The sequence below is a fragment of the Flavobacterium flabelliforme genome, assembly GCF_017948675.1.
GTDB classification, from domain to species: Bacteria; Bacteroidota; Bacteroidia; order Flavobacteriales; family Flavobacteriaceae; genus Flavobacterium; species Flavobacterium pygoscelis.
Window position 1 is genome coordinate 140,969 of sequence record NZ_JAGFBU010000003.1, and the last position, 57,671, is coordinate 198,639.

General features: G+C 31.4%; 52 protein-coding genes (2 of these 52 running past the window's edge). 16 read left to right on the forward strand and 36 right to left on the reverse strand.

Features of this window, described 5'->3' with window-relative positions; all coding sequences use genetic code 11:
* Window positions 1–1,025: the 5' portion of an imelysin family protein gene (locus J3S90_RS09340; RefSeq protein WP_210645974.1), read on the reverse strand. It extends 97 nt beyond the left edge of the window; the window shows 1,025 of its 1,122 coding nt (coding positions 1–1,025); its start codon is at window positions 1,023–1,025; the stop codon falls past the left edge of the window.
* Window positions 1,026–1,245: 220 nt separating this feature from the next.
* On the opposite strand from J3S90_RS09340, the gene J3S90_RS09345 reads away from it, so the two are divergent.
* The 4 genes from J3S90_RS09345 (at window position 1,246) to J3S90_RS09360 (ending at window position 7,575) form a co-directional block, all read left to right on the forward strand.
* The gene (locus tag J3S90_RS09345; RefSeq protein WP_210645975.1) at window positions 1,246–2,439 is read left to right on the forward strand and encodes an imelysin family protein; all 1,194 of its coding nucleotides are present in this window, start codon (window positions 1,246–1,248) and stop codon (window positions 2,437–2,439) included.
* Between the two features lie 60 nt (window positions 2,440–2,499).
* Complete coding sequence (locus tag J3S90_RS09350; protein WP_210645976.1) at window positions 2,500–3,894, forward strand: di-heme oxidoreductase family protein; 1,395 nt, start codon at window positions 2,500–2,502, stop codon at window positions 3,892–3,894.
* Between the two features lie 356 nt (window positions 3,895–4,250).
* Complete coding sequence (locus tag J3S90_RS09355; protein WP_210645977.1) at window positions 4,251–5,759, forward strand: DEAD/DEAH box helicase; 1,509 nt, start codon at window positions 4,251–4,253, stop codon at window positions 5,757–5,759.
* Between the two features lie 94 nt (window positions 5,760–5,853).
* Entirely contained in the window at window positions 5,854–7,575 is a 1,722-nt protein-coding gene (locus J3S90_RS09360; protein WP_210645978.1) for an FAD/NAD(P)-binding protein, read from the forward strand.
* Between the two features lie 464 nt (window positions 7,576–8,039).
* Here J3S90_RS09360 and J3S90_RS09365 read toward each other — a convergent pair whose 3' ends face one another.
* Together J3S90_RS09365 and dinB are read right to left on the reverse strand one after the other, a co-directional pair.
* Window positions 8,040–11,084 carry a DNA polymerase III subunit alpha gene (locus J3S90_RS09365; RefSeq protein ID WP_210645979.1) on the reverse strand — a complete coding sequence of 1,015 codons (3,045 nt, stop codon included), beginning with the start codon at window positions 11,082–11,084 and terminating at the stop codon, window positions 8,040–8,042.
* Between the two features lie 3 nt (window positions 11,085–11,087).
* Window positions 11,088–12,269 carry a DNA polymerase IV gene (gene dinB, locus J3S90_RS09370; RefSeq protein ID WP_210645980.1) on the reverse strand — a complete coding sequence of 394 codons (1,182 nt, stop codon included), beginning with the start codon at window positions 12,267–12,269 and terminating at the stop codon, window positions 11,088–11,090.
* Window positions 12,270–12,353: 84 nt separating this feature from the next.
* Between dinB and J3S90_RS09375 the strand changes: the two genes are divergently transcribed.
* From J3S90_RS09375 to ligD, 3 genes are all read left to right on the forward strand, one after another.
* Window positions 12,354–13,130 carry an XRE family transcriptional regulator gene (locus tag J3S90_RS09375; protein ID WP_210645981.1) on the forward strand — a complete coding sequence of 259 codons (777 nt, stop codon included), beginning with the start codon at window positions 12,354–12,356 and terminating at the stop codon, window positions 13,128–13,130.
* Window positions 13,131–13,194: 64 nt separating this feature from the next.
* Entirely contained in the window at window positions 13,195–14,574 is a 1,380-nt protein-coding gene (locus J3S90_RS09380) for an exonuclease domain-containing protein (protein WP_210645982.1), read from the forward strand.
* Between the two features lie 139 nt (window positions 14,575–14,713).
* Window positions 14,714–17,215 carry a DNA ligase D gene (gene ligD / locus J3S90_RS09385; protein ID WP_210645983.1) on the forward strand — a complete coding sequence of 834 codons (2,502 nt, stop codon included), beginning with the start codon at window positions 14,714–14,716 and terminating at the stop codon, window positions 17,213–17,215.
* Here the strand turns inward: ligD and ku are convergent.
* On the reverse strand, window positions 17,212–17,985 hold the full coding sequence (gene ku, locus J3S90_RS09390; protein WP_210645984.1) for a non-homologous end joining protein Ku: 774 nt from the start codon (window positions 17,983–17,985) through the stop codon (window positions 17,212–17,214). The two genes, ligD and ku, sit on opposite strands and share 4 nt — an antisense overlap.
* A 97-nt stretch (window positions 17,986–18,082) precedes the next feature.
* Complete coding sequence (locus J3S90_RS09395; protein ID WP_210646189.1) at window positions 18,083–18,274, reverse strand: hypothetical protein; 192 nt, start codon at window positions 18,272–18,274, stop codon at window positions 18,083–18,085.
* Window positions 18,275–18,472: 198 nt separating this feature from the next.
* Between J3S90_RS09395 and J3S90_RS09400 the strand changes: the two genes are divergently transcribed.
* On the forward strand, window positions 18,473–19,090 hold the full coding sequence (locus J3S90_RS09400) for a YciE/YciF ferroxidase family protein (RefSeq protein ID WP_210645985.1): 618 nt from the start codon (window positions 18,473–18,475) through the stop codon (window positions 19,088–19,090).
* Window positions 19,091–19,274: 184 nt separating this feature from the next.
* Here J3S90_RS09400 and J3S90_RS09405 read toward each other — a convergent pair whose 3' ends face one another.
* Complete coding sequence (locus J3S90_RS09405; protein WP_317192537.1) at window positions 19,275–19,715, reverse strand: peptidoglycan-binding protein LysM; 441 nt, start codon at window positions 19,713–19,715, stop codon at window positions 19,275–19,277.
* Window positions 19,716–20,078: 363 nt separating this feature from the next.
* Here J3S90_RS09405 and J3S90_RS09410 point away from each other — a divergent pair, with 363 nt between their 5' ends.
* A complete protein-coding gene (locus tag J3S90_RS09410; protein WP_210645986.1) occupies window positions 20,079–20,513 on the forward strand; it encodes a response regulator in 435 nt (144 codons plus the stop codon).
* Between the two features lie 21 nt (window positions 20,514–20,534).
* Window positions 20,535–24,116, forward strand: coding sequence for a PAS domain S-box protein (locus J3S90_RS09415; RefSeq protein ID WP_210645987.1), 3,582 nt, complete (start codon window positions 20,535–20,537; stop codon window positions 24,114–24,116).
* A gap of 80 nt (window positions 24,117–24,196) precedes the next feature.
* Here J3S90_RS09415 and J3S90_RS09420 read toward each other — a convergent pair whose 3' ends face one another.
* Window positions 24,197–24,742, reverse strand: coding sequence for a hypothetical protein (locus tag J3S90_RS09420; protein ID WP_188050819.1), 546 nt, complete (start codon window positions 24,740–24,742; stop codon window positions 24,197–24,199).
* A gap of 163 nt (window positions 24,743–24,905) precedes the next feature.
* Here J3S90_RS09420 and J3S90_RS09425 point away from each other — a divergent pair, with 163 nt between their 5' ends.
* Window positions 24,906–25,553, forward strand: coding sequence for an SOS response-associated peptidase (locus tag J3S90_RS09425; protein WP_210645988.1), 648 nt, complete (start codon window positions 24,906–24,908; stop codon window positions 25,551–25,553).
* Window positions 25,554–25,579: 26 nt separating this feature from the next.
* Window positions 25,580–25,960: a hypothetical protein gene (locus tag J3S90_RS09430; RefSeq protein WP_210645989.1), complete on the forward strand. Its 381-nt coding sequence runs from the start codon at window positions 25,580–25,582 to the stop codon at window positions 25,958–25,960.
* Between the two features lie 310 nt (window positions 25,961–26,270).
* On the opposite strand, the gene J3S90_RS09435 is transcribed toward J3S90_RS09430, so the two are convergent.
* Together J3S90_RS09435 and J3S90_RS09440 are read right to left on the reverse strand one after the other, a co-directional pair.
* On the reverse strand, window positions 26,271–27,011 hold the full coding sequence (locus J3S90_RS09435) for a DUF3891 family protein (protein WP_188050816.1): 741 nt from the start codon (window positions 27,009–27,011) through the stop codon (window positions 26,271–26,273).
* A 207-nt stretch (window positions 27,012–27,218) separates the two neighbouring features.
* On the reverse strand, window positions 27,219–28,874 hold the full coding sequence (locus J3S90_RS09440) for a helix-turn-helix domain-containing protein (protein ID WP_210645990.1): 1,656 nt from the start codon (window positions 28,872–28,874) through the stop codon (window positions 27,219–27,221).
* A gap of 456 nt (window positions 28,875–29,330) precedes the next feature.
* Between J3S90_RS09440 and J3S90_RS09445 the strand changes: the two genes are divergently transcribed.
* Window positions 29,331–29,588: a hypothetical protein gene (locus tag J3S90_RS09445; protein WP_210645991.1), complete on the forward strand. Its 258-nt coding sequence runs from the start codon at window positions 29,331–29,333 to the stop codon at window positions 29,586–29,588.
* Between the two features lie 77 nt (window positions 29,589–29,665).
* On the opposite strand, the gene J3S90_RS09450 is transcribed toward J3S90_RS09445, so the two are convergent.
* The 27 genes from J3S90_RS09450 to J3S90_RS09580 form a co-directional block, all read right to left on the reverse strand.
* The gene (locus tag J3S90_RS09450) at window positions 29,666–30,511 is read right to left on the reverse strand and encodes an RteC domain-containing protein (protein WP_188050813.1); all 846 of its coding nucleotides are present in this window, start codon (window positions 30,509–30,511) and stop codon (window positions 29,666–29,668) included.
* 391 nt (window positions 30,512–30,902) lie between these two features.
* The gene (locus tag J3S90_RS09455; protein ID WP_188050812.1) at window positions 30,903–31,526 is read right to left on the reverse strand and encodes a CatB-related O-acetyltransferase; all 624 of its coding nucleotides are present in this window, start codon (window positions 31,524–31,526) and stop codon (window positions 30,903–30,905) included.
* A 195-nt stretch (window positions 31,527–31,721) separates the two neighbouring features.
* On the reverse strand, window positions 31,722–32,006 hold the full coding sequence (locus J3S90_RS09460; RefSeq protein ID WP_210645992.1) for a hypothetical protein: 285 nt from the start codon (window positions 32,004–32,006) through the stop codon (window positions 31,722–31,724).
* Between the two features lie 143 nt (window positions 32,007–32,149).
* A complete protein-coding gene (locus J3S90_RS09465) occupies window positions 32,150–33,130 on the reverse strand; it encodes a BtrH N-terminal domain-containing protein (protein WP_210645993.1) in 981 nt (326 codons plus the stop codon).
* A gap of 706 nt (window positions 33,131–33,836) precedes the next feature.
* Window positions 33,837–34,415 (reverse strand): NAD(P)H-dependent oxidoreductase, encoded by a 579-nt coding sequence (locus J3S90_RS09470; protein WP_210645994.1) that lies wholly within the window; start codon window positions 34,413–34,415, stop codon window positions 33,837–33,839.
* A gap of 2 nt (window positions 34,416–34,417) precedes the next feature.
* Window positions 34,418–35,440 carry a saccharopine dehydrogenase family protein gene (locus J3S90_RS09475; RefSeq protein ID WP_210645995.1) on the reverse strand — a complete coding sequence of 341 codons (1,023 nt, stop codon included), beginning with the start codon at window positions 35,438–35,440 and terminating at the stop codon, window positions 34,418–34,420.
* Window positions 35,441–35,507: 67 nt separating this feature from the next.
* Window positions 35,508–36,086, reverse strand: coding sequence for a Crp/Fnr family transcriptional regulator (locus J3S90_RS09480; RefSeq protein WP_210645996.1), 579 nt, complete (start codon window positions 36,084–36,086; stop codon window positions 35,508–35,510).
* Between the two features lie 168 nt (window positions 36,087–36,254).
* A complete protein-coding gene (locus J3S90_RS09485; RefSeq protein ID WP_210645997.1) occupies window positions 36,255–37,199 on the reverse strand; it encodes a ketopantoate reductase family protein in 945 nt (314 codons plus the stop codon).
* Window positions 37,200–37,259: 60 nt separating this feature from the next.
* Window positions 37,260–37,841: a Crp/Fnr family transcriptional regulator gene (locus tag J3S90_RS09490; RefSeq protein ID WP_188050803.1), complete on the reverse strand. Its 582-nt coding sequence runs from the start codon at window positions 37,839–37,841 to the stop codon at window positions 37,260–37,262.
* 809 nt (window positions 37,842–38,650) lie between these two features.
* The gene (locus J3S90_RS09495; protein ID WP_210645998.1) at window positions 38,651–38,941 is read right to left on the reverse strand and encodes a hypothetical protein; all 291 of its coding nucleotides are present in this window, start codon (window positions 38,939–38,941) and stop codon (window positions 38,651–38,653) included.
* Window positions 38,942–38,953: 12 nt separating this feature from the next.
* On the reverse strand, window positions 38,954–39,427 hold the full coding sequence (locus tag J3S90_RS09500) for a hypothetical protein (protein ID WP_210645999.1): 474 nt from the start codon (window positions 39,425–39,427) through the stop codon (window positions 38,954–38,956).
* A 16-nt stretch (window positions 39,428–39,443) separates the two neighbouring features.
* Entirely contained in the window at window positions 39,444–40,259 is an 816-nt protein-coding gene (locus J3S90_RS09505; protein ID WP_210646000.1) for an META domain-containing protein, read from the reverse strand.
* Window positions 40,259–40,687 carry an META domain-containing protein gene (locus tag J3S90_RS09510; RefSeq protein WP_210646001.1) on the reverse strand — a complete coding sequence of 143 codons (429 nt, stop codon included), beginning with the start codon at window positions 40,685–40,687 and terminating at the stop codon, window positions 40,259–40,261. The genes J3S90_RS09505 and J3S90_RS09510 overlap by 1 nt, the downstream gene beginning before the upstream one ends.
* 2 nt (window positions 40,688–40,689) lie before the next feature.
* A complete protein-coding gene (locus J3S90_RS09515; protein ID WP_210646002.1) occupies window positions 40,690–41,319 on the reverse strand; it encodes a Pr6Pr family membrane protein in 630 nt (209 codons plus the stop codon).
* A gap of 169 nt (window positions 41,320–41,488) precedes the next feature.
* On the reverse strand, window positions 41,489–41,992 hold the full coding sequence (locus J3S90_RS09520) for a GNAT family N-acetyltransferase (RefSeq protein WP_210646003.1): 504 nt from the start codon (window positions 41,990–41,992) through the stop codon (window positions 41,489–41,491).
* 297 nt (window positions 41,993–42,289) lie between these two features.
* Window positions 42,290–42,589, reverse strand: coding sequence for a hypothetical protein (locus J3S90_RS09525; RefSeq protein WP_210646004.1), 300 nt, complete (start codon window positions 42,587–42,589; stop codon window positions 42,290–42,292).
* Window positions 42,590–42,600: 11 nt separating this feature from the next.
* Window positions 42,601–42,786, reverse strand: a complete 186-nt coding sequence (locus J3S90_RS09530) for a hypothetical protein (RefSeq protein ID WP_210646005.1) — start codon at window positions 42,784–42,786, stop codon at window positions 42,601–42,603.
* 291 nt (window positions 42,787–43,077) lie between these two features.
* Window positions 43,078–44,391, reverse strand: a complete 1,314-nt coding sequence (locus tag J3S90_RS09535) for an MATE family efflux transporter (protein ID WP_210646006.1) — start codon at window positions 44,389–44,391, stop codon at window positions 43,078–43,080.
* Between the two features lie 6 nt (window positions 44,392–44,397).
* Window positions 44,398–45,234 carry a hypothetical protein gene (locus tag J3S90_RS09540; protein ID WP_210646007.1) on the reverse strand — a complete coding sequence of 279 codons (837 nt, stop codon included), beginning with the start codon at window positions 45,232–45,234 and terminating at the stop codon, window positions 44,398–44,400.
* Window positions 45,231–46,016, reverse strand: coding sequence for an HAD-IIB family hydrolase (locus tag J3S90_RS09545; RefSeq protein WP_210646008.1), 786 nt, complete (start codon window positions 46,014–46,016; stop codon window positions 45,231–45,233). Before J3S90_RS09545 ends, J3S90_RS09540 begins: the two co-directional genes overlap by 4 nt.
* Window positions 45,998–47,032, reverse strand: coding sequence for a Gfo/Idh/MocA family protein (locus tag J3S90_RS09550; protein ID WP_210646009.1), 1,035 nt, complete (start codon window positions 47,030–47,032; stop codon window positions 45,998–46,000). The genes J3S90_RS09545 and J3S90_RS09550 overlap by 19 nt, the downstream gene beginning before the upstream one ends.
* Window positions 47,016–47,513: an NUDIX hydrolase gene (locus tag J3S90_RS09555; protein WP_210646010.1), complete on the reverse strand. Its 498-nt coding sequence runs from the start codon at window positions 47,511–47,513 to the stop codon at window positions 47,016–47,018. Before J3S90_RS09555 ends, J3S90_RS09550 begins: the two co-directional genes overlap by 17 nt.
* Window positions 47,506–48,630, reverse strand: a complete 1,125-nt coding sequence (locus tag J3S90_RS09560) for a DegT/DnrJ/EryC1/StrS family aminotransferase (RefSeq protein ID WP_210646011.1) — start codon at window positions 48,628–48,630, stop codon at window positions 47,506–47,508. The genes J3S90_RS09555 and J3S90_RS09560 overlap by 8 nt, the downstream gene beginning before the upstream one ends.
* Window positions 48,627–49,553, reverse strand: coding sequence for an aminoglycoside 6-adenylyltransferase (locus tag J3S90_RS09565; RefSeq protein WP_210646012.1), 927 nt, complete (start codon window positions 49,551–49,553; stop codon window positions 48,627–48,629). Before J3S90_RS09565 ends, J3S90_RS09560 begins: the two co-directional genes overlap by 4 nt.
* A gap of 236 nt (window positions 49,554–49,789) precedes the next feature.
* Window positions 49,790–50,449, reverse strand: coding sequence for a response regulator (locus J3S90_RS09570; protein WP_210646013.1), 660 nt, complete (start codon window positions 50,447–50,449; stop codon window positions 49,790–49,792).
* A gap of 220 nt (window positions 50,450–50,669) precedes the next feature.
* Window positions 50,670–51,314 carry a DUF4279 domain-containing protein gene (locus J3S90_RS16035; RefSeq protein WP_210646014.1) on the reverse strand — a complete coding sequence of 215 codons (645 nt, stop codon included), beginning with the start codon at window positions 51,312–51,314 and terminating at the stop codon, window positions 50,670–50,672.
* A 478-nt stretch (window positions 51,315–51,792) separates the two neighbouring features.
* Window positions 51,793–52,074, reverse strand: a complete 282-nt coding sequence (locus J3S90_RS09580; RefSeq protein ID WP_210646015.1) for a helix-turn-helix domain-containing protein — start codon at window positions 52,072–52,074, stop codon at window positions 51,793–51,795.
* A gap of 563 nt (window positions 52,075–52,637) precedes the next feature.
* Here J3S90_RS09580 and J3S90_RS09585 point away from each other — a divergent pair.
* The 3 genes in view from J3S90_RS09585 to J3S90_RS09595 are tightly spaced (at most 14 nt apart) and all read left to right on the forward strand, a layout consistent with a single transcriptional unit that may run on beyond the window.
* Window positions 52,638–55,694 carry a SusC/RagA family TonB-linked outer membrane protein gene (locus J3S90_RS09585; protein ID WP_210646016.1) on the forward strand — a complete coding sequence of 1,019 codons (3,057 nt, stop codon included), beginning with the start codon at window positions 52,638–52,640 and terminating at the stop codon, window positions 55,692–55,694.
* A gap of 14 nt (window positions 55,695–55,708) precedes the next feature.
* Complete coding sequence (locus tag J3S90_RS09590) at window positions 55,709–57,115, forward strand: RagB/SusD family nutrient uptake outer membrane protein (RefSeq protein ID WP_188050784.1); 1,407 nt, start codon at window positions 55,709–55,711, stop codon at window positions 57,113–57,115.
* A 5-nt stretch (window positions 57,116–57,120) separates the two neighbouring features.
* Window positions 57,121–57,671: the 5' portion of a S9 family peptidase gene (locus J3S90_RS09595; RefSeq protein WP_210646017.1), read on the forward strand. 2,038 nt of this gene lie beyond the right edge of the window; 551 of the gene's 2,589 nt are visible here — the first part of the coding sequence; the start codon lies at window positions 57,121–57,123; the stop codon falls past the right edge of the window.

Here is a 57,671-nt window from a genome sequence, read left to right on the forward strand (position 1 = left end):
GTAAGTAACATTTTTGAATTATCAGCATTTACTTGATTGGAAAAACTTTCATTCAATACTGAAGTTGAATTTAATACCGCATCATACTGCTTATTAATAGTGCTACTTAAAAGTACACCATCACGCTCCGCTTTTACATAGTCAAGGAATGATTTAAGACCTGCTCCATTTATTTCAGAAGTAGTACTTTTTCCATTAAAAAAATCTTTAGAAGACTGAATAGCAATTTTTAATAAGGTTTTTGAAATATCATTTTTATAAAACCCTTCTACTTTTTCAGGAAACTTAATTTCATTTGAAAATTTACCTGCAGCAATTCCAACTTTAGCGGTTCTGATATCTTTTTCAAAATGTTTCACAAATGCATTTGTTGTACTGTTTACTGCACTTGTAACGGAGGTACCATTGTTTTTAACGTAAGTATCTCGAAAACTTGTCTTCCAGTCATTAAGGACGACTGTGCTATTATCATTAATTTTTTTTACGACTGCTGATAAATAGTCTTTATACTTTGCTGCGTTAGCATCAGATGTATAGAACTTAAGAACACTAGCATCATCAGTTCCTAATCCATTCAATAAATAATCGATTGCTGGGTATCCTTGCTTTGCATATTGGGCATTCAAATTTAAATTATAGCTACCAGATGCTATGTTATTTTCGATTCCAGCAACATCAGTAGGATAGGTATTGCTGATTTCATTTAAACGAATTTCCTCTGCTTTACCAAAATTAAACAGCGCTACTGATTGATATGATTTATACGCCTCGAACCAAGCATTTCTCAACAAATCAAGATTTACAGTATTTGGAGTATTAAAAAATAAAGTTGTGGCACTTTCTAACAGAACTGTTTTCTGTTTATAAATTTCGTAACGTGGCACGATAATATTATCTGCCCAATTTGTCAAAAGTGCCGCTCTATCAAAAGCATTAGGATTGCTGGTAGTGTCTGTATCTGAGTCGTTTGACGTACAAGATATAATAATCCCAAGTCCGAAAAATAAAAATAATAGCTTCTTCATTAAAAATTTTTTTACAAAAATACAAAAGTCAAATAAGTTATTTGAATTTATTCTAAATTAATTTAAGGTTTTTTTATGCTCAACGAACTTTTCAAAAATGGTAGCAAATTCTGACAATTAGACAAATGTTAAATCTTAAATTTCTTCGAACTAAGAAATATTTATTAAATAAATATTTTTATATTTGCCCTTCTTTTTAATTAATCTAAATAACAATAATATGAATAAGGCATTTTTAAAAGCAGTTTTTATCTTTACAATTGGTGTGACAGTTGCATCTTGTACTAGTGATGATAAGTCTACGGAAGTTGAACAGAAAGTAACAAAGAAGCAAGTAATTGAAAATTATGCCACGATAGCATGTGCTAATTACAAGCAAGCTTATGATGATGCCGTACTTTTAGAAAAAGCAGTAACAACTTTTACAACCACGCCTTCAGAGGCTAATTTTGTAGCTGCAAAAAATGCATGGAAGGTCTCAAGAGAAAGTTATGGTACGACTGAAGCTTACCGTTTTGCAAATGGACCAATTGACACCGGAGATAATGGTCCAGAAGCATTAATTAACTCATGGCCATTAGATGAAAACTTTATTGATTATGTTGATAATAATGGAACATCGACACAAGATGGAATCATTAATCAAACTCTACTTTATCCTATAATTAACAAAACTGTGCTGCTGACAATTAGTAAAACGGAGTCAGGCGAAAAGAATATAGCCGTAGGTTATCACGCTATTGAATTTTTATTGTGGGGACAAGATTTGACAGACCCATCTGAGAAAAAAGCAGGACTAAGACCTTATACTGATTATCTGCAATCTGCGGCTGGAACTGCAAGAAATCAAAAAAGAAGAGCAGATTATTTAAATGCTTGTGCCGATGTTTTAACTGATAATTTAGACTACTTAGTAAATCAATGGAAAGTTGGAGGCGATTATAGAAAAGAATTTTTAGCCTTGGCAGAAGATACAGCCTTAAAAAACATGTATTTAGGGATCACTACTCTAGCGTTAGCAGAATTGCCAGTTGAACGTATGGATGTTGCATTAGAAAATGCAGATCAAGAAGACGAACACTCTTGTTTTAGTGATAATACGCATAGAGACATCGCTTTAAATTTACAGGGAGTTATTAATGTCTATCAAGGAAAATACGGCACTATAGATGGAGCGTCCTTAGAAGATCTAGTTAAACAAGTGAATGAAACTAGTTTCACAGACACCGCTGCTTCAATAAAAGACGCACTAGCAAAAGTTGCAGCAATGCAAACTCCTTTTGATCTAGCAATCTCAGGTGGGACAGCATCAAATGAAGGAAAAAAAGTTACAGCAGGTTCTTCTGCGATTAAAGTTTTTGGAAAAAATTTACTTGCTGGAGCAGCTAAAATTGGATTAATTGTTAATGGCTAATTATATAATAATATATATCTATCAAGTGCTCTTCAAATAGAGCACTTTTTTGCATTTACTATGAAAAAGATTCTAAAAATTTTCCTTACACTTTCTCTTGCAACGGTACTGGGATGCAGTAATACCGACGAAATTTATGTTGATCTGCAAGTAGATGAGAAAGAACAATATTCTGGCGGTGATTTTACTGCTTTTAATACTTCAGAAGAAGCCTTTGGTTTTGCAGGTACTAATTTGACAAATAGTGAACAGATAGATTTTGGGGTGGGCAACTCTTTTTTTAGACAAAGTTGGGTATCCGCACCTGCTTCAACAACAGCTAGAGATGGATTAGGACCTTTTTTTAATTCAGTTTCCTGTGCTAATTGCCACTTTAAAGACGGAAGAGGTAGACCACCAGCATTTGATGGTGAAAAATCTCGCGGACTATTATTGCGTTTAACTACGGAAGGTAATTATCCTGATGGAAGTGATTATGTAGATCCTATTTATGGCGGGCAGTTGCAGGATAGTGCTATTTTAGGACATTCTATTAAAGGTTCCTATACAGTTTCATATCAAACAATTATAGAGAAATTTGACGACGGAACAACGGTTGAGTTACAAAAACCTAGTTACCACATTAGAGATTTAGGGTACGGAAGTCTGGGAACTTCTACAAAAATTTCACCTAGGATAGCGCCACAAATGACTGGCTTAGGACTGCTAGAAGCGATCGACGAAAGCACTATTTTGGCTTTTGCTATTGACAATAATAAAAATGAAATTTCAGGAAGGCCAAATTATGTTTATGATATACTTACAAAGTCTACCAAAATAGGACGCTTTGGATGGAAATCAAATCAGCCAAACGTTCGACAACAAGTTGCTGCAGCATTTTCTGGAGATATGGGTATTACGTCCTATTTATTTCCCAATGAAAACTGTCCACCAGGCGTAAATTGCGACGAAATCCCAAATGGTGGAACTCCAGAAATAACAAACATAAATTTAGATAGAGTAGCCGTTTATTCAAGTACACTTGCAGTTCCTGCACGAAGAAACCATAAAGATCAAAATGTATTAGCTGGTAAAAAAACTTTTGAAACTTTACAATGCGCTTCTTGCCATATACCAAAAATGAAAACTGGAAATACACACCCTATAATGTCATTAAGAAATCAAACTATACGTCCATACACCGACTTGTTATTGCATGATATGGGTCCCGGTTTAGCTGATAATGCAAAGGATTTTAAAGCTTCAGGTAACGAATGGCGAACACAGCCTCTATGGGGTATAGGATTAATTCAAACGGTAAATAAACATACCAATTTACTACATGATGGTCGTGCCAGAAATATTGAAGAAGCTATTTTATGGCATGGAGGTGAAGCGCAGAAAAGTAAAGACGTCTATAAAAAACTTTCAGCACAGAATCGAAAAGATTTACTTGCATTTATAAATTCGCTGTAATAACTTGGCTGTTATTAATGACTGCCTTTTTTTATAAAATGTATTATCTAATTACAATTTTTATAATTTTGAAAGGAAAGACTGAATATTTTTATAACATTCTAATGTCACTTAAAACTAATTTAAAATATGTCCTTTTAACGTACTTTCATTAGATCAATTATGTAATTGTAGTACAACAATTATGTAAATTTGATAACAGGTTGTAGTATTACTTTTATTGTCATAAAAATTAAAAAATCACATTACTGAAAACAGGTATTTTACTTGTTTAGAAATCAATTAATTCATTTAAAAATATTTCTAAAGTTTCATTATATCTTTAATAAAAGTAGTGTTTAAATAGACTTTAAAAGATGGAAATTACACCGCAAGCTGCAACATCATTTTATGATTATCAGCAAAGAGATATAGCAACAATTTTTGACACAATAAAAAGTGAAGCAAAAAGTAAGCTTTTATACCAGTTGCCAACTGGTGGTGGAAAAACTATGGTTTTTTCTGAAATAGCCAGACAATTTATTGAGCAATACGGTCAAAAAGTAATGATCATAACCCACAGGAAGGAACTTTCTAGACAAACTTCAACTACTTTAAGAAAGCTTACAGTTCACAATCGAATTATAAATAGTAAGAGTAATACTTTTATAAATCGTTCAAACTGTTATGTAGCTATGGTTGAAACATTGCGTAATAGAATTAAAGCAAAAAAAATTAAAACTAAGGAGGTAGGACTTGTCATTATTGATGAAGCACATCATAATTCGTTTAGAAAATTAACTAAGAGCTTTAAAAATGCGTTTGTAATTGGAGTAACTGCAACACCTTTCAGCTCTGATATTTCAAAACCTATGAATCAGTATTACAGTAAGCTTCTTACTGGTGAGAGCATTGGAAATTTGATTGACAAAGGTTTCCTTTCTAAGCCCAAGTCTTTTATTTATGAAGTAGAATTAAATTCTTTAAAAATTGGAATTCATGGAGATTTTACAGTTAGTTCCTCAAACCAATTGTATAGTTCTGCTCCAATGCAGGAACTATTATTAAATGCCTATAAAGAAAATGCTTCAGGCAAGAAGACCTTAATCTTCAATAATGGAATTGCAGTGTCGCAACAGGTAGAGGAAAATTTCAAAGCAGCTGGAATAACAATAAGACACTTAGACAATAAAACTTCTGATGAGGAACGTAAGGAAATCTTGAAATGGTTTAGAACCACGAAAGATGCCGTTCTTACTTCGGTATCTATTCTTACAACCGGTTTTGATGAACCGTCAATTAAGCATGTAATATTAAATAGAGCCACGACATCTATTACTTTATATCATCAAATGATAGGACGAGGAGCAAGAAGACTATCTTCAAAGAAATCATTTGGAATTACTGATTTAGGAAACAATATTCAGCGATTTGGACCATGGGAAGCTCCTTTAGATTGGAATTACATTTTTAATCATCCAGATGCTTTTGCTAAACAATTAAATTATCAAGCAAGTTCTGCTTCAGCTGCACAATCAAATGCCATTACAGCAGAAATGCGAGCGCTTTTTCCTAATACATTAGAAATGGCTTATGATATAGAAGAGAATTACCAGGAAGCGATTGATAACGATAGAAAACCAAAAACAGTGATTCAACAATCTATTAGACAACATACAAAGATGTGCTTAGATAATTCAGAAACATTGTCTCAAGCTATAGCTTTAGCAGTAGAATTACTTCCTGAAATAGAATGGCGCGTGAAGCAATACGTAAAATGTCTTGACAACGCGAGCAAGAATTATAAGGAATGGCTAATTGAAGATTATCAAAATCGCCTTAAAGGTTTGATTATAAAATTGTATTCTAGAGTAAATACATTATAAAATGTTTAAATATGAATAGTGTGAGTTTCTGTTACTGTATTTAGGTACAGTAAACAAGAATTTAAAAAACTTAATTAAAACTCAATAATAATAAATGGAATTTATAAAATTAAAGAGAAAAATTGCGATAGTTGGAGGTGGTCCAAGTGCATTATTTATGTATAAAAGATTAATCGAATCAGGATTTAATCATTTTGAAGTTGAAATCTTTGAAAAAAATAACAATTTAGGGTCAGGTATGCCTTACAGTCCGTTAGGAGCAAATATCGAGCATGTAACAAACGTGTCTGATAATGAAATCCCAAAAATAGTTACGTCAATTTCTGAGTGGATACATACGGCACCTAAAAATTTATTGGAAGAGTTTAAAATTTGCCCAGATAATTTTAGTGAATACAAGGTTTTACCGCGTTTGTTTTTTGGTCATTATTTAACTGCCCAATTTGAATTATTGCAGCAATCGGCTGTTTCAAAGTCTATCTATACGCAAGTTCATTATGGAACTACAGTAACAGATATTGATTATGATAAAAGGAGTAAAGAGATTTGCATTAAAACTAGTGATAGTATAAGTCAATTTGATGATGTAATTATTTGCACTGGACATAATTGGCCCATTCGTTATGAAGGAAAAATTAAAGGCTATTATGATGCTCCATATCCACCCTCCAAATTGGCTAAACAGTTTAATCATAGTGTAGCAATTAGAGGTTCTTCACTTACGGCTATTGATGCAATTCGTACCCTTGCTAGGAGTAATGGTTGTTTTTATAAAAATGATAACGATGTTTTAGAGTTTCGTTCTGATGAGAACAGTCCCGAATTTAAAATTATAATGCATTCGCGAAATGGTTTATTACCAGCAGTTCGATTTCATCTAGAGGATTCGCATTTAAATAGTGACTCTATACTAACAGAGGAAGAAATTCTATTACACAGGAAAAAGAAGGATGGATTTCTCTCATTAGATTTCCTATTTCAAAAAAACTTTAAAGATGCTTTTATTGAAAAAGATTATGAATTTTATAAAAGCATCAAAGATTTATCTATTGAAGAATTTGTAGATAAAATGATGGATTTAAGGGAAAGAATTGAACCATTTCTGCTCCTTAAAGCAGAATATGTTCAGGCTGAAAAGTCTATTAAGAGACATGAAAGTATTTACTGGAAAGAAATGTTAGCGGTTCTAAGCTTTGCTATGAATCACCCTGCAAAGTATCTTTCTGCAGAAGACATACAGCGCCTACAAAAGGTACTTATGCCTTTAATATCACTTGTGATAGCTTTTGTGCCTCAAGAATCGTGTAGTGAGCTTCTAGCTTTGCATCAAGCGGGTATTTTGCAAATTGTTTCCGTAGGTGAAGATAGTGTTGTGGAACCGGTTATTGAAGGAGGAATTAAATATAAGCTTTATGGTGACCATGATAAAGAAAATATTTTTTACTATGAGACTTTTATTGATTGCATAGGTCAGCCGCACTTATCTTATGAAGATTTCCCATTTAAAAGTATGCGGGATCGAAAAATTATAACCCCTGCAACTTTTAGATTTAAATCTACAGAAATTGCGAAAAGCACATTAGATGCAGCAAGTTGTATCGTCACAGAGGATAGCAATCATAATTACTACTTACGTGCTTCAGGAATTGCAATCAATGATAATTATCAAATTATAGACCAATATGGCGCATATATTAAAAACGTTTATATAATGGCGGTGCCTTATATTAGTGGTTTTAATCCAGATTATTCTGGATTAGATTTTTGTGAAGCAGCTTCCTTACGTATTGTCCAAAGTATTTTTGCAGAGGTATAATGTCTAAAATTTTGAATTTCAAAATTTTGATAAGTTTAAAAAAAATTATAAAAATTAATTTAATATGTTAATATTTTTCAACAAAATTAAATATAGTATTGATTAATTGACAACTTAGTTGCACAATGTAAAGCGTAAATTTTACCATGAATGAAGTTTAAATTATTATTAAATATAATTAAAAGAAAACCAGGTTAACAAAAAAATGTAGTCATTGAGTTTATTTATCAACATTTTAACCTTCAGTAACTGATAAATAAAATAAAGTTTCTTAACATACACGTCAATTTAAGAGAATTCGAGGTAGTTAAAATTCTATTTACAAAATTTATAGTTGTTCTTTATCTGTTTAGAATCAATTGCCAAAAATCAATTTTTGTAAGTTAGTATAATAATTTAAAATTATAAATTTATAAATTATCGAAGCTTAAGTAACGGTTTATAATTTTACTACACTGATTATATCATACCATCTTATTCCTTGGTAAATTAATTTCATGAGCTCTTGGATAGGGATCTCTGCTAGTTCTACTCACATCTTCTTTGATATTTTCCTGAGTGATATACTGATGATCTTTGGCATCAGAATATCTTGGATCAGGGACAAAAGGCATTTTAGCCATTTTTAAAATCGTAACTGTAGGGAAATGATAGTCTACTTCGACTATTCCTAATAGTAAATAACAGCCTCCACCTTGAAAAGGAAACTGAATTAAGTTATCCGGAAAGTGCGTTGTATCAAAGTAATTACCTTCATGATCAATCCAAGTTCCAAAGTACATGGTTCCCCTTACCGTAGGAACTTGTTTTCTAGAAATTAGGTATGCTAACATGCGAACTTGCTTTTTATGATGCAGGATTAAATCTTTAGCCATTACATCACCGCGAAAAGGACTTTGCAATAAATCAAAAACGGTAAATGAAGTGGGGAAGTCTAAAAGGTCAATTTCGTCAAAAGCATCTTCAAAACGAGAGCGTTCTAGAGTTGGTAATTTATATTCCTTTACTGATTCTTGCAGCAATAACATTTGATTGTCAGTTACAGATGAATTAAATAGCAAGCTCGCTAAAATTAGTAGTTGGTTTTTAGTTTTTCCAGTTTCACGAAAAGCACCAATAAATATTAAAAGCTTCAAACTTTCTAAACCTATTTTTACTCTGTTGCAAAAATCCTCCATAGAAACATAGTCTCCATGAAGTTCTCGTTCCTTTAAAATAGCATTTGCTAATTTTTCGGGAAGACCTTGTAAATGCATAAATCCCAAATAAATCGAATCACCATAAAGCGTTGTGGTGAACTCACTTTTATTTACACATGGATTGTGGATAGTTGCTCCAGCCATTCTTGCTTCATGAACATAAACTTCCGTTCTATAGAACCCTCCTTGATTGTTTATCACAGCAACCATAAATTCAATAGGATAATATACTTTTAAATATAGACTTTGATAACTTTCAACTGCATAAGATGCCGAATGCGCCTTACAAAAGGAGTATCCTGCAAAAGACTCTATTTGCCTGTAAATCTCTTGACTAAGCGCGTCTGCATGACCTTGTTTAGCACAGCTTTCAAAAAAGTGATCTTTTACTTTTTGTAAAGCAGTTAAGGATCGTCCTTTTCCGCTCATAGCTCTTCTTAAAATATCGCCATCAGCTGCAGGCAAACCGCCATAATGCAAAGCAATCTTAATTACATCTTCCTGATAAACCATAATTCCATAAGTTTCTCCAAGTTGCTCTTCAAAAACTTTGTGGAAATATTCAAACTGGTCAGGATGATTATGTCTAAAAATATATTCTTTCATCATTCCAGACTTAGCTACTCCAGGACGAATGATAGAAGAAGCAGCCACTAATGTTTTATAATTGTCACACTTTAAACGACGAAGTAAACCACGCATAGCTGGACTTTCAATATAAAAGCAACCTATTGTTTTTCCTTGTGATAAAAAGGAATTGGCTTTAAGTTCATTTTTTGAAATTTTAGTATCTCTTATATTGATGCGTATCCCTCTATTTTTAGCAACTAGTTTCACCGTATCATCAATATGACCAATTCCTCTTTGACTTAAAATATCAAATTTTTCAAAACCGATAGATTCGGCAACGTGCATATCAAATAACACAATTGGAAATCCCTTTGGTGGCATTTCTAATGGCGTGTAATTGGTGATGGGATCTTCAGAAATTAAGATTCCGCACGAATGCATACTGCGCTGGTTAGGATATTTTTCTAATAACATTCCATATTCCTGTACTTCCTTTACCACACTATTATTCTGCTGTAAACGCATTGGATTCTTGGCAAGATGATCTAATTCGTCTTTTGGTAAACCAAAAACTTTACCCACTTCTCTAAAAATAGAGCGGTACTTAAATTCCACATTGGTTCCACAGAAAGCTACATTTTCATATCCATATCGGTTAAAGATATATTCTAATATTATATCCCTTTCCTGCCAGCTCCAGTCAATATCGAAATCGGGAGGACTTTTCCTATTTTCATTTAGAAAACGTTCAAAATATAAGTCTAGTTCGATAGGACAGATATCAGTAATCCCTAAACAATAGGCAATGATAGAATTAGCTCCACTTCCTCGACCAATATGTAGAAACCCTCTACTGTTACTGTATCGAATAATGTCCCAAGTGATTAAAAAGTAACCGCTAAAATTTAATTCATTAATAACTTTTAACTCTTTTTCTACTCGAGCTAAAGCGGCAGGATTTTCTTTTCCATAACGCCAATGCATACCTTGATGCGCTAAAGTGGTTAACAATGCAATATCACTTTCTCTTGAATTGGTGTAATATTTTTTGTTCTTTGGCGTGTCAAAATCGAATTGAAAATCGCAGGACTCAATTACAGCATTAGTATTAGAAAGTATTTGAGGGTACTCTTTATACGCTGCAATTAAGCGCTCTTGCGACACCATCACTTCTGAAGTAGTCGCAATATCAGATGGTTCTAATTTTGATAACAGAATATTGTTATCGATGGCACATAATATTTTATGGAGCTTGTATTCTTTTTTGGTTCTAAAAGTAACTGGCTGAAGAATTACTAATTTGTCAAAGTTCCCTTTGTATCCAAATAGTTTGCCCACATCTTCAGGTCTGATTCCAATATATTCATTTGTTTTTAAAACTGCCGGTGCACTTTCAAAAGCATAAATAATTAGTACAGCTTCAAAAGTAGGAGCTTCTACAGGGAGAGCAATATCTTTAAAGTTGTGATGGGTTAAAAAGCGGTTCATTTCTGCTAATCCACTTGCATTTTGAGCTAAACCAATATATCTAAATTCACTATTTGATCTAAATTCAATGCCTACTATCGGCTTTATGTTTACATTTTTACAAGCAGTAATGAAATCATAAATTCCAGTAACGGTATTAATGTCAGTAAGTGCCATTGCAGTGAGCCCACAAGCAACCGCCTTCTCGATTAAGTCATCGAGAGGAATCGTTCCATAGCGCAATGAATGATAAGAATGGCAATTGATATACATAATTTATGACTTACGCTTTAAAATAATGTCTTTAGAATTAGGCTTCAAAGATGCTCCTGCACAACGCATCACAGAGTCATAACCATAGCGACTTTTCATTTTATCCATAGCAGCATAGAGTGAAAGCATTTCCTCTGTATCTTCAAAAAGATCTATTTGATACGTTCCACGAACTAAACCGCTAAAACGGATCCCAACTAATCGCAAGCGCATTCTTCGCTGATATAAAAGATCAAAAAGTCCTAATACTTTTTTAGTAAGTAAATGGTCTGCTGATGTGTAGGCGATTTTGCATTGTCTGGTTTCTGTATCAAAATTAGAATAGCGAATCTTGACAACAACAGTTGAAGTAAGCCATTCTTCTGAGCGCAATTGAAATGCTAGTTTTTCAACCATTCCTGAAAGAATTGATTTTAAGTGAACAATATCAATAGTGTCTTGCGTAAATGTATGCTCGCTTGAAATTGCTTTACGCTCGGTATAAGGCTCCACGGGATTGTTGTCAATTCCGTTAGCTTTTTTCCAAATCTCTACTCCATTTTTGCCAATCATTCTTTGCAACACTTCTGCAGGCATTTCAGAAAGAGTCTGTATAGTTCTAATCCCAATTCGTGATAAAAGTTGAAAAGTAACATCACCAACCATAGGTATTTTTTGGATTGATAAGGGATTCAGAAAGTTTCTTACTTGGTCTTCAGGAATATCTAAATTTCCTTTTGGTTTTCCCTCTCCAGTTCCTATTTTTGAAACTGTTTTATTAATAGATAAAGCAAAGCTTATCGGTAATCCAGTTTCTTTCAATACCCGCTGTGCTAAATCATTTGTCCATTGGTAACAACCATGAAAACGATCCATTCCTGTTATATCTAGATAGAATTCATCGATACTTGCTTTTTCAACGATTGGTGCTTTTTCTTGAATTACTTCGGTAACCAAATGAGAAAGCTGAGAATAACGTTCCATGTCTCCTTTAATGACCTTGGCTTGCGGACAAAGTTTTAACGCCATTGCTGTAGGCATAGCAGAACGCACTCCAAAACGTCTTGCTTCATAAGAGCAAGAAGATACAACGCCACGATCTCCCCCACCAATAATTAGAGGTATTCCTTCAAGCTGAGAATTATTCAACCTTTCGCACGATACAAAAAAAGTATCTAGATCCATATGTACAATTGAGCGTCTCATTTTATTTAATTTGAAATTTCAAAATTAGTACATATAATAACATTTTTTAGTATATTTGTTGTTATAAATTATAACATAATTATTATGTCCTTATTTTCAGACAATATTAAGGCTTTGCGTGCAAAACATAAATTATCTCAGGAGAAAGTAGCTGAAGGCCTTGAAATCACTAGAGGTCGCTATGTAAAATACGAAGATGGAACTTCGGAGCCACCCTATGAAATTTTAAAAAAAATAGCTCGATTTTATCAAGTTAGTTTGGATCTTTTATTGTTTGTGGATGTTAGAACAGTGGATTTAGATACTCTCCTTAAATTAGATAATAATCGCATTATTTTGCCAATTCAAGTAGATAGTTTTGGCGAAAATCGTATCGAAGTTGTAACACAAAAAGTGAAAGCAGGATATTTAAGTGGTTATGGTGATCCTGAATATATAGAGCAATTGCAACAGATTTATTTACCTTTTTTAGGAAATGGAAAATATAGAGGATTTCCAGTTGAAGGAGATTCGATGCCACCACATCAAGATGGAGATATAATAGTTGGACGATATCTGGAGCAATTAGGTGAAGTCCTAAGCGGCAAAACTTATATTATAATTACAAGATCTGAGGGAATGGTTTATAAAAGATTAAATAAGAAAATAGAAAATTCTTTGACCGTTTCGTCAGACAATTTTTTCTATCCTGCATATGAAGTCAGAGCCTCTGATATTTTAGAAATTTGGGAATATCAATGCAATATTGGTCGAAGTGATAAACAATCAGAAGCATTAGAAAGCACTAGTATAAAAAATATGTTTATCGAGTTAAAGAATGAAATAGGTGATTTAAAAAATAAAATAGCGTTAACCAATTAATAGTATTAATAATCAAAGTAATAGCGTCCTTGCGAAAGAGAAATTATTACATCTTAATAATTAAATGAAAAAACAAGAATACGCAATAGTAGATATTGAAACTACAGGTGGTAATGCTAGTTATAGTAAGATCACGGAAATCGCAATTGTAATCCACGATGGTGAAAAAGTAATTGACCGTTGGGAAACACTTGTAAATCCGCAGAAGAATATTCCGCCGGCGATATTTGCCTTAACAGGAATTACAAATGAAATGGTGGAGAATGCACCAACATTTGACTTGATATCTGATCAAGTTTTTGAAATGCTTAATAACAGAGTATTTGTCGCTCACAATGTAAATTTCGATTATTCATTTGTCCGTCATGAATTAGGTGAAGCAGGATTAAAGTGGACCGCAAGAAAACTGTGCACTGTTCGTGCAACCAGAAAAATAAGACCAGGCCTGCCTTCATATAGTTTAGGTAGATTATGCACATCCTTAGATATAGTCTTAGAAAATAGACACCGCGCTGGAGGTGATGCAGATGCCACTGCAATTTTATTCTCAAGATTATTGGAATGGGATGCTGACGCTGAACTAAGCAAGATGATAAAGAATACTGCTCAAGATCAGCGCTTGCCGCCAAATCTTCCTCCTCAAGATTTTGAGAACTTACCGGAGAAACCAGGTGTCTACTATTTTCACGATGAACACAGTAAAGTGATTTATGTTGGTAAAGCAATCAATTTAAAAAAGAGAGTTGCATCACACTTTACAGGTCATAAAATTACGCCTCAAAGACAGAATTTTTTAAAAGACACTTATTCTATTTCGTTTGAAATTTGTGCTACAGAATTAATGGCACTATTGTTAGAAGGTTCTGAAATTAAGAAACTATGGCCTAAATATAATAAGGCTTTAAAAAAGTATGAACCAAAATTTGGACTTTTTAATTATGAAGCAAGAAGTGGATATCAGTATTTAGCCATTGGAAAAATTACAAAAAATCAAAAGTGTATTGAAACATTCAGTTCATTATATGATGGAAACAATAAATTACGCGAGTTAGGGACAAAATTTGAAATAGATTATAGGTTTTGTATTTATGGAGTTAACTGTCAAGAAGCAGATTTATTAGATACTTTGAAAGAGGACCTTCCAGATTTAAGTAGCCATAATGATAAAATAGACGCTGCCTTAGATTTTTTCAAAAGTAGTTTACCAAGCTTTGCAATATTAGATAAGGGAAGAACTCCAGACGAAAAAAGTTGTATATGGGTTGATAAAGGACACTTTTATGGAATGGGGTATATTTCATCTGACTTAGTAATTACACAAATATCAGAAGTAAAAGAACATATTACTAGATATGCATCAAATCAGTATTTCGTTCAAGTAATTAACGCTTTTGCAGAAAAAGCTCCTAGTAGAGTACGACTTTTAGAAGATTCAAATACGTAGCAATTTAATAATTCTCAACTGAAATTAATGATGTAATTATGTAAGGCTTTTATATGTGAAAAGTCGTAAATTTGGAATAAGGTGTTAAATACTGCTATTTAATAAATTAGCATATAAGTAAATCAAATTCTCCAGCAATATGTCATTAGAGAAATATAAAGATAAGCGCAACTTCGACCAAACGGAGGAACCTGAAGGCAAAATAGAACATTCAAAAAGTGAACTTATTTTTGTAGTTCAAAAACATGCCGCGTCTCATCTACATTATGATTTTAGGTTAGAGATGGGAGGGGTTTTAAAAAGTTGGGCTATTCCAAAAGGACCTTCTTTAGATCCTGATGTAAAAAGGCTAGCAGTGCAAGTTGAAGATCATCCTCATAGTTATAGAGATTTTGAGGGTACTATATCTAAAGGCAATTATGGCGCAGGCAATGTGATAGTTTGGGATAATGGAACTTACACTTCAACTGAAAAAAAGAATTTAAAAGAGGATGAAGACCTGCTTTTAAAAGGATTCAATAAAGGACATATTAGTTTCACATTACATGGTAAAAAACTTAATGGAGATTTTTCACTTGTAAAATTAAAAGGCAAGCAGGATAATACATGGCTGTTAATTAAGAAAGAGGATTCCTTTGCTTCACTAGAGGATATTTTGAAAAGTGATGCTTCTGTACAAACAGGATTAACTTTGAAAGAAGTTCAAATCCAAGGTAAGTCATTAGAAAAAAAACAAACCACACAAGAGAATAAAAATAAAGAAATTATATTTCAAAGTCCTATGCTGGCTACACTTAGTAAGAATGCATTTGATAATAAAAAGTGGGTATTTGAAAAGAAATATGATGGATTTCGCATTCAAGCTTTAATAAGTAGTAATAAAGTTTCCTTATACAGCAGTAACGAGCAAATTTATACAAAGGATTTTCAATCTGTAGCTGATGATTTAAAAGTAATTGATCATGAAGTAATCCTAGATGGAGAAATTGTAGTTGAAGATAAAAATGGTAAATCTGATTTTCAAATGCTCCAGAATTTTCTTAAAACTGGTGAAGGCAATCTTAAATATTACATTTTTGATATCTTAAATTTAGATAAAAATGAAATTGTTAATTTAAAATTATTAGAGAGAAAGGAATTGCTGAAAATCTTACTTCAGCAATATAAATTTAAAAGAACTTTTTATTCAAATCATATTTTTGAAAAGGGCATTAAACTTTTTGAAAAAAGTAAAAAGGATAATGAGGAAGGTATTATGGCTAAGAGAGCTGATAGCACCTATCAATTAGATAAGCGTTCTGCTGACTGGTTAAAAATAAAAAATTATCTAGAAGAGGAGGCTATCATAATAGGGATTACTAAACCAAAAGATAATCGAGCTTACTTTGGTGCTTTACTCTTAGCACAATATGATAATGGAGTTTTACGATATATAGGAAAATGTGGAAGCGGTTTTACCGATGAAAGTTTGAAAACATTGTATAACAAGTTTAAAGATTACCTCTTAAATCAATCTCCCATAGAAGAAAAGATAAAGCTCCGCGAAACTATCCAGTGGATGAAACCGCACTTTATTTGTACAGTTAAATTTTCAGAGTGGACTACTGATAAGCGATTAAGACATCCTGTTTTTTTGCGAATTCGTGATGATAAAAAGCTTAAAACAGTAGTGAGGGAAGATAATTCGTTGCAGCAAGAAAATAGTTCTTCAGTAAATAAGTTTGAAAATTTAGAAGAGGATTTAAAAGTTAAAATAGGCAAACAAAACCTCATTTTAACAAACTTAAATAAAATATATTTTAAAGGTGATATGATTTCCAAGGGAGAGCTCATACATTATTATAGTGAAGTAAGTGATTATATATTACCCTATTTGAAGGATAGACCGCAATCTCTAAATAGATTTCCAAATGGTATTGATAGTACTAATTTCTATCAAAAGGATATTAATCTTGACAAATCACCAAAATGGTTAAAAACTGAAAAAGTATATTCTGATTCCAACGATAAACAAATTGATTATTTAATATGTAATGATAAAGAGACTTTAATCTACATGGTAAATTTAGGATGTATTGATTTCAATCCTTGGAATTCCACTATTAAAAATCTTGAAAATCCCGACTGGATGGTTATTGACATTGATCCGGATGATGGTAATTTTGTAGAAGTAATTAAAACTGTCTTAATGGTTCGTGAAGTGTTGGATAAATTAGAAGTAGAAAGTTACTGTAAAACTTCTGGAGCTACCGGCATGCACGTTTATGTTCCTTTAGGAGGAAAGTATAATTATGAATCCGTAAAAATATTTGCTCAAATAATCGCGAGAGAAATTCAATCTAAATTACCAGAAACTACTACTTTAGAAAGAAGTATAAATAAGAGAAATCATAAAATTTATATTGATTATCTTCAAAATAGAAAAGGACAAACTATAGCTGCGCCTTACAGCGTACGGCCACATGCAGGTGCAACAGTCTCTACTCCATTAGAATGGAGTGAAGTTCAACTTAAAATGCGTCCTACTGACTTTACCATCAAGAATGCATTGAAAAGGTTTGAAAGGAAAGGAGATCTTTGGAAACCCGTTCTTGGTGCAGGAATCGACATCAATAAAGTTATTGAAAAGTATAATAGTTAAGAAGATTTTTTCTTTTCTAAGCTTGCCTTTAACATCGCCATTAAATCATCATTTTGCTTGTGAACCACTTTTAATGCAGGAGCTTTAGCTTTAGTGCCTTTAGCTTTAGCTTTAATTATTTCCATTAATTTATCAGAATACTCGTCCTTATAAATTGAAATGTCGAACTTTTCAGTAAGTTGCTCTACCAACTTATTTGCCATGTCTAATTCTTTTTCTGTAGTTTTCTTGGAAACAGCTGGCAACTTTAATTCCTTAGTATCTCTGATTTCCTGCTGGAATCTAATTTTATTTAAAACAATAACATTCTTGTATGGCTTTAGAATAGCAAGAGCTTCCTTACTACGCATGACAAAACTAGTCACACCTACTTTGCCTGATTTTTGCATTGCATCACGTAAAAGCGCATAAGCTTTAGCCGCACCTTTATCAGGCTCTAAATAATAAGGTTGTTCGTAATACAAGCTATCGATTTCTTGCTCAATAGTAAAACTTAAAATATCTATAGTTTTACTTTTAATTGCATCTGCAGCTTCAAAATCTTCGTCATCTAAAACAATATATTTTTCTTCAATTTTAAATCCCTTCACTATGTCTTCATAGGCAACTTCTTTGCCTGTAGCTTCATTAACACGCTTAAATTTAATATTAGAATGATCTTTTTTGTCAAGCATGTCTAGATCTAAAGTACTTGTTTCAATAGCTGAACAAATTTTGATGGGGATATTTATAAGTCCGAAACTAATTGCTCCTGTCCAAATTGATGTCATGATATTCTATTTAAATTATTAAATTTATTTAATTGTGCATTTATCCACAGATTCATAATAGGGATGATATTTAAAGGCCATTAAAGTGAAATAACTATTATTTAACTGGCTCTAATTCTAATTCCATAAACTTACCAGTAGCAATCGATCCATCTTCATTTTCCCATTGCGTTATTACATTTTCAATAAAAGCAGGTTCAAATCCTATTATTTCCATTACCTGATCTCTAAGCTGTAGTTTAACTTTCTGGCCTACTTTATATTCTATACGTTTCTTCAATAAATCCATACTTCAAATTAATTAGTGGTGGAAATCAAAGTTAAAAATTATTGCAAAATAAAATTTATATCTATAGCTGTAAATTTTATAGAATTATAAACGAAAGTTAATTAAAAAAATTCTGAAAAATAAGCTAGGAATTATATAACATTCAAATATTAAAATATTTTTAAATTTGTAAAGCAATCAAATTAAACACATTATATTATGAAAACTACTGAAAAAGATATTAAAAGTAAAACAGCCACAAAAAGTACAGGTGAGAAAAAAATGGATTCTGATAAAAAATCTACAGCTGGAAAAGTAAAAGCAAAATCATCTGCCGCAGATGGACTACGCGAATTATTTGTTGATTCTTTAAAGGATATTTACTGGGCAGAAAAAGCGTTGACTAAAGCTTTACCAAAAATGCAGAAAAATGCAACAAATGAAAATTTAATTGCAGCAATTGAAGATCACTTAGATGTAACAAATACTCAAGTAGACCGTTTAGAACAAGTTTTTAAAATTATTGGAGAAAAAGCAGTTGCAAAAAAATGTGATGCTATGGACGGTTTAATTAAAGAGGGAGCAAGCATAATGGAGGAAACAGAAATAGGTGCTGTACGTGATGCAGGTATAATCGCTGCCTCTCAAAAAATTGAGCACTATGAAATTGCAACTTATGGTACTTTAGTAGCATTCGCTAAAACTTTAGGAGAAGATCAAGCAGCTGAATTGTTAAGTGTTACACTTGCTGAAGAAAAAGAAGCTGATGTTACGCTAACAGAAGCAGCATACAATACAATTAATTTTGACGCAGCTGAGGAAGGCGAAGAAGAGTAAAGTATAACTGTTTTTAAATTTAAGAAGGCCCTCAACCATTATGGTTGAGGGCCTTCTTAATAAAGTACTTTTTCTTCGATTTATAGAGCAGTCGCAGTATATGTTACGGTCTGCTTATATGTTCCTGCAGGCTTACCAAGAAGTACGGTTTTTACTTTAATAGCTGAGATAGAATAATCAATACTCAATGATTTTTGAACCCTGAGGTCGCATTAGTTACTAATTTTTGATTAGTTGTAGATAAAGTGATAGTATTTAAAATTCCTACCATACTCCCTTCAATTACCGCTTGTACTTTCGATACGTTTACAGGAATTTTATTTGTACCGTTTGAAAAATCAGCACCTCCAGCTTTTACTTTAACATCGAAATTTTTAGATGAAGTTACAATTAAGCTATTTGCTACTGTTACATTTTTTGCTGCGTTATAATCAGCTGATGTAACATAATTAAAATCTACAATTCCATTACTAGCTACAGAACCAGCATCAATTGAAATAACGTCAGATAATATTAAATTAACTGTTGTGCTTGCCGCATTTGAAGTAGCTTGAGCTTGTGCGTCTGAAGTTCCAAAGATGAATGCTTCAAGAGCTAGTGCAGCGATAACGATTTGTTCTTTCATGATACTGTATGTTTGATTTTTTGTGTCTTGTTTTTTGTTCTTTTTGAACACTGCAAATCTACGTTAGGTTTAAAAATCGCTTTGTAGTGAAAAATGGAAAAACATGTAATTTAATCACTACAGGAATTTTTCCTACAGTTAAAAAAATAATTTATTTCTCAATTTATCTGTAGTTTTTCAATCAAGTTGTTTAAATATTTTCGGAGTTTAAATAGCATAGCTTTATTAGGATAATGATAGGGCATATTTGCGCAGATAAACTTGCGTTTTGATGCTTAATTTTTCTTACTTTTGAAGTGATTTTTATGAAAATTTTTATTACCCTAAAATTTCTGTTTAGAAATTTACTTGATATTCTTAATTATGGAAAAGTTATTGCTTGCCGACGATGATATGGATGATCGTCTTTTTTTTCAAGATGCTGTTGAAGATTTATTTTCGACCACTACTTTATCTACCGTTAGTGACGGAGTTGAACTAATGGAGTTCTTAACAAATAATACAGATCAATTACCTGACGTTCTTTTCCTTGATTTGAATATGCCGCGTAAAACAGGTTGTGAATGTCTATTAGAGATAAAATGTAATGAAGAATTAAAATTCATACCGGTTGTTATATTCTCTACATCTATGGATATTGATATGGTAAATAAACTGTATGAAATGGGAGCCCATTATTATATTAGAAAGCCAGGTGACTTTGGCATATTAAAAAAGGCAATTTATCAGGCAACAGTATTATTAACTGTAGACAAAATTAATCAACCCGAAAGAAGTAAATTTATTATTCAGTGCTAATACATTTTTAATCATTTCAATTTGAACAATCCATATTATTTTCTGGAAGGTGGAGGCGAAATGGGACTTCAAATTCGCAACAAAGACTGGACACAAACTCCGCTAGGAAGTCCAGATACTTGGCCTCAAAACCTACAATCTGCAGTTTCTATCATACTAAATAATCCTTTTCCAATGTATATCGCATGGGGAAAGGAATATCGACAAATTTTTAATGATGCTTATGTGCCCATTTTAGGACATCAAAAGGAGATAGATGCTTTAGGGAAAAGTACTTCTGAAACCTTTTCAGAGGTGTGGCATATTACTGAACCTATTTTTAAAGCCGTGGAACGAGGAGAATCTGTAGGTTTTTCAAACTTTATGTTTCCATTATTAAGAGAGGGCTCGATTCAAAACTGTTATTTTGATTTAGCATACAGTCCTATTTTTTTGCAGGATCGATCCATAGGAGGAATTTTAATAACCATTTTTGAGACTACCGCTAAGAACCTAGCAGATGAGGAACTAAATAAAAGCGAGAAGCGATTTAAAGCTATTGCTGATAATATTCCTAATCTGGCATGGATGGCAGACGAAAAAGGGGAGCTATACTGGTATAACAAACAATGGTATGATTATACGGGAACTACCTTTGAAGAAATGAAAGGTTGGGGATGGAAGTCCGTTTATCGTGAAGATGAATTGGTAAATATATTGCAAGAATGGAACTTCTCTTTAGAAAAAGGGATACCATTGGAGATGAGCTATGCCATTAAAGGTGCGGATGGAAATTATCAGCAATTTTTAACTAGAGCTCTTCCTGTAAAAAATGAGGAGGGAGAAATTACTACATGGTTCGGTACGAACACAAATATTACCTCTCAAAAAGCTGTAGAGCAGGCGCTCGATGATAGTAAAAAAGAATTAGAATTTGTAATTGAAGCTGCAGCTCTAGGAACATTTGATTATAATCCAATAACTAATAAATTTTCAGCTAATATCCGTTTAAAAGAATGGTTTGGTTTAAGTGCTGACCAGGAAGTAGACTTAGATGATGCCACAAAGGTTATTGTAGAAGAGCATCAAGAAAATGTTTTAAATGCTATTGCAAAAGCTTTGGATTTTTCTTCAGGAGGTATTTATGATATCGCATATAATATCGTAAATCCTATTTCTAAAAATGAAATTACATTGCATGCAAAAGGTAAGGTGTTATTTGATGAAAATAAAAAGCCATTCCGATTTAATGGAACAGTAGAGGATATTACGGCGCAAAATACTGCTCGTAAACAACTAGAGCAAAGTGAGAATAACTTAAAATCAATCATATTACAAGCGCCTATGGCTATTGCAATTTTGCGTGGCTCAGAGTATATTGTTGAAATAGCAAATGAAAGTGCTTTAGACTTATGGGGTAAAACCCCACAGGAAGTTGATAACATATCTGTTTTTGAGTCCATACCAGAATTATCTTTACAAGGAGTTAAAGAAATTTTAAATAATGTAAGAGCATCAGGAAAACATTTATCTACCACAGAGCTACCATTAAAAATTATGCGATCTGGTACCTTAGAAAATGTTTATATGAACTTCTCCTATGAACCTATTTACGATGATCAAAGCAACAGTAATAAAATTATGGTTCTTGGATATGATGTAACTACCCAAGTGATTGCTCGAAAAGAAATTGAAAAAAGTGAGCAAAGCATTCGTAGTTTGGTGGAAAGTGCACCATTTCCAATCGCGGTTTATACTGGGAGTGAGATGCGTATTACCCTTGCAAATCAATCCATGATTGATGCATGGGGAAAGGGAAGTGATGTTATTGGGAAATTATATAGAAATCTATTACCGGAATTAGAAAAGCAAAATATTTATGAGCAGATAGAAACGGTTTATAAAAGTGGAATAGCATTTAATGCTAAAAATCAGCCCGTAGCTCTTTTAAAAGATGGATTTTTAAAGGTTCATTATTTTAATTATAGTTTTACTCCACTAAAAGATTCAAGTGGTGCAATTTATGGCGTGATGAACACAGCTGCTGAAGTCACTGAATTGAATGAAGTCAAAGAAAAAATTGAAGAAAGTGAAAAGCGCTTTCGTAATGCGGTGCATCAAGCTCCAGTTGCTATGATAATTGTGCGAGGTCCAGAAAATATCGTCAACATGGTTAATGCTCCCTATTTAGAGTTAGTAGACAAAACCACAAATGATTTACTATCAAGACCTATATTCGAAGTTTTACCTGATGCAGAAGAAACTATAAGTCCTATTTTTAAAGAAATTTATAGAACGGGAGAAGCCTTTCATGGTTATGAATTCCCAGTGACTTTAACACGATTTGGTAAAAAGGAAAACTGCTATTTTAACTTTGTATATCATCCTTTATTAGATTTCAATACCGTAACAGGAGTTATGGTCGTTGCCACAGATGTAACGGCGAATGTTACAGCAAAGAAACTGTTAGAAGAAAATGAGCAAAAATTCAGACTTTTAGCCGACTCAATGCCTCAGTTTGTGTGGACTGCTGATGAAAGAGGAAAATTTAGCTATTTTAATCAAGCTGTGTTTGATTTCTCAGGTTATAATAAGGAAGAAATTATTGAAAAAGGTTGGCTCTCAATTGTTCATGACGATGAAAAAAAAGACAACACTGAAAGATGGATGGACGCAATAGCAACCGAGAAAGATTTTATAATTGAGCATCGCTTTCGAAAAAGTGATGGAACATATCGTTGGCAATTAACTAGAGCTATCCCGCAACGCGATAAAGAAGGAAAAATAAAAATGTGGGTAGGTACTAGTACAGACATTCAAGATCAAAAAATATTTACGACTGAGCTAGAACGAGAGGTTTTAGAACGCACAAAGGAGCTTTTTCAGAAGAATGATGATTTAGAAAAGATGAATAAGGAATTACAGTCCTTTGCTTATATATCTAGTCATGATTTACAAGAGCCTTTACGAAAAATTCAAACATTCGCGACTCAACTTAGAGAAAGAGAGTATGACAATATATCTGAGGGAGGTAAAGATAAGTTTATAAGAATGCAAAGTGCTGCTGATCGCATGCAAACACTTATTCAAGATTTACTTGCTTATTCTAGAACGAGCATTCAAGAACGTGTATATGAGAAGGCAAATATTTCCACTATAGTTAAAGAGGTAAAAGAAGATTTAGAGTACGATTTTGAAGGAAGAAGCACTACTATAAACATTATAAATGACTGCAAAATTGATGTTATTCCAGTTCAATTTAGACAAGTAGTATTTAATTTAATTACTAATTCATTGAAGTTCAGTAAACCTGATTGCGATGCAAAAATTACTATTGACAGCTTAATAGCTTTTGGATCAGAGTTAAATAATTTAAATCTGAAGCAAGATGTAGAGTACTGTTATATAAAATTTAGCGATAATGGAATTGGATTTGAAGAGGAATACAGTGAGAAAATATTTCAAGTATTTCAGCGCTTGCATGGAAAGGAAAAGTTTCAGGGGACCGGTATTGGTTTAGCGATTGTGAAAAGGATAGTTGAAAATCATCGTGGAATAATAACTGCACATGGAATTTTAAATGAAGGCGCAACTTTCAAAATCTTTATCCCTACTTCCCATTAAAATTTTTAAGAATTTTACATTATAATCAAAAAAAATACTCGACATAAATATGCCGAGTATTTTTTTTAAAATAGATAAGATTATCTATAAATATCTTGACCTCTATTTGTTTTCCAATTTTGTTCTAAGTAGTCAGCATCTTCGTCATTTCTTGGATGAACTCCCATTACAACATGACCGTTGTTAATACCGGACTCATACAATTTTGCACGATCTTCAGGTATTCCTGAACCAACTAATGCGCCAATAATTCCACCTGCAATTCCACCTGCACCTGCTCCAGCTAATCCAGCTGCTAATGGTCCAGCAACTATTAGTCCTAAACCTGGAATTACTAAACTTGTACCTATAGCTGCAATTACTCCAACAATAGCTCCTACTGTTCCACCAATGGCAGAACCAGTACCTGCAGTTTCAGCCGCTTTAGTTCCTAATTCAGATTTATCATTCTCTTCAGAATAGTATTTTTTTCGTGTCTCATCTGACATCACTAGATTAATGTCCTCTTTTGCATATCCGCGTTCATGTAATGCATTATATGCACTTTCTGTACTTTCACGGTCAGAGAACATTCCTGTTAGCATTTGACCTCTGTCATTGTTGTGGTTGTTGTGATTATTTTCCATAATATGTTTGTTTAATTGGTGAATTATGTTTCTCCTTTTACAAAGTTGGCAAATGCACAAATAAAAAGTCTTACACTATTTTATAGAATTTTTATGTAATTTAAAGTACTGATTGTGAGTGTTGTAAAAATCATTATTTTTGCTTATTTAAAATCCTAAGTACATGTGCTACCACACCATACAAACTAAATTGGCTTTACAAATTGAAAAGCGCTTTAATGCCAAAATTAAGGACAAGAGTTCCTTTGCACCTGATGATCACGTAAATGGATTTACATTTCCTAAAACTCCAATAATTACAAATGAGGATGTTACTATTATAGAGCACTTTAATTGGGGCTTAATCCCTGCTTGGTCAAAAAACGATGATATTAAGGTTATGACTCTAAATGCAAAGATTGAGACTATTAAAGAAAAGCCATCGTTTAAAGATGTTGTCAATCAAAGGTGTTTAATAATAGCAAATGGATTTTATGAATGGCAGTGGTTAGATTCTAAAGGAAAAAACAAAGTTAAATATCAAATAGGAATTGGGAATAAAGAGTTATTTGCTTTTGCAGGACTATATTCTCGATGGAATGATACGAATTCTGGCCAAGTAATTAGTACGTATACAATGTTGACGACTCAAGCAAGTCCATTAATGGCAAAGATTCACAATATTAAAAAGAGAATGCCGATAGTTTTACATCCAGAAGATGAAAGTAAGTGGCTTAATTTAACGCCAATCGAAGATTTCGCATATCCTTACAAGACGGATTTAGTGGCTAAGCAAATTTCCAATAATCCACAACATCTATCTTTGTTTTAATATTCGTAGTAATTAAAATTTAAAATATGCAACACGTACTGATTTTAAGCACCAAAAGAATTAATATTCCTGCTTCGCATTTTATACAACTAGTAATTTCATTGATAGATGAAAATGAGATGGAAATCGATTATTTTGGAATTGAAATCGATAATCCAGCAGATTATCTTGATGAGCAGATGAAATTAAAAATCAATACTACTTCGTTTATTACTATTCATTTTGAATGTGATAAAATTGATTATGGTAGTTATTCGGATGAAGCTGTTTTGAATTTTATAACTGATGTTTTACGTTATGATGAAGAAAAAGAGATAAAAGCAGATGATAAGGATATTGAAATTATCATTGATATTTCTTTAAAATTTTGCAATGAACTACTTCAAAAAAAAGGGTCGGCAGATTAAAATTTTACTAAATTATTTTTGGTGCTAATTACGCCATATATCGTATAAGAAACTTATTAAGAATCATTTTTCAAAGCTCAGTATAAATTATTTTACATTATATAGGTAACTTTAATTATATTTCCTTTTCCCGGCATATTGTGTAAATAAGGATTTATTTTTAATTACAATATCAAATCTTCTCATTTGGGTTCTTTTAAGAACATGATGGTAATTTTTTTAAGTTTTTTAAAAATTAAGCGTACTATTAGAGTTAATCTATAAATTTGTGTTGGTTTACAAAAAAATTAAAAGGAATTTAAAGCAAACATTATTTTGAAAAAATAAATTCTTTCCTTATTGTTGGAGATTTGCTGAAAATTTCATCAAATTCTTCCAACGAATCGAATTTTAGTTGTTCTACAATTTTATATTCATAAAAAACTTTAAAGGAATTTTCTTTAAATACCCAAGGTTTTAAAGATATTGTATTTTCATCTTTATAATAAACCTCATTTAAATCACCATCGGGACTTTCAGATACTTCCATTTTTCTACCTTCAGGTTGAATTTTATCCAAACAAATTAGCAAAGAAAATGCATCGCACCATTCAACTAATCTATATAAACGTTCCGAATATTTTTTATCAATATTAAGGTGCTTCAGTATTTGTTTACGATTAGTTTCTTGTTCCTTCAGAAATAAATTTAGCTTCGAATCATTTTCCTCATTAATACCACCAAAGATAAAATTTAAATGCATAGAGGTTAATAGAGCGTTTAACTGGCATTTAGAAGTAGCCAGTTCCATAACGTTTAAATATTGCTTTAGGTCAGTCTTACTTGAATTATCGCTTACTAAAAAATTTCTAGGTGCTCCAGCATCGGTTAGATTTTTATTTTCTAAAGTTTCTGCAACACCATCATCGTGTTCCGCTATTGCGATAAGTGTTGGAACAATAATCTCATTGGGTAATTTAATGTCATATTGATAAGCAATCATAGCAGCTAGAAGGCCATGAGAGCGCTGAGTAATAATTTTCCAACCTTTATTGTGTGATGCTACAATCATAATTGCATATAATTAAAGTTTACATTAAAAAAAAATTTAGTAATTAAAGGAGATTTATTCAAATTAGCCAATTTAATAATTATTTCCGCAAAAACGAATCAGCAATATAAAAATTTAAAAATTAAGCAGAGCCTCAATTTAATTCGAAAAGCAGAAACTACGGTCCTTACTGATGAGGCAATAGAATTATTTAAATTCTCCTTAAAATTATTTTAAAATATCTGCTGTTAAAGATTTGTTTAATTCCGTACAAAAATAGCTTGGGGATATCCCTGTACGGGTTTTAAATGCTCTTGTAAAGTTTTGCGTAGAGCCAAAGCCAGCCTCGTCTGCTAATGATTTGTTTTTGTAAATACGGTATTTATTTTCACTTTTAAGCAATTCTATGATATGATCAATTTTAAGATCAGTGATATATTCAATAATTCCTTTGTTACGATATTTTGCAATTATTTTGTAAGCATATTTAGTATTAGTATTCAATAAAGAAGCCAATTTCAATAAATTTATCTCTTTTTCGAGATACTTTTTACTGTGCTCGAATTTTTCTAATTTTTTTAGAATTGTAGCAACTACATCAGGATTTATATCTAGTTCCTTACTTGCTGATCCTACACATAATTTAGATGTTTCTGGCTTCCTGTTCATTAGTTCTTTGAATAATCTTTTATTTTTATAGTGCCTGTACACCAGTATCGCTATAAGCACTGTCATAACTGTCATCACAAGGCAGATTATAACTGTCCAGTACTGTTCAATGTTTCTTTGCCTTTGGAGTAATTTTTTTGTGTCGTATTCTTTGTGTATTTTCCCTGTAAGGTATTTGTAATCCTGGAGTAGTAACTTATCAACTTCTAAAAGTGTTTTGACATAATATAACTCTAAAGTTTTGTCGTTTTGTTGCTGATAATAATCTATTAAGAATTCATAGGCTTCCCGTAAATGAGGACGTATGTACTTTTGTTTTTGGAAAGCTTCATCTATTTTTAATAAATAGGGTAATGCCTTTATATGTAATTTTTGATCCCAATAGCTTTTTCCGATATAAAAATAGGCGGTTGTTTCGTTTATAAAGTCTTTATTATCAATCACAATAGGTAATATCTTTGTCAATTTTTTTATTGCATCTGTATAATTGTGTTGAAAATATTGATTTACGCCCTCTGAATGGATAAAGTATGGCTGCATTTCTAAATTTTTAAAGCGCAAGCCCTCGCTTATTCCCGTTCGATTGATCTGGCTGCACAGCTGATATTTACCTATTCGGTTATAACAAAGTCCTAACGAATGCAATGAATTTAAATAGGCACGTTCATTTTTTTTCTTGAAATATTTCACACATTCTTGAAATAATGCTGTTGCCTCATCGTAAAATCCAAGGTGATACTTGACCTGAGCAATTACATATTTTACTTTGTATATTAGATAGTGGTTGTCTGTCTTTGAAATATATTCATCAGCTATCAGATAGTTATCTAGAGCTTTTCTGTGCTCTTTATGATCGTACTGTATTATCCCTTTTGTCATATATGCTGATCCGATTAATTCGATGTCAGCTGTACTTCTCGCTGCAGTCAGCATACTATCTGCATATTTTAGTTGTAGCTTATTATCGCTTAAATAAATTAAAGCTTTATAAGACTGCGTCATTTGACCGAAGTTTTTCTCCCGTTTTCCTTTAGCTAACCACGATTGTGCATATAACCTCTCATTAATGCTATCTTTTTCCTCATATCGTATGTTGTTGCTAAAAAATTCATAGGTTTTACCGGAAAGGCTGTCTGAGATTAACAAATTATTTTGTTGCGCATAGGCATTATGAAACAGGCATACCCATAGTATTATTAAGTATTTTTTCATCATATATCTATAAGATTGGGGGCTTACCGATTAGAAAATGCAGGACTTATTTACCACTTTATTCTGTTCCTGCATACTAAAGTAATTAAAATAAATTAATTGATAAAAGAATTACGTTAATAAAGGGTTTTTTTATCTTCTATAATATAACTCACTGTATAGTTGTTATTTATCAGGAAATGTTATGTGTTCAATTCGTGAATTACATATGATAGATTCCCGAATTGGACAGTTGTAGACTTGCGGGGAGAGAAAAGAGCCATTAGTTTTGTCTTGAATTCAAATGGTTTTTTATGAGTAAAACCAACACCAACATTGTTCAAATTACCCCGGGAGAAATGAACTGATGAAAATAGTAATCAGTAACATTTAAAAAAAATATCTAAAATGAAAAAATTCAATCCATGTTTAAGCACTTCACTATGCGTTTCCTTTTTATTTACACTTAATTGCTGTACTATGGATTCGGTTTTTGTATCAGATGATACTTTAGAGGAGGTAAATGGGAAAAATGAAAATTCTTATCATGCACCCAAAAAAGTGGAAGTGGTGTCGGCTCAAAGTACTGTCAAGTATGTACCAGGAATGCATATGCCCAGTACGCTATCTGAAGCTTATCATATACAGGATAGTATTTCGAGTTATTCGAGCCCCGTAACAGATAACATTATTGATCCGGACTGGAAAAAACTTATCACGCGTGTTGGTAATGATTAAGAACTAGATTTAAGTTAAATTGTATGCGGTTTAAATAATGTGTTCTAACTAGGTTACTCATTTTTGAGTAGCCTTTTTTAATTTTCATCTGCTTCGTCCATACGTTTGATAAGTTTGTCTTTTAGGATATTTAGGAATTTAGTTCTTTCAGTTTTTCTGTTTCGAATTTCGAGAAAAACGCGGTGGAATTGACCTAAATTAATATCGAAAACTGATTCGAAGAAGCTGATTATTTCACTGAGTCCTGCTGCTCCATTATTGAAAACACCTTCTGTATGAAGCGAATAAATTAGTTCTATAAGTTCCACTTTTGAGCTTGTCCATTTCAGGTTTCTAGAAGGTAAATTTCTTAGCCTCTGCTGGTCGTGGTTATGCTCTATCTTTGTGATTTCTGATTCTATATAACATTTAATCAAATCATTGGCCAGAATTTTTGCTAATTTATGATCATGAGAAGTAGAAAAACGCTGGTCAGCCTGAAAGTAAAAATTATCTAGTGTTAATTTAATATCACATTTGCCTCTTACAAAGTACATTTTGTCAAGGTATCGATTATTTGTGCGGTAATAGCGGTAAAATTCCTGATTTTCGTCGAAAAATGTTTTTAGTTTTAGCAACTCAGAATTATAATATTTACGAAGTGTTTTTTTGGGACCGTAGGGTTTATTCGTTTCAATATTATATATTTCGGTATAATAAATGAGCTTTCCCGCAAACATAGGTTTGACATACCGAAAAAATTCAATCTCTTCATTTTTATCTTTGAATTTGTATTTTATTAAGTAGGTTTTTAGTTTTTCTAAACCCATAATCAGGATTTTGATAGCCTCTTCATAATAACGAACTGTATAAGCTCCTTCTAAAGGTATCAGTTCTAGTTTTCGGTCTAATTCCGACTGCAGGGACTCAGAAAATAATTTCATTGTAGGTTATTTAGATTTAGTATTCTTGATTAAATCAAAAACAAATCTATACGCTGATTGTATTCGGTGCAAATTATCTAGTGTTTGATTCCCGAATTGAATATTGAAATTCCCGAATTGCATAGCTAATAAGTTAGTGTATAAACCATTAATTAGCTTAAAATTCAAAGTATTAACAACTGCAAATTTCTACTTATAATAATATTAGCTGTAGTAATCTTTCACTACAACATGAGCATTTAGGTCATAATTTTAATCTCTTTTTCTATTTTTTCTAGCTGGAACTATATTATAAACTAATTTCCAAAAAAATCAGATTAGGGCCAAAATTACTAATTTATTAAAAATTAAATTTCTCTCGCGCATTAATGACCACCTAATATTAGATTTACTACATCTTTAAAACATCAATATTATCATTTGTCAAATTCTGTATGTTTCTGGTAATTTTTTCAATTGGCCAGTTCCACCAACTAATTTTCAAAAGTTTTTCAATTTGTTCATTTGTAAATCTTTTTTTTATCTCTTTTGCAGGATTACCACCAACAATTGAATATGGTTCAACATTATTACTTACAACAGAGTTACTTGCAATTATAGCACCATCACCTATTTTTATCCCTGGCATTATTGTAGCATTAAATCCTATCCACACATCGTTTCCAATTTCAGTATTTCCTTTATTTGGATATTCTTTTCCAATCATCGCATCTTTCCAATCATCACCAAATATGGCAAAAGGGAAAGAACTAATTGATTTTGTCAAATGATTGGCTCCATTCATAATAAATTTGACGTCAGAAGCAATCATACAAAATTTTCCAATTATTAATTTATCTCCTATAAAATCAAAGTGATATTTCACATTTTTCTCAAAATTACCTACATTTTCAAAGTCATCATAGTATGTAAAATCTCCAACATCAATGTTAGGATTTGTTATTATATTTTTAAGAAAACATAGTTTTCCATAATTAGCTAGTGGAAATTTAATGTTCTTGTTAGGTATTTTCATATGTATAGCAATTTGTATTAGTCACTTCATCTAAAATAACTGAAAAGTTACAATAGATCACTTTCATAATGAGTTTGGACTCCTCTATTTTTTTTTGAACTAAGATAAAACAAAGTATTTTATTTTAGTAAAAAAAACAATGCTGTTAAAATATCTTTATTTCGTACCAACAGAAATTGTTTTAAGCGCGTGTATTTAAATTATTTTTAAAAGCACAGAATCCGCTCTTAATAAAGCTCCGTTTGTTGCAATAGGTAAAGGATTTGATAAATAGGTTACTAAATTTGCAATTTCATGCGGATTTATAAATCTTTCTAATAAAATATTAGGATTAGAACGTTGAATAACTGCATTTTTCATCGTTTCAATTTCAATATTTTGGGCTCCTGCAATTTCTTCAACTACTTGTGAAACACCATTGGAATATGTTTGTCTTGCCACCATTGTATTGACTGTAATTTCTGTTAATCGGCCTCTCATATTGCACAATCCAGCTACAAGATTTTTAGAATTTGAAAAGTTGGTTATTATATTGCATACTGTATTTTGACGGCACGACGATATGCTGAAAACCGTTATTAAAATAAATCTGCAATTTCGCCAGAATGATATTTGTAATACGGCTATATTGTGGCCAATAATTCCATTGTATTTTTTTCTTTTATGGATAATATTTTTAAAATTTCCGATGCTTCTTCTATATATTTAATGTCTCGTGTTTCACTAACTTTTATGAAAAGGTCTGAAACATTTTTCCATAGTTTTGCTATTTCTACAAATTCTATATGCCCTTGTTTCAATTTGTCTAGTTTAAGCAGTTCGTAACTTTCCTTCAAAAAATCACGATATAAATTTCTAAATAAAGCCCCGCCCGTTCCTGCTTTTTCCATCAACATAGCAGTCATTTTAAAATCATTTTCAATGTCTTTGCTTAATTTGAACCATTTGATAATTTCTGAACTTGTTTTCAAAATTCCTTTATAGCCTATGTTTGTGATTGGCGGATTTATATGTTCAGCTGCATTATTTCTAATTGCTTTTAAAATTGCCGTTCGTAAGTCAAAATCATTGTCAGTTTTGTGCAAAGTATAGTACAAATTTTTTGATGACATAGGTCCTTTTTCCGCTCTTGCTAGCTCCAAACTTTTCAAAGTAGTTTTTACTAGTCCGCCTTGTTGATTTGTGTCTACTAAAAATGCGTTTTCGCTGTCATAGCCATAAAGAGCAGTATAATGTCCTGCAAAATGAAATGGTCTTGAAAAATATTCAAGATGAAAGCAGTCTAACTTTAATCCTACAGCTTGTCCGTTGTCGATAAGTGATTTTACATTGTCCCAAGCTTTTTGCACCGATGAGGTCTCATTTACAGTCAATTCAAGGTTTAGGTTTCTTGCTATATTTTCGGTTAGTACGTTAGGTTTTACTCGTCCACCAATAAAAGGGTAATCCATAGATTTCATGTTCCAAAATATGTATCCTAGACCTTCTGCAAGTCCAAAAAGCATTGGTTCAGAAAGTTCAATATGAAGCTGTAATAACAATGTTCCGGTTGTTGTGGTTTCACAATGTTGTCCGTCAAATGGTTTTAAATTATCTATTTTCATGTGTTGCGATAGATTATTGAGTTCTACAATTTTGTTTTAGATTGTCAAGAAATGTTTTTATACTAGCTTTATTTCCAATTAAGCAGTTAAAATGCTTAACAAACATTAAATTATGTTAAAAGAACCAAGTTCAGATTTTTTTACTAAACTTTTCATACTGCCAAACCCATTCCAGCATTTGGTTTTTGTCAGCTAAATTCAATTGTTGACTAATGTCCATTAGTTCTGTTATTTTTATCTTTAAGCACAAGTAATGATTGTCTTTTAGATCTAGTACATTAGCTAATTTGATTCCGTCGTGTAAGTTTAATTGGAAAATACCACAAAATTTTATATCGGGTTACAATTCAATCAAAGTACTTAACTTGGATTTAGAAATAAGCTCACCATATTACCACATCGATGTTAACAGAATTATTATTAAATTATCCTTATTTCTTCTTTACTCATTTTTATTAATTGAATCTTTTTTCTTTCCTAATGTATTAAATACACATCATCATAGACTTTGGATTCATCTTAATAACCTCCTATAAAAGTCAGTCCTATTACCTTCTATGATCCTCTTATTTCCAACTGTTATGCCCACTGCTGCATGTCTTGTTTGACGAAGATATGGATTTTTACTACAAATAATGATTTACCCCAATGTGTATGCGGAATAACAAACCATAACTTTTGACCTACCGCTTTTAAGTATTCTACTTTATTTTTGCTGTCTGCCCATTTTTTCAACTTCTAAAACCCATCTTAATCTTTTTGCGTCTGTTGAGTTTTTAACGATACCATAGTACGAAACTTTTACGGGTTTAATTCCACAAAATTCTAATGTAGATTTTTTTAATTGGTTGACACTTGGTCTGCCATTGGCTAACCAATAATACCAACTAGGTTGGTCAAGTGTTGTAATAATGTGAGCCGTTTTACCTTTTAATAATTTGTCCCATAGGATCGAGTTTTCTCTGTACTGAAATGCAAAGCCTGGCAAAAAAACTCTATCAATAAATCCTTTCATAATAGCAGGAAGTCCGCCCCACCAAACAGGGTGAATCCAAACCAAATGGTCTGCCCATTTTATTTTATCCCAAGCATCAATCAAATCGGGTTCTAATTCAGTTCTTTTTTGGTAACCAAATTGTAAATTGGGGTTAAAATTTAGACTAGCAACAACAATTTCTTTTACTTCTGCACCAGCCTTTTCAGCACCTTTCTTATATGATATTGCGAATGCCGAATTCAGACTTTCTTTATTAGGATGACCATTTATAATAACTATTTTTTTCATAATTAAATATTTATATTAATCGCGTTATTTGAAGTTAATGAAGATATAAACTCTGTAGGATCGTGTAGTTGATGACTAAAATAAACACCGCTCTTAATATCATTTTTTAGCATTTTTTCAATGTGAAGTACCGTAGAAAAGGCGGTCAACGCTGCTTGCCCTTCTCGGCATTTAATCGTCACTTTTTCAGTATTTAAGTTGCTTTTAGAAAAAGATATTTCAAAAGAAGAAATGTCGCCACTTCCGCTGCTTCCAAATATTAATTTTTTTTCTTTAAAATTTAAAATTTTAAATAAATTTATTTTTTGCATAATGCCTAGAGCCGAAGTAATGAATTTAGAATCAAAAGTTAGTTTGGCTGTTACGGTTGGAATTTTTTCTATCTGGTTAAAAATATATAAATCTGGAATATCAAAATCATATACTTTTCTATTTTTGCCGTCAAAATCAAATTTATGATACTTTGAATTTAAAAAATGCTTGGTAATAATTTTTATATTATTTTGATAGAAATTGAACGTCTTACTTACAATCTCTGCCATAAAATCAGCAGAACTTTTTCCGGCTTTATCTTTAGTAGAGTAGTAAATAAATATCGCAACACTTGTAATATCTTTAATAACCACTTTTTTTGCATTTATTAACAATGGGGCAATGCCACCCATCCATCCAGAACCAAATACAATTTTACTTTCAAAGGATCTTTTACGGGTAAAATCTAAAGATTTAATTAACTCGCTTGTAGGTTTTGTAATATCAATATAATCGATTTTAGACTTTATTGCATAATCTAAAATATTATTATGATGGTCTTTTGTACAAATAATGATTAGACTGATCGAATGTATGTTTAATGATACAAATGTGCTTTTGTCATTTACATCGATGTAAATATGGTCTGGATTTCCATCTTTATTCCTTGTTGCGATGAAAATTTTCAAAGAAGGACTTCTACTTGACAGCATTTCATAAATAGTTTTACCAATCAAACCAGTTCCACCAATTATTAAAATTTTTTTGCTCATCTCTTTAGTTTTAAATGTTAGATGTGCAAAGCTAAATCCTGTTAAACTTTATTAATAGGACAAATGTCTAAAAAGTAAATTCTTTTCGTATTCTGCTTAAATGTCGTTGTGAAATTCCCAAGTAAGAGGCTAAATATTGTAAAGGAATTTTTTGAATGTACTCTGGTTGATTTTTCATCAGGTTTGCATATCGTTTTACTGCGTCACTTTTTTGTAAATTAAATATTCTTTTTTCTAATTCAATGTATTGTTGTTCGGCTATTGTTTTTAAGAAATAAACCCAATTAGGATTTTGTTGAATTAAGACCTCAAAATCCATCTTCTGAATGATTAATACTTCAGTTTCAGCAATTGCTTGTATATTTTCTTGTGTTGGCTGTGCCGTTAAGAATGAGGAGTAGGCAGTCACTAAGCTGTTGGGAAACGTAATACAGTAAGTAATTTCTTCATCTTTGTCCGAATTATAATAACTACGTAAACTTCCCGATAAAACAAATGCTACTTGTTTACAAGTTTCGCCTTCCTTACTAAAGTACTCCGATTTTTTGAAGAGCTTATGAGTTAGCATTTGAATAAAGCTGTTAATTTCAACATCTGTCAATATCTTGAATGATTCTAAAAAGAGTTTAATACTATCGTGAGTCATTTGTAGATTTATATTTGTTCATTTCGGTTTTCTTATGTTGACGGATAACTTCATGGCGCTGGTCGGTTTTGAGGACTTTATATAAGATATTTTTGGCATTTTGTGCTTTTTGGTTGTTTCCTTGAATTTTAGTTTTCGGGCAAACACATGCTTTAAAATCATTGCGCCTTAAATGTCGTGTATGGCTTTTATTTCTTGATAGATACTTTCAGTAAAAGGCGTCTTCACATTCAATTCTTTTCCATATTTGATAATAGTTCCAGCGAACAACTCTAATTCATTATTACCTTTTCCGGAATTTAAATCAAGTTGTAAAGAGGTAGGTGTTTTTGGAGGAAACGTAGCAGCTTTTTCAAATGTCTTTTGAATAATGTTGTCTAGCAGATAAATTCCTTTCCGATCTGCAATTGATTTTATTTCATCCATTATTTTCGTTGCTGCTTCTTTTTGTAATTGAATACTGCAAACGGCTCCTATTGATGAATTGTATTTTGCAGTTATTAAGCCAAAACTTGCTATAAAAATAAATTTCGTCCAAATATCAAGTAATGAATTGTCTTTAAATTCAAAATCTATTTTACTATTTTCTATTAACTTTATAACCCAACCTATATCTTCAGAAATATGTTCTGGGTCTTTGCCTAAAATTAATTTCCCTGACTTTCCCTTATGTTCAATAATACCCTTTTCTTTTATATGTGACGCAACATAAAGACAGGAGGGAAGGATAATATTATAGGGTATGATTTCACGAATTCGATCATAAATATCAGCACCATTCATCATTGGTATAAGAATGGTGTTTTTTGTAATTACTTCGGATAGTTGCTCACAAATATTCGTTAAATCATATTCTTTAACACAAATAAATACCAAATCGGGCTTAGAAATATTGAAAACTGTTTGATGCATCGCATCGGGTTTTGTTATACTTATTGAATGTTCAGGAGAAAGTAACGTTAGTCCATTTGCTTTTACAATATCGTAAGTCTGACATCTTGCTACAAAAGAAATTGAATGTTGCTTAATTTTTTCGTTTGCTTGATTTATCTTAAAGCCAAAATAACCGCCAACACCCCCAAGACCTATGATAACAATCTGTTTCTTATTCATATTTTTTTTTACAAAGATCAAAATTCACGAATAGATAAGCACTTGATAAATGTCAAGAAATTATAGTTTACTGATTTCTTTTCTAATTCTACTTAATGTACTGTCTGTAATTCCTAAATATGAAGCTATAATTTTAAGAGGAACATGTTGAAAAGTAAATGGCTGCTGTTTTAAAAGATTTAAATACCTAGTTTCTGCTTTTTGACTTGCCATTTCAATTACTCTGTCGTTAAGTTTATAATAATTGATTACAAATAAAAGACGGCTAAACTCCCTGAATTCGGCGATATTATGAAAATTTGTTTGTACATTTTCTAAGGAAGTTTCCCATATTTCACAGTCAGTCAGGGTTTGATAGATTTCTTTTGTAGGTTGTTTTTTGAAGAAGGATAAAAAGTCATTTACAAAACAAGGACCTGAATAGATGTTTGTTGTAACTTCATTATTATCTTCATCAAGAAGATAGGAGCGCATGTATCCTTTCTCCAAAAAATATGTTTTTGTACTAATGGTATCTTTATCCAACAGCGTAGTATTCTTAACTAATACAAAATTAGAAAATGTTTCCGTAATTTTTTCCACGACTTCTTTCTGGATTGGAAACAAGGAATGGAAATAGGTGTTAAGTGTTGATTTGTCCATTAATTTGGTTTTTCAATTGCTTGCCTAACGTAAGCATATGTAAAGAGCTCACTACAACTTAATTTTGAGTAAATATAGTGGATTTGGTATACAAAAAGCAATATGCATATACAATTGGCAGTATAATTTAAATAATAAACAGATAGATTATAAATCTAGACCACTAAATTTATTTAAGTGCGGATCCACCCAACGTTCATCAAAATGCTTGTTTATAATACACTTATAAAATTCATCTTTCAAGTGTAGTGCCACAATCCAAATCACAATTATCCCTACAATTTCTTGCAAATTCATATTTAATATTAATTTGATCTAATGTCAAACTTAGATTTTATGGAGTTAGATAAGTTCCAATCAATATTAAATGGAAGTAGTGTAAGAGGACTTGTTAAGATATATAAACAAGAGACAAACAACTGCGGAATGTTTTACGTATGTTAGCCCTAGATGCCTAAAAACCAAATCACAATTCTGGTTCATTATATAACCTGTTAGGAGCTAAAGCAAAGAACAAAATGCAACTCTAGTTACAGTGTGCAATAAGCTACTTAAAATCGTTTTTACATAAGTAAAAAATAGAAATTTATACAACAAATTTAAAAAAGTTAAAACTATTACATTAAGTTATTGAATTCTCCCAATTTTTGGATAATTAATGCCAACGTCTTGCGGCTTCAAGAAGTGGCGAACTTCGTAACCGCATATTTTCCACTATGATAATATTTCTTGCGAAAGAAAAACGTGAATTTACAACATTTCTCGCCATTTCTTGAAACCGCTGTTGGCAGACGTTATTCATTCTTTTCTTAACCTCCATAAATAGCTTTCCCTTCTTTTTGGATAACATAACCTTTCCAAGCGATGAGTTTATAATTTCCATTACTCCAATTACCTTCATCAGTTTTGGTTAATATTATCCCTTTATTTTCAAAACTAAAAAAAACCTCTGCTTGTTTTCGGTTGTTGTCAAATAATATATAAGCAAAACTGCCTTTTGTTTTAGCTCCGTCTTTTAAAGGATTTAGTTTAATGTTTAGGGTAGTTAGTTCTAAACAAGTCTGTTTTAACTGGGAAAAAGATTTACCATTTTCAAACAAACATTCTGACCTTCATTTAGTACAATCTACCTTTGTTAAAGGCATAGTAGATGTATACTGAATTGTTTTTACATCCATAAATTTAGTACCATCTTCATTTAAATCTCCGTAACCTTCAATAAGTTGGTTATCTTTAATCATAAATGCTAATTCTCTCGAACTCTCTTTTCCTTCAGACATAAAAGTGTAAGTTCCAATTAGATTGTCTCCATTTAATTTTCCAACAAATTTTCCTTTATTACTGTCTTTTTCGGCATAAGCAATATTTAAATCTGCCATTACATTTTCATTTACTTCTGTAATTTCCATTGTAATCAAGTTGCCATTGCTGTTGTACTCATAACAACCAGTTTCCAAAGTTGATTTTTGGGTAGTTTCAATTACCGTATTTTCTTCTTCTGTTACAGTTTGTTTTTCTTCTTTAGTGCTGTTTTTACATGCCACTATTGTAACTAATGCAAATGTTAATAAAGCTAATTTTTTCATAATTGTTGTTTTTAAATTAATCTATTTTTTTGAATATTAATAATTCCTCAGAAGGATTCGAAAGCCAAAGTCGATTGTTTTCTATTTTATATCTTGTCGCACTGCGAAATGCTTTTAAAAATGTATTTTCTTCATTATTGGATTGGCACATTATTTTGGTTGTATTAATGTCTGTAAATCGCAATATTTCTTTTTCATAAAACAGTTTACCATTCATTCTGTTGCAACCTGCAAAACCTAAAAATGTATTTGTTGTGGCATTTATCTCCAATGACGGTAAATCATTGTTGAAATTTGCTTTGTCTACCTTTTTTCCATTCAGTTTTTCAAGAACCCAAATATCGTGCAAACGATAATCAGTTATGTAACTACCGCAACCTTCTATTTTATGAAGAGATTGTTCTGTATTTTTTTTATATTCCACTGATACTTTATATGGTGAAATTTTTCCGGACATTCCATTAGCACACTCAGATTGGATAATTTGGATGTTGAGTTGTCCAGTTTCTCCTTTTATTTTATACATTTTTATATTCTTATCCATTGCTTGAAAAGGCTTAGTATTTGATGTAATAATAGAATCTGTTGGTGTTCTTAGCTTAATTTGTTGCTCTGATAGCTCCAAACTCCAAAAAGGTTCTGTTCCCGAGGCTTTAAAATAAGCCTCAGTTGCATTATTTATTTGGTTTTTTGGAACTGCAACCTGATTTGATTCCGCAGTTTCGCTTTTTATTTTAGCATCATTTTGCTCGGTTTTATTTTTTGTTTTTACCGAACAAGAAATGCACAATAGCAATAAAAAGGCAACGTGTATTTTTATGATTTTATTCATTAATTATTTCCTTTTTTAAATCGCATCATTGGAACATCATTGATCATGAGATTTAATTTACCGTCTAGATCAAAACTGTATCTGTTTACTTTTTTTATCATATTCAAAAATACTTTTTCGCCTTCTCCGCAATACATCATAGTTGATGGTCCAGGCTCTCCAAAAGAAATAGAAGAACCAGTTAAAGTATAGCCTGTTGAGTACCCATTACAACTGTTATTTCCAGAAACTTTATTGGTTTCTTTATCAAAAGAAATTATTGGTTTTTTTTCTGGATATAATCCTCCAAACGCAATTCGTGGTCCAGAAATATATTCTAGTTCCCAAGTTGTGTTATATAGTTTCTCACTTTCAACAGGTTTTTTGGTAGCACAAGAAATAATAATAAGAGCGCAAATAGAACTGAAAAACATGTTTTTTATTTTCATAATTACTGGATTTTTTTATGTTTATTAAGTATTGCTTTTCCAATTAAAAATAAGATTATCAGTAAAGTTAATGCTATAAATAATATTATACTACTGTTTATAAGTGTTTTCTCATATCCAATTTCAGAAACATTTACAAATGGGTAAGGATAATACCCCGAGAAATTTCCTCTGATGAGTACAAATAATAAAAAGAAAACAGGATATAGTAACCAGTTCAATATTGACTTTAAATATAAATTATTTTTATTGACATTATAAAACCAATAAATCAGAACATACAATGGTATAATGGTGTGCAGAAGCTCATCAACAATTCGTTGCAATCCTTTAGGTTGCCAAACCTGTCTTAAGACTATTTGATAAACTAACCCCACTATCAATATAAAAGCCGTTATTGACGTTAATGTCCCTTTAGAGGAAAACCATTTAAAAGGAATTGATTTTAATTTAAATGCGGAAGAAGTGAAATATAGTGCTACTAAAATATTGGTTAAAATGGTGAAAAAACTAAAAAAACGAATAATCATTTCAGGAATGTCTGTTTGCCTGTTTTGCAACATCAAAAAAAACTGTGTGATTATTGCAAACCACCCAACGCAAAAACCTAATATATCAAATTTTGTTCTCATTTTTTTTATATGTTACCTAATGTTTTGGCACTTGGCTAGGTTGGGGACTTTCGAAGTCGAGTGTTTTCTGCCGAAAAGAGCTATTGATAAAAAACGTTAATTCCACTAAAACCCCAATCTCGCCAAACGGATGTTACGTGTAGCTTTTTTTACATTCCTTCGGTGAAAATTAATAGGCAAACACATTAAAGTCTTTAGTATTAAAGTTAAAATTGCCAACTTTTTTAATTCCCATTTTTTCATGCGCTTTTAAAGAAGCTTCATTGTCATTTTCAATAAATAGAATTCCTTCTCGATTTGGTTCTTGAAGTAAAAGTTCTTTAAACATAAGTTGAGCTATGCCTTTTCCGCGTTGTGTTTTACTAACGCAGACAGGACCATAGATGTATGAGTCAATATTACCTTTATAAGACTTAAACATTTCATCAACAATTGGAACATTCCTTTTTTTATGAACAGCTTGTGATGTTGTTAAAAGAAAACCAACGATTTCTTGATTTACATAAGCTACAATTTGAGGCATATCTTTCATCATTTCTTCAATTTGATTTATATTCAATTCGCCCGATAATGTTCCTCCTTGGGATTTTTGATTTTCAGATTGAAGTTTAACAATTCCTTCTAAGTCAATTGAGTTTGCTATTTTTATAATAATATTTTCTGTCTTAAACATAATTTATAAAGTTATTAGAAATATTGTTTTTTAGTGTTTTAATATAATTATATGATTCGTTTTTAGTCTGTTGCGGGAAGTGTACACATAACGTTCCGCTGCTTCTCGTCAGTTGCGAAGTTCGGAACTGATTATTTTCCACTAAGATAATATTTCTTGCGAAACGTGAACGTGAATTTACCACTAAATTCGCAATTGCGCCAAACGTGTGTTGGCAGACGTTTTAATTAAGCGTTATAAATTGATATTTATCACTTAATTCATTTCGAAAATCGCCTTCTTGATATTTGTGGTTCGTTAATTAAAATCGTCATCATTGTCAATAATTAATAGGTTATATATTTTTCTGTTTTCCAACTTTAAAATAACGCCAACGTCAACTGTGATTTCAATTTCTGATTTTTTTAGTAAATTTTGAGTTGGGCTAACTTGACCACTTTCTGAGTTCCATAAATTCTTAGAAATTTTAGTATGCTGCGCAAAATATAATTTTGTTCTAGCAATTTCAATTTTCTCTATTTTCTGATTTTCTACAATTAATTCGCTTCCTTCTTGAGCAACAAATTTTTCGCCTTTAAATTTAATTGCTGTTTTCATTGCATATTGTTTCAAATGTTATTTTTAATTGAATCTGAAAGATTAACTTCTTCGGCTAATTCAACTTCTAGTGTGAAATTAAATTTCTCATATTCAAAAACATATTGAATATGTTCAAACCAAATTCTGATTGGCGAATTATCTCTAATGTATTTTAAATGCGAAAGTTCTTCGTCTGAATAAAAGTAGTTTCTCATATTTCGGTCAAAAATGTCTGCCAACGTTTGGTCGCTTGGCGATGTGGCGGATTAAGGAAGCCTAATCTTTCGGTTAATGACTAATTTTCCAAGTACAAAACTATCTTTAAATTAAGCCAAATCCCGCCATATTGCCAAACGACGGTTACAGGAAGCCTTTATTCTTTAGTTTCATTCGACTTTCTATTTTAGCACTTCTAATTAGCTAGTTTGGCATTCATAAAAGTTATTTATGTATTTGCTTATTTAAGTATTTATAAAACAACATTGTTTCCTTAAGAAATAACTTTTTTATGAATTTTGATATAATCGTTTTATTCTGACAATCAAAAAAAATAATGAAATAATCAAACCAATTGATAAACCCATCCAAATCCCTTTAATTCCTATAATCTTAGCTAATATAATTGATAATGGTATTGCAATTATAATATAAGAAAAAAAAGCAATAAAAAAAGGTTTTAAGGTATCTTTTACTCCTTTGAGTGTGCCTAAAGCTATTGTTTCAAGACTATCTATTAATTGAAATAATGATAAAAACGCAAATGTACTTGCAACTGTAAAAATTACTGAATTATCATTTATATAAATAGTTGGTATTTTGTTTTTAAATATTTGAAGAATAATTGTGAAGATAACTGAACAAAATAAGGATAAAATAAAAAATGATTGTAATGATTTTTTAAAAAGGATGTTATTCTTTTGTGCTAATAATTTACTTGATTGTATAGCTGATGCTGTTCCTAAACTGAAAGGGATAGAAAACATAAGTGCTGAAATACTTAAAATTATTTGATTTGACGCTTGAGCTGTTGTACTTAATTTTCCTGATAAAATAACGCTTGAAGTTAATAATGCTATTTTAAAAAAGACTTGAAAACTTGAAAAAGAACCTAAACTTATAATTTGTTTTGTAGAATTGAATTTAAATTTATGACTTATTAAATTTTTGAAAAAAATCTTTGTTTCATTATTCTTTAATAGGCAAATTAATAATATGAAGAATAGAAAACATCGTGATATTAATGTGCCTATTGCTGACCCTAATAAACCAAATTTAGGTAAACCAAATTTTCCGAAAATGAGACAATAATTAAGAGAGATATTTAAAAGAAGAGAAGCAAAAATACAATACATTGCTATTTTTGTTTTGCTTAAGCCATCTGAAAATTGTTTTAATATTTGAAATAGAAATGCGGGAATAAATGAGTATAATAGAATTGAAAAATAAGGTTTTGCTATTTTTATAACTTGTTCTGATTGACCAAAATTGGAAAGGTTGAATAATAATATTTTGAGTATTATAAACAGTATAATGCCCAAAACTGTGTAAACAACAAAGCCGTGAAACAAAATATTTTTAGTTTCTTTAATTTTACCAAGACTATACATTTCTGAAATGAGAGGGGTAAACATCATCGTAAATCCAATATTTAGGGCAAAAGCTAAAAATATAAGATTATTGCTTAATGAAAAAGCAGAAAGGGGCGAAGCCCCTAATCTGCCTATCATTATGTTATCAATAAAACCTATAAATGTGAAAGCTAATTGGCCTAAAAATATTGGAAATGCAAGTTTTATGTTTTGTTTTAAAAGTGGAATCATAAATTTTTATAACATGTCCGTTTTAACGATTTCGCCTCTTTTAATAATTTTATTACTTCCAATTCTTAAATAATCACCAATAATTGCTTTATCTTCTATTATTGTATTTGATCCAATAATACATGATTTACCTATTCTAACATTATTACCTATTTTCACATAGCTATCAATTAAAGATTTTCCTAAAACAACAGAATTGTTTCCAATAGTAACATTATTATTTAAAGTTACAAATGAGTCAATTTTACAATCATTTCCAGTTTTTACACCACAAGCAACAGAACAAAATGCACCTAATATGTTACTATTACCTATGTGAATTTTTTCAAGAACTAATCTGCCAGAACGAATTATATGACCACTTAATATTGTATTAATTCCAATAAATGTAAATTTACCAATATGAACTCTATCAGGATCAAGGATTCGAACATCATTTGCTAAAATAATGAAACTCTTATTAGGTATTCCAATTATTGAATAAAAGATATACCTAACGGGTTTTATTCTAATGACTAAATTGTTTAAAAAACTAGAAGTTACAACAGTTTCATGGATAAGGTCTTTAAATAACCATATATAATAGTGTTTTGTAAAAAAATTATGTTTTCCATTTGGAACATTTGGTAATAATTTAAATATCAGGGCTATTATTAATAGTGTTAATACAGGAAACAATAATAGCGACAAAGAGATATAAATAAAAAAAAGCAGATTTGATAAATATTTTTGACAAATAATAGATAGGACAAACGGGCTGAAAGCAATAATAAAAATGATAGGTTTTATTATCGTTAATGATAACTGAACTAATAACTCTGTGAATATGAATTCTTTTTTCATTGAAATTTTTTTGTATTATTTAAAAAATGATATATACCATTTTCTTCATTTGATTTAGTTATGTACTTCGAAACCTTTTTAATTTCAGAATGAGCATTTTCCATTGCGACTCCAATACCAGAGTTTTTGATTAGTTCATAATCGTTTAAATCATCCCCAAATGATAACACATTTTCTAAAGATAAATCTAAACTGTCTATCAATTCTAAAATGCCTAATAATTTTGAAGACATTTTCGGCATTATTTGAATATACTTATTGTTATCTGTAATTAATAGTTTTGTATTTATCGGTAAGAATGTTTTTAAAGTATCTAAACATATTTTTTCTTTTCCTTCATCTATTATTAAAAATTTAGTTATGTCCTTTCTTCCAATATCTTTTTCACTTATTTGTTGAGCAAAATACTGTGTACATTTTTTTAAATTCTGAAAACTTGAAAAAATTTCATTATTTGATTCTATTGAAAAAAAGGTGTTTTTGTATAATGTCGTAAATGATTTAGATAAGCTTTTGACATTATTTGATTCAATTAAATTTTCAAATATTTTAATTCCTGATTTTACACAAAAGCCTCCATTTGAAAGAATCCAATAATCATCATAAAACTCTTCGTATAAATTCTTCGGTAATAACTTCAAAGGTCTAGAAGTGTTAAATACGATTATTATATTCTTTTTTTTTTGAAATCTGATTGCTTGGATACACTTATCACTAATAGAAAAATCATTTTTAAGAAGAGTCCCATCTAAATCAATAGAAATTAGTTTGATAATATACATTGCTCTAAAGGGGTAGTTATTTTTAATATTTTTTCGTGAATTTCTGTCAATGCATAATAAGTATTAATCATGCTTTCTAGATTTGTTTCGAAAGGTATGTTTTCCAAATATGATTTCAAAAAATTTGTTATTTCATTACTATAACCAGCAGAACTATAGCCTGATTTTAATGGGCTTTTATGGCTTATTATATTACATTTATTTGCATTAATATTAAATGGTAAATCAATATTTTTAGTCGTAACTTCAACTTTAGACAAGTCGTCTACATTAATAATATTCCCGTTTTCGCTAGTTATTTCAATTTGATGTCTAAATCTGGGATAAAACGAACCGCTTTTTATATGTCCCACAATTCCATTTTCAAATTCGATAACAACACTTAAGAAAAAGGGCTGAATATTTTTTGAACAAAAGACATTTATTTTACTGAATTTACCACCCATTCGCAATAGATAATCAAGTGGGTGTATCAATTGGGCTAACAAAAAGGACTCTATTATTGAATCAAAATTCCAAAATGGTTCAATAGGTTTACTTGATAGATGCTCAATTGTAACTGATGATAGTTTACCAAAGTCTTTGTCATTTATTAATTCCATTATTGAATTATGTGAATCGGAATAGCTAAAATTCATTCCAACTCCAATAAGGATGTTTTGGTTATTCAGTTCTAGAATGTTTGTAAGTTCTGAAACATTTCTTACAGGAGGTTTCTCTACAAAAACAGCAATCTTGTTTTCGATACATAATTTAATCACATTGTAATGAACTTCGGGAGAAGAGGCTACAAAAATGACATCAAAAGATTCACTAGTTATCATTTTTGTGTAATCAGAGTATAAATTTTCAACATGTAATTTCTCTCCTATTTCTTTCAAAACGAGTTCGCTTATATCACATAAAGAGATTATTTCACACTTATTCGTTAATAAAATTGATGGCAATAAATTATCTAGCATTTGTTCACCAAGACCAATTAAACCGACTCTGATTTTTTTATTCTTTTTGTTCATATAATATTTTTTCGTTGTTGTTAAATTTTGTTATTAGTTCTTTAATTATAATTCTTGTTCCCTCGAATAGATTTAAATTTATAGAATCATTTAAATTCACCCACATTATATCTTTAGTTTCTTTAGTATTGAAAATAAATTCAGTTTCATGAGCAAATGACAGGTAAGCAAAATCTAAATGATAATGTGCGTCTTCTTTATTGGAAGCAGGGATTAATTGTTGATAAAAAAATTCTGGGGGTAAAAGCCATTCTGAATCTTCAACTTTCTTTTCTTTATGGAGAAAAGAAAAAAGTTTTATATTTAATCCTGTCTCTTCTTTAGCTTCTCTAATTACTCCTTCTATCTGGTTTTCAAAGGATTCAATGTGACCGCCAGGAACCATCCAACGATTAAATTTTTTATGATTAATAAGTAGAATTTTTAAATCATTTTCATATTTATTAATGATAAATACACTAGTTGTGAATTGTTTAAGCATAGTATTTTTTTATTACATCAATCATTGTATCGAGATCCATTATGTCTAACCCCTCATGCGTAGGTAAAGTAAATATTTGATCAATCAGCTTTTCAGAATTATAGCAATCTTTATTTGTGTTAGAAACAATTGGAAGATTATATAATGGGCAATATTTGTATCTTAATGGGTCTGAAATTATGTTTTGTTGCATTAATAGATTTTCTATTTCATTTTTATCTTTCTCAGGAACTAATAATGCTAATGAATAGTAATTGTTAATAGAATTGTCTAGTGTTTTTATTTCAGAAATTTTAGAAGAAATTTTTAAAATATTAGTTTTTATATAATTAGCATTTTCAGTTCTTTTTTTTATTTTCCATTCTAATTTGTCTAACTGTGTAATACCAATTGCGGAATTTATAGAACTTAATTTAAAGTTAAGTCCTAAAAATAATCCATAACCACCATATTGTTCATGAGTACTTTTAATAGAATATGCTTCGCCGAAAGACCTAATTTCTTTCAATTTTAAATAATCTACTTCGTTATTAATTAATAAAAATCCACCCTCACCTGTTGTAATTAATTTTCTTTCATGCGTGCTGAAAACAGAGTAATCACCAAAACAACCCAAATAACTATCATTCAGTTTACTCCCGTGACAATGTGAATTGTCTTCCAATACTTTAACGTCATTGAGATTACAAATTTGTGCAATTTCATCGATATTATTTGCATAACCCCACATAGGTACATTTATCAATAATTTTGTTTTTTTTGAGATTTTTTTACTAAGGTCTTTTATACATAAGTTAAATGAGTTTTCTTCATTATCTACAAATACGGGTTTTGCTTTTAACGATATTATTGGTAAAACGGACATTATTGGAGCGGTTGCCGGCAGTATTACTTCATCACCTTCTTTAACTTCTAAAAGCATTAAAATCATCAAAATCCCTAATGTAGCGTTTGAACAAGTCAAAGAATGATTAGTACCAAAATAATTGGCCAATTTTTCTTCAAATAAAGGAGTGTAAGGCCCTTTTCCTGAAATCATTTTATCTTTTATGCTAACATTTATGTATTCAATGTCATTATCTGTAATATTGACATAACAATTATCTATTTTTTTCATATTTTATTTTTAAATTCGTTAATTATTGCTTCTATTTTATTCTCTAGCATTTCATTTTTTGAGAAATTATATTTTTCTATAATCTGGTGGCTCAACTCCTGATACAAATTGATTGAATTTACAATGGATCTGTAAGAGTTTTGTTGGTTTTCAAAAGCAAAAATTTTTCTTAATTCATTATTGATATTTTCATTTGCCCAATTTTGTACGCTTTTACCTTTGTAATGAAGATTACTTTTGCTTTCAAAAGAAAAGGTGTACCATTCTATTAATTCTATTAGTCTTTTTTTTAGAATGTTGTCATAAATTGTAATTCCATAATACAATTCATTTCTTACAACCATACCTATAGTTTTAAATGCTAATTGCCAAAATTCATTATAATTTTGGTAAAATTTTTCTTTATTTACTTGATATAAAAATTCACAATGTTGCTTTTCATTAAAATGATTCGAAATTTTGTCTACGATTGCAGTTACATTTCCTTTGTCGTAAATAATCGAATGTTCGTTCCTTATATAATGATAAAAAGTTCTTAAACCTGTATCTATACTTGTTTTTATTTTATTAGGAATAATGCTAGTTAGATTATACTTGTTAAGTGCAAAATATAAAGTTGCCTTTTTAAATTCCGAATAGTCAACTGGAATTATATCTAAAGTCATATAATTTTCTAACATTACTCTAGAAATCATTACATTTTCGATTGGATTAATAATGTCTAATTTAGAAATTGGTGTACCAATTTCTAAAAGCCAACTTTGATCTCCAGATAAGTATTTTTTTGGGTTTTTAGTAAAAAAGAAGACATCTATATCAGAAAATATGTCTTTTGCTTTAATTGAACCAAATACGATAGTAGAGTATATGTCCTTATTATTATTACTTAATATCTTTAATTTTTCAATTATCTCTTCTTTCATTTATATATCTATTTTGTTTATATTTTCGTGACTTAATGGTGCTGAAAGAATCTTTCATTTTTTTACATTTTATATAGTACATTCTCTATTCGTAACCGATGAATATTTTAAAAATGCAAAGCTATAGATTAGTCCAAAAACTATTGCTGTACTTTTTGTGCCTTTTTTACAGTTTTTAAACTAAAAAAAAACTCCTTTTTTTAAAGGAGTTTAATTGTTAAAATCTAGGATATTGTTTATATAATACCATTTTTTTTTGATTCGCTAACAATATCTTCATCATCGCCTTTTTCAATCTGCAATAATTGTTTTATTTTTGATTTTCTTTTATTTATAGCACTCAAAGTCATAGATAAATGATTTGGAAGGTTTTTCGTTTTTACACCTTGAGAGAGTAGAGTGATAATTTGTTTGTTTAAAATGTCGAATTTAGAATCGTTTATTAGATCCATTTTTATGCTTTTTTCTACCATTTCACTTCTATAAAATTCACCTTTTATAATTTTATTGAGTGTATTTATGAGATAATCAGAATTAGTAATGTCTATTTTTTCTAATATACCTTCAGGAGAAAAAGTTTCAATAATCCTTTCTAATTGTTTTGATTTGAATATAGATGTTATGATAATAATCTTAAGTTCAGGATATTTTGAGCGGATTAGCTTAGCTAAATCTTCCCCGTTATTTATATTTTTTTCTAAATATGGGGGCATACTCAAATCTAAAATTATAATATCAATTGGTTGTATTTCATTTTGATCAAAAATAATATTATAAGCAGTTTCTAATGTGTTGGTTGTGGTAATTTCTGTATTTGTTTTTAAATCAGCTAAAGCCATTTTGTAGAAATCGGTAATCATAATATGGTCGTCGACCAATAGAATTTTAAGAGGCATGTATTAATTTTAGAAATAGTTTTTTTTTAATGTTATTTTTAGTTTTCTTTTAACCGTAATGTTATTCCAAGGTTTCCTGTAACGTCTTGGCGCTTGTAGCAGTTGGGGAATAAAGATGCGAGTTTTTTCCATTAAACACAAATTTTCCAAATACAAAACCATCTTTAAATTAAGCCAAAAACCCCAATTGCTACAAACGGCTGTTAGCCGTAGTATTTTCTCATTTTATTGGTTTCCCAACAATATATGTGTCAATATCAATTCCTAAATTCAGTTTGGCAAGTCTTTCAATTAGTTTGTTGTCAAAGTTAATTCCTGCATTTCCACTAATATATTGATATTTACAAACAGAAATATAAGCATTAGCATTTTCGGTTAATTTTATTATGTTTTCGCTGTTCTTTTCTAATTCCGTTAATAGTATTTCTAAATGATTATTAAGTTCATAAGATTGGCTTTTAATTGGTTCATAATTTATTCTGCTAAAAGTGTGTGTTGATTTTCCGTTTTTTCTTAATTCTCCTTTTGACCAACCTTCTGTTAGTTCTTTTTGCAATAGATTTTCTAATTCAGAATAAGTTAGATTTTCTGAAGTTGCAGAAAAATAAGTTTTATGCGCATTTTGAATCCAAACAGAATCAATTTCACTATTTTTAGTTAAATGAATTTCGAGAAAAAAATTTTCGTTTTTTATTTGAAAATATATTGCAACAATATCATCGCTAAAATCATTTTCATAACGTTCAATTTTTGGCTTTCCATTTTCAATTTCAATTTCAAGAACTTCAAGATACTGTTTGGTAATTTCTAAAGTAGGATTTAGAATTTCTTCAATTGCTTTTTCTATAAATTTTTCTTTTTTCACGATTTTTGGCAATATTACGGCTAACTAGTATATATGTATGACTAAATTATACCCATACAACCAATTTATGGTAGATTGGTATGACTAAATCATACTTTATTTCAAATCAAAAATATAAAAAATTATTTACAAAATATATACTTTTTTAGGAATATAAAAATGTAGCTTTGAATATTTATCATTTTTTTTAGTTCTCTAACCATCATTAAGATGCTTGTATCTATTTCTCTTATAAAATTTCCATCACACATAAATACCTAAAATCGGTATAACATTAGTCTTATTTAACACCATTCTATAGTTACCATAAATTTGATCAATTATAGTGTGTGACTTCCGAATTGAATACTATAGTTTAAGTTTTTTTTTATAAAAAAGGATGCCCATAGTAGGAATCTTTTAAATTTAATGTATACTAGTTAATCTGATAGGAAATCTTATGAAGAACAATTTTAAATTACTCTTTCCTCTAAAAATTTTATTTTTTTTCTGAATTGTCAGTAGAGTCTAAATCGTCATAATATTTTTCAAAATCAAAATCAATATTAAATAGATCTCTAGGGTGTACACGAAGACCTTTGGCAAGTTCTATAAGACTTGAAAGTTGACAATCAATTTTATTATTGGCAATATTACTTATCTTTCCACTATGAATTTCACATTTAGCTGCAATTTTTGCATAAGTATTTTCTCCTTTTAAAGATTTAACTTTTTGTGCAATCAATTCTTTAATTTCTTTGGTCTTATTTTCATTCTTCATTATTATCTTTTGATGCAATTTGAATAAAACTTGAAAAATATTCATTGCCGAATTCGGTAATATGAATAAAATAATTATCTTTGTCTAAAGATTACAGTTGAAAATTGTAATTTTGCGACTCTTCAAAAAATATTGAAGCATTCGCTTTGAATCTCGTATCAGAAAACTGGTAATTTTATAGGAACGAGAAGATAAGTAAGATGCTCACGTCCCATGGCGTGGGCTCACTTATTGTTCCCCGGTATACCAGTACCTCTGATACGATAAGCTGAGTTCCATGCCATTTTTTTATGGCAATACCTCAGCTGGTTTTAAGCAATACTTCTTCTTTTTATCGACTCGCAATACTTTACTCAGCATTTTAACGCTAAAATCAGTATGCCTATGAATTGAAAAAAAGAATGAAAAAATATTTAATACCTGTGCTGTCGTTTTTTTTGAATTAGTATATCAGCACAGGTTACTATTATTATCTTAAAAAAGGCCCTCTCACCGTCTGAACAACTGCAGGGAGGACCTTTAAGCTAACAAAAACATTAATTCTAATTAACTACACCAAAATTATGAAAAATATTTCATTAATCGAGGGTAAGGCGGTATTGTGGTTTGTGCTTATTTGCATATTACTTTGTACTAACCTTATTCTTGCAAAAAAAAGCGTAATCCCTGCAGCGAAGATCAAAGCGGGTTTAAGCTTGCGAAAAGAGAATCTGCATCAAGTTCAGATTAAAAAAATTACTGGAACAGTTACTGACAATCAAGGGCAATTGCCCGGAGTAACTGTTTTTATTAAAGGAAAAAGTGTAACTGTAATTACTGATTTTGATGGGAAATATGTAATAGATGCTTCCTCTACAGATACACTGGTTTTTTCTTTTATGGGTTACAAAACCATTGAAGTGCCTGTTAATGGTAACACTACAATTAATATGCGACTTCAAGAAGATGCCACAGCTCTGCAGGAAGTTAAGGTGAACGCTGGTTATTATAGCGTGAAGGAAAGTGAGCGTACTGGCAGTATCGCCAGAATAACTTCGAAAGATATAGAAAGACAACCCGTCACTAATGTGCTCGCATCCATGCAGGGTAGAATGGCTGGAGTTGATATTATTCAAGATGGAGGTACTGCTGGAGGTGGTTTTCAAATAAAAATAAGAGGTCGGAACAGTATACGTGCTGATGGAAATGAACCTCTATTTGTTATTGATGGGGTTCCTTATTCTTCTGAATCGATAGGTTCACCGGGAACTTCGACTGCCATGGCTAGTCAAATGAGTCCGTTAAATAGTATTAACCCAGCTGATATTGAGAGTATCGAGGTTTTGAAAGATGCGGATGCTACCGCAATTTATGGTTCGCGTGGTGCCAATGGTGTTGTCCTGATTAGCACAAAAAAAGGAAAAGCGGGTAAAACTAAATTTAGTATTAGCGCAACGACAGGTGTGGGCACCGCTACGCGTTTTGTAGCATTAATGAATACAGATCAGTATCTCGCTATGCGTAGGCAAGGGTACGCAAATGATGGTGTGCCATTTGGGGCCACAGCCTATGATGTAAATGGAACATGGGATCAAAGTCGAAGTACCAATTGGCAAAAGGAATTGCTGGGCGGTAGTGCCTTGATTCAAAATATTCAGGCGAGTGTCTCTGGTGGTTCCTCTACCACAAACTATTTATTAAGTGGAAACTACCGTACGGAAGGTACAGTGTTGCCTGCTGATTTTAGGTATAATAAAGGAGCGGTTCATTATAGTATGAACCATGTTTCAGATAACTCTAAGTTTCGGATCCAATTTGGCGCCAATTATACCACTCAGGACAATTTGCAGGCAGCGACTGATTTAACATTAACAGCCAAATACCTTGCGCCTAATGCTCCTGCACTTTATGATGCTGATGGGAGAATCAATTGGGAGAATAATACTTTTGACAATCCTATTGCTACTTTACAGGGTATTTTTTGTTCCAAAACAAATGATCTTGTTTCCAATTTGCAACTATCGTATCAGTTAGGAGGAGGGTTTGAGGTAAAAACGAATTTTGGTTTTACAGATTTACAACAATCAGAAAACCGAATTCTTCCATCGACAATATATAATCCAGCATATGCTGTAGGAAGTGATAATTCAGTATTGTATATGAACAATACGAAACGAAAGTCGTGGATCATTGAACCGCAGTTGCGCTGGCAACGTGATTTTGGCAAGAGTAGTTTAGATGTTTTAATAGGAGGGACAAAACAACAGCAAACAACTGAGCGTTTATTTCAATCCGGTATTGGTTTTACTAACAACAGCCTGATTACTAATTTTGCTTCAGCGACTACGAAAAACATATTAAACAGCGATACTTTTCTATACCGTTACTACGCTTATTTTGGACGATTGAATTATATCTATGATGAAAAATACATTGTAAATGTTACTGGTAGGAAGGATGGTTCTAGCCGTTTTGGACCAGGAAGACAGTTTGCTACTTTTGGGGCAGTAGGTGCCGCTTGGATTTTTAGTAAAGAATCATTTGTATCTGAAAATAGTTTTTTAAGTTATGGAAAATTTCGTATGAGCTACGGAATTACAGGAAATGACCAGATAGGCGATTATCAATTTTATGATACCTATGCTGCTACTGGTGCCAATTATCAAGGCATTACCGGACTGCAACCCACACGATTGTATAATGCTGATTTTGGATGGGAAACGAATCGAAAATTAGAGGGTGCCATTGAAACAGGCTTTTTCAAGGATCAAATATTTTTGACCGCTTCGTACTATAGTAATCGTTCTTCTGATCAACTAGTAGGTATACCAATGCCCGCGACAACAGGGTTTAGTTCGTTGACTTCTAATCTAGATGCTACGGTACAAAATAATGGTTTTGAATTCACACTTCGCACGGTGAATTTTTCAAAAGGCAATTTTAATTGGAGTACAAATTTTACCTATTCGGCATCTCGCAATACATTACTCTCTTTCCCTGGTCTTGCCGGTTCTACTTCCGCTACACGTTATGTGATAGGACAACCACTTGATATTGCTAAGCTTTATCACCTTACAGGAGTAAACAGCAACAGCGGCGTTTATGAATTTGAAGATGTTACTGGAGATGGTCTTATTTCGATTGCTGACAAGCAAACACTAGTAGATTTGTCTCCTAAGTTTTTTGGCGGTCTACAGAACCAATTTCAGTACAAAAACTGGCAACTTGACTTTCTAATTCAGTTTGTCAAAAAGCAAGCGTATGATTACATATCGAATGTTCCCGGTGGAACGCCTTATAATCAAAGTACCAACTTAACAGATGCTTGGCAAAAGGTGGGTGACCAAAGTTTACATCAATTAAACACTGCCGGTTTGAATAGTATGGCAACTGTAGCTTATAACAGATATGCGGAGAGTGATGCAGTAGTTACTGATGGCTCCTATGTTCGATTAAAGAATGTTTATTTGTCTTATGATCTACCTCTAAAAATGCTGAAAGAAGTGAACTGTAAACTTTTTGTTCAGGGACAAAACATACTGACTTTTACCCCTTATCGCGGTGGTGACCCTGAATTTAGATTTTCGGGATTTCTTCCGCCTCTGCGTGTAATTTCTGGAGGAATGACTTTAACTTTTTAATTAAAATAAGTACTATGAAAACAAATAACATACTCTTTCTAGCACAACAACTGTATCGCAGTTGTTGTACATTATTGCTGCTTTTACTACTGATGAGCGGAAGCTCCTGCGATGATTTTGTAACAGTTTCTTTGCCTAATTCTCAATTAACTGGAACTACTGTTTTTGAGTCGTCGCTTACTGCAAATGCTGCAATAGCCCAAGTTTATATCCAGCTTCGAGATGCTGGTATATTAACAGGACTTTCTACAGGTAGTCCATCAACTTTAGCTTTGTATGCTGATGAAACGCAGGATTACACCACAGGTTTAACGCTTCCTACGTATCAAAATGCATTGACTGCGGATAATGCTACTGTTGCCTCATTATGGAATATCAGTTACAGCCAGATTTACAAAGCCAATTCGATACTTGAAGGTGTTACGAATTCCACAGCACTTCCTGAGACGACCCGAAGCCAATTGAAAGGCGAGGCGCTTTTTATACGTGCGCTTGTTCATTTCTATCTGGGCAACATATACGGAGCAGTGCCGTATGTTACTAAAACTGATTATGAAATAAACAGGCATTTGCCTAGGGTACCTTTGCAAGAAGTCTATAAGGCAGTCGCACAAGATCTCGAAGCTGCTACTTTTTTGATTGCGGAGGATTATAGTACTCCAGAGCGAGTAAGACCAAACAAAATGACGGTTCAAGCCTTGCTTGCTAGAACTTATTTGTATATGGGATTAAATGCTGAAGCAAGCAATGCTGCATCTGCAGTTTTGAACAGTTCCCTTTATGTATGGGAACCAAATTTAGATAAAATATTTCTAAAAAACAGTACTACAACTATCTGGCAGTTTGCGCCACCAAGTTCGGGAAGAAACAGTTATGAAGGTGGTACCTTTATCTTTGTTTCTGGACCCCCTCCGTCGACAGCATTGCGCAATGATTTTATAGCTTCTTTTGAGTTGGGAGATCAACGTAAAACCAGCTGGACGAAAGCCGTACTAAAAGGCAGTTCTACATGGTATCATTCTTTTAAATATAAACAAAGAAGCACCACTGCCAGCTCCCAGGAATACTCTATTGTATTCCGCCTCGCTGAACAATACCTAATACGAGCGGAGGCTCGTGCAAAACAGGGTGATTTGATTGGAGCAAAAGAGGATTTGAATAAAATACGGAATACTGCTGGTTTATCCAATACAACAGCTGTAACAGAAAGTACTTTGCTGGACGAAGTAATTAAACAAAGACGCTTTGAGTTTTTTACGGAGTATGGACATCGATTTTTTGATCTGAAGCGCAGTGGTACGATTAATGCCGTTTTATCAGTAAGCAAACCAGGCTGGAATGCTACTGATGTATTATGGCCAATCCCCATTAATGAACTCAATGCCAATCCCAATTTACTACCACAAAATTTAGGGTACTAAAACTTATGAAATTATTTAAAATCTATTTTGGACATCCAACTTTTCCAGTAGTTATGTGTTTTCAAATTTGTATTTTTTTGTTCGTGTCCTGTCCGATATTCGGGCAGGTACTTTCAAATAGGCATCTAACAAAAGAGCACTTCGACCAATGGAACAGTGTAGAGAACAGGCTTATTTCCTCGAAAGGGGATTGGTTTTGTTATAGTACTATTTATGATAAAGGCGCGGATACTTTGCATGTTCAAAGTACAAGGACGAATCAGAAATTTTCTATTCCCAATGGAAGTCAATGGAATTTCGGTAGTGATTCCATTTTCGCAGCATTACAGGCCAATAATGAATTGGCTGTACTTAAGCTTGATTCCTTTAAGAAGACTATTCTACCAGCTGTAAAAAGTTTCATTTTTTGCGATGCAGGAAAGCTTTTAATTACACATTCAATTGACCAAACCCTTGTGATTAGGAAAGCAAACGGAATTGTTGCAGCAACCATCACGAATGTAAACGAATATGTTTACGATGGGACAAGCAATAGATTGGTTTATATTCGGCAAGA

Coding starts and splice junctions, on each gene's coding strand:
- J3S90_RS09345 (WP_210645975.1), top strand. CDS start 1,246: ATGAATAAGGCATTTTTAAAAGCAGTTTTTATCTTTACAATTGGTGTG.
- J3S90_RS09350 (WP_210645976.1), top strand. CDS start 2,500: ATGAAAAAGATTCTAAAAATTTTCCTTACACTTTCTCTTGCAACGGTA.
- J3S90_RS09355 (WP_210645977.1), top strand. CDS start 4,251: ATGGAAATTACACCGCAAGCTGCAACATCATTTTATGATTATCAGCAA.
- J3S90_RS09360 (WP_210645978.1), top strand. CDS start 5,854: ATGGAATTTATAAAATTAAAGAGAAAAATTGCGATAGTTGGAGGTGGT.
- J3S90_RS09365 (WP_210645979.1), bottom strand. CDS start 11,084: ATGTATATCAATTGCCATTCTTATCATTCATTGCGCTATGGAACGATT.
- dinB (WP_210645980.1), bottom strand. CDS start 12,269: ATGAGACGCTCAATTGTACATATGGATCTAGATACTTTTTTTGTATCG.
- J3S90_RS09375 (WP_210645981.1), top strand. CDS start 12,354: ATGTCCTTATTTTCAGACAATATTAAGGCTTTGCGTGCAAAACATAAA.
- J3S90_RS09380 (WP_210645982.1), top strand. CDS start 13,195: ATGAAAAAACAAGAATACGCAATAGTAGATATTGAAACTACAGGTGGT.
- ligD (WP_210645983.1), top strand. CDS start 14,714: ATGTCATTAGAGAAATATAAAGATAAGCGCAACTTCGACCAAACGGAG.
- ku (WP_210645984.1), bottom strand. CDS start 17,985: ATGACATCAATTTGGACAGGAGCAATTAGTTTCGGACTTATAAATATC.
- J3S90_RS09395 (WP_210646189.1), bottom strand. CDS start 18,274: ATGGATTTATTGAAGAAACGTATAGAATATAAAGTAGGCCAGAAAGTT.
- J3S90_RS09400 (WP_210645985.1), top strand. CDS start 18,473: ATGAAAACTACTGAAAAAGATATTAAAAGTAAAACAGCCACAAAAAGT.
- J3S90_RS09405 (WP_317192537.1), bottom strand. CDS start 19,715: ATGAAAGAACAAATCGTTATCGCTGCACTAGCTCTTGAAGCATTCATC.
- J3S90_RS09410 (WP_210645986.1), top strand. CDS start 20,079: ATGGAAAAGTTATTGCTTGCCGACGATGATATGGATGATCGTCTTTTT.
- J3S90_RS09420 (WP_188050819.1), bottom strand. CDS start 24,742: ATGGAAAATAATCACAACAACCACAACAATGACAGAGGTCAAATGCTA.
- J3S90_RS09425 (WP_210645988.1), top strand. CDS start 24,906: ATGTGCTACCACACCATACAAACTAAATTGGCTTTACAAATTGAAAAG.
- J3S90_RS09430 (WP_210645989.1), top strand. CDS start 25,580: ATGCAACACGTACTGATTTTAAGCACCAAAAGAATTAATATTCCTGCT.
- J3S90_RS09435 (WP_188050816.1), bottom strand. CDS start 27,011: ATGATTGTAGCATCACACAATAAAGGTTGGAAAATTATTACTCAGCGC.
- J3S90_RS09440 (WP_210645990.1), bottom strand. CDS start 28,874: ATGATGAAAAAATACTTAATAATACTATGGGTATGCCTGTTTCATAAT.
- J3S90_RS09445 (WP_210645991.1), top strand. CDS start 29,331: ATGGATTCGGTTTTTGTATCAGATGATACTTTAGAGGAGGTAAATGGG.
- J3S90_RS09450 (WP_188050813.1), bottom strand. CDS start 30,511: ATGAAATTATTTTCTGAGTCCCTGCAGTCGGAATTAGACCGAAAACTA.
- J3S90_RS09455 (WP_188050812.1), bottom strand. CDS start 31,526: ATGAAAATACCTAACAAGAACATTAAATTTCCACTAGCTAATTATGGA.
- J3S90_RS09460 (WP_210645992.1), bottom strand. CDS start 32,006: ATGAGAGGCCGATTAACAGAAATTACAGTCAATACAATGGTGGCAAGA.
- J3S90_RS09465 (WP_210645993.1), bottom strand. CDS start 33,130: ATGAAAATAGATAATTTAAAACCATTTGACGGACAACATTGTGAAACC.
- J3S90_RS09470 (WP_210645994.1), bottom strand. CDS start 34,415: ATGAAAAAAATAGTTATTATAAATGGTCATCCTAATAAAGAAAGTCTG.
- J3S90_RS09475 (WP_210645995.1), bottom strand. CDS start 35,440: ATGAGCAAAAAAATTTTAATAATTGGTGGAACTGGTTTGATTGGTAAA.
- J3S90_RS09480 (WP_210645996.1), bottom strand. CDS start 36,086: ATGACTCACGATAGTATTAAACTCTTTTTAGAATCATTCAAGATATTG.
- J3S90_RS09485 (WP_210645997.1), bottom strand. CDS start 37,199: ATGAATAAGAAACAGATTGTTATCATAGGTCTTGGGGGTGTTGGCGGT.
- J3S90_RS09490 (WP_188050803.1), bottom strand. CDS start 37,841: ATGGACAAATCAACACTTAACACCTATTTCCATTCCTTGTTTCCAATC.
- J3S90_RS09500 (WP_210645999.1), bottom strand. CDS start 39,427: ATGAAAAAATTAGCTTTATTAACATTTGCATTAGTTACAATAGTGGCA.
- J3S90_RS09505 (WP_210646000.1), bottom strand. CDS start 40,259: ATGAATAAAATCATAAAAATACACGTTGCCTTTTTATTGCTATTGTGC.
- J3S90_RS09510 (WP_210646001.1), bottom strand. CDS start 40,687: ATGAAAATAAAAAACATGTTTTTCAGTTCTATTTGCGCTCTTATTATT.
- J3S90_RS09515 (WP_210646002.1), bottom strand. CDS start 41,319: ATGAGAACAAAATTTGATATATTAGGTTTTTGCGTTGGGTGGTTTGCA.
- J3S90_RS09520 (WP_210646003.1), bottom strand. CDS start 41,992: ATGTTTAAGACAGAAAATATTATTATAAAAATAGCAAACTCAATTGAC.
- J3S90_RS09525 (WP_210646004.1), bottom strand. CDS start 42,589: ATGAAAACAGCAATTAAATTTAAAGGCGAAAAATTTGTTGCTCAAGAA.
- J3S90_RS09530 (WP_210646005.1), bottom strand. CDS start 42,786: ATGAGAAACTACTTTTATTCAGACGAAGAACTTTCGCATTTAAAATAC.
- J3S90_RS09535 (WP_210646006.1), bottom strand. CDS start 44,391: ATGATTCCACTTTTAAAACAAAACATAAAACTTGCATTTCCAATATTT.
- J3S90_RS09540 (WP_210646007.1), bottom strand. CDS start 45,234: ATGAAAAAAGAATTCATATTCACAGAGTTATTAGTTCAGTTATCATTA.
- J3S90_RS09545 (WP_210646008.1), bottom strand. CDS start 46,016: ATGTATATTATCAAACTAATTTCTATTGATTTAGATGGGACTCTTCTT.
- J3S90_RS09550 (WP_210646009.1), bottom strand. CDS start 47,032: ATGAACAAAAAGAATAAAAAAATCAGAGTCGGTTTAATTGGTCTTGGT.
- J3S90_RS09555 (WP_210646010.1), bottom strand. CDS start 47,513: ATGCTTAAACAATTCACAACTAGTGTATTTATCATTAATAAATATGAA.
- J3S90_RS09560 (WP_210646011.1), bottom strand. CDS start 48,630: ATGAAAAAAATAGATAATTGTTATGTCAATATTACAGATAATGACATT.
- J3S90_RS09565 (WP_210646012.1), bottom strand. CDS start 49,553: ATGAAAGAAGAGATAATTGAAAAATTAAAGATATTAAGTAATAATAAT.
- J3S90_RS09570 (WP_210646013.1), bottom strand. CDS start 50,449: ATGCCTCTTAAAATTCTATTGGTCGACGACCATATTATGATTACCGAT.
- J3S90_RS09580 (WP_210646015.1), bottom strand. CDS start 52,074: ATGAAGAATGAAAATAAGACCAAAGAAATTAAAGAATTGATTGCACAA.
- J3S90_RS09585 (WP_210646016.1), top strand. CDS start 52,638: ATGAAAAATATTTCATTAATCGAGGGTAAGGCGGTATTGTGGTTTGTG.
- J3S90_RS09590 (WP_188050784.1), top strand. CDS start 55,709: ATGAAAACAAATAACATACTCTTTCTAGCACAACAACTGTATCGCAGT.